Source organism: Acetobacter sp. DmW_125128, assembly GCF_008704325.1.
In the GTDB taxonomy this organism is placed as follows: Bacteria; Pseudomonadota; Alphaproteobacteria; order Acetobacterales; family Acetobacteraceae; genus Acetobacter; species Acetobacter oryzifermentans.
In genome coordinates this window covers 1-57671 of the sequence record NZ_VHOP01000038.1, presented here as the reverse complement: position 1 = coordinate 57671, position 57671 = coordinate 1, and the positions used below count along the sequence as shown (strand labels likewise).

Sequence of the window (57671 nt, the reverse complement as noted above, 5' to 3'; positions counted from 1 at the left end):
AGCGCACATACGGGGCAATATCTTCAATATCTGTCAGGCCCGTTTTGCTGAAGGGAGAAAGCGCTGCTGCCGTTTTGTGGTAAGCCACGGCATCTGCACTTTCCTGCCCGTAAAAGAACGGCGTATCCATGGGGCCGGGGCCAATGGCGTTAACAGAAATGCCACGCACGCCATATTCCTTGGAGGCCGCACGGGTAAAGTGTTCTACCGCAGCCTTGGAACCCGCATAGGTGGAATAAAACGGCGTGTAAGCCCCCAGCAGAGATGTGACGAGTGTGAGCAGCTTGCCGTTATCTGCCAGATGGTTCCCAGCTTCACGGATAAACTGATACGCCACCTTGGTGTTGATGGCGAACATGGAATCAAATTCTTCATCCGTGGTATCTGCAATCGGCTTTTTTAGCACCTTGCCCACGGTGTTAATGGCAATATCTGGCGCGCCAAAAGCGGCTTTGGCATCTGCAAACAGTTTGGCAACAGCACCTGGTTGCGTAAGGTCTGCCTGAAAAGCCGCGGCCTGTGCGCCTGCGGCTTTTACCGCAGCCACCGTGGCATCTGCTTCTGCCTTGCTGGCTGCACTGTGGTAATGGATGGCAATGGCTTTTGCGCCGTGTTCCGCCAGATCCCGCGCAATCAGCCCGCCCAGATTTTTGGCCCCACCGGCTATTAGAACAGTTTTGCCTTTAATGCTGTGATCTACCATGTTGGCTGCTCCCTTGCATGATCGAGGGGGCGATGGATGGTGGCCCCCGTTTTTCTATTTTCACCGTATCAGCTACAATAGCCGGATAAAGCTGTATGTTCTGACAACACTTGCCAGATTTACCGAACAATAAGGCAGCCACCACAAGGCTAACGTGTATGGATAGAATAGATCTTTTTCGTATTTTTGCCCGTGTGGTGGAGGCTGCCAGTTTTACCCACGCGGCAGAAACCTTGGGCATGCCGCGCTCTAGTGTGTCTGCCGCAGTGCAACAGCTTGAAAGCCGTGTGGGTGCACGTCTGTTAACGCGCACAACCCGCTCCGTTGCCCCCACGCCAGATGGCGCCGCGTTTTACGAACACTGCCTGCGCCTTGTGGCGGATGTGGAGGAAGCAGAAAATCTGTTCCGCCAGAGCGAAAGTGCCGTGCAAGGCGTATTGCGCGTTAACATGCCCGGCCGCATTGGGCGGCTGATAGTGGCTCCGGCATTGCCCGATTTTCTGGCAACATATCCCGGCCTTTCGGTGGAACTGGGGGTAACGGACAAGGCCGTTAATCTGGTGGAAGATGGGTTGGATTGTGTGCTGCGCGTGGGCCCTTTGCAGGATTCCGGGCTGATTGCCCGCCGTATGGGGGAGTTAAAGCTGATAAACGTGGCCAGCCCGGCATATCTGCATCAGCACGGCGCACCCCAATGCCCGGCAGACCTGCTGCATGGGCACGAGGCCGTAAATTATGCCTCCCCCCAGAATGGCCGCGTGGAACAATGGGAGTGGGAAGAAAACGGCCAAACCCACACGCTGGATATGCCGGGCCGTGTAACAGTAAACAGTGCAGAAGCCCTTATAGCCTGTGCGCTGGCTGGGTTGGGGATGATTCAGATACCCGCGTACGATGTGCGCTCTTACCTGCATACCGGCCAGTTGGTAAAAGTGCTGCCCAAATGGTGTGCGGCCCCTTTGCCTATGGCGTTGCTTTACCCACACCGGCGGCATCTTTCCATGCGGGTGCAGGTGTTTGCCGCATGGCTGGAGGAACTGGTGCGCCAGCAGGTTTTACGCCCTGTTTCCGCCGCTCCGTAAAGGTGGCGTGTATGTGCATAATGCCCGTTGCATAAACGCCTAAACACGCCCAAAGAGCGCAAGCCATGTTAACCATAGAAAACATTCTGTTGCTGCTTTTGCTGGCGGCAGTTAGCAGCCTGCTTGTTGCCCTGTTTAAACAGAAGGTTCCGCAGCCGGTTATTCTTATCATTCTGGGTGTGTTTGCGGCGTTGGCGGGCATGCATGTCAGCTTGCAGCCAGATATGTTCATGTTTGTATTTCTGCCGCCTTTGCTGTTTGCAGATTCATTCCGCATGCCATTGCGTGAGTTTTCAGAACTGCGCGGCCCCATTCTGTTTTTGGCCTTTGGGCTTGTGGTTATCAGCACGCTGGTATGTGGCTATGCTATTCATTGGATTGTGCCAGAACTGGGCTTGCCCATCTGTTTTACGCTGGCGGCAGCGCTTTCCCCCACAGATACGGTAGCTGTTTCCAGCCTTATTGAAGGGCGCAAAGTTCCCAATCGGTTGTTGCAGATTTTATCTGGTGAGGCCCTGTTTAACGATGCCTCCGGCCTTGTGTGCTTTCGCTTTGCCATGGCCGATGCCCTTACGGGGGAGTTCTCTTACAGGCAGGCTTTTGGCACGTTTTTAATGGTGGCGCTGGGCGGCTTGCTGGTGGGCGCTGCGGTGGCATGGCTGACTGTTAAGCTTAACCGCGTGCTGGTGCGTCGTGGGTATGATGATTCGCAATCCCAAATCATCTTTGTGCTGCTCTTGCCATTTTTAATGTACGCAGCGGCGGAAGCGGTGGAATGTTCGGGCATTCTGGCCGCCGTGGCAGGCTGCATGGTGCTTAAACTTTCCGGTATGATAGAGGATACCGCCACCTTTACCCGCTTACAGGCCACAACCGTATGGAACATTGTCAGCTACGTTTTTAACGCGCTTATCTTTTTGTTTCTGGGCTTGCAGTTGCCAGAATTGCTGCAACATGGCGTGGCGTTGGGCCATAAATACGATGTGGCTTTGTGGCAAGTTAGCCTGTTTGTGGTGCAAATATACGCCATTATGCTGGCCATGCGGTTTGCAGGCGTATGGACATCCGTTTTTGGCCGTTGGGTGGTGGCGCGTATTGGCAGCCTGCCGTTTGAACCCACGGGTTTTGCAGGCAGCTTGTTGCTGACATTTGCCGGGGTGCGCGGGGCCGTTACGCTGGCGGCTGTGCTTTCTCTGCCAGAAGGAGCGGATGGCACAGATGCCTTTCCCATGCGCGATGCCGTGGTGGTGGCGGCTACAGGTGTAATTGTGCTTTCCCTGCTGGCGGCCAGTGTGTTCATTCCTCTGTGCCTGCGTTTTTTGCCGCACGAAACGGTGGATAAAAATGCGCAGGAAGAAAACATGGCCCGCCAAAAACTGATACGCGCAGCCCTTGCAGTGCTTACAAAAGCGCGCACGCAGCCGCCTGCGCCCAACCCAAAGGGCACAGCACTGGCTAAGCCGGAGGGGCAAAGTGCCGCAGATGAAGCCCTGCGGCAGGAGGTGATAGACCGCCTCTATCAACTGTATCACAGCCGGTTGGAAGAGGAGGATGAAACGCCGCGCATTACGCCGCTGGATCGTAACCGGGCATTGCGCCATGCACGTATGGATCTGGCCCTGCGCCTGCAATTGCTGCGGGCAGAACGGCAGGCCATGCGAGATATGACATCGCGCAGAGAGATCAATGACCAAACAGAATGGAAGCTCCAGCAGGAACTGGATTATGAGGAGCAGGTGATCCGCTCGCAGTCTCAGCGCCTCCCGCGGGAGGCCTAAAGCCCGCCTGCCAAACGTGGCGTGCTTTTGTTGACAAGCCACCCCCAGCCTGTAAACCACACCGCATGATGGTTTCCCCTTAGGGGAATGAAAAGGGAACCGGGTGCCCGCGCCGTTGCCTGCAATGGTTTTGCGATATTCCCGGGCTGTCCCCGCAACTGTAAGCGGCATGGATGTGCACGCACAGCGCCTTACGCGCTGGCCCACTGGAACAAACCTTTCCGGGAAGGGGTGCCACAACCGAAAAAACCGCAAGCCAGGAGACCTGCCATCAGCACACAGTTGCAGACGGGGCATGTCAGCCGGGGTGTGCTGGCAGGCTGGGCTAGCGGTTAGCCTATGGGGTGGTTTGCGCCCCTGTGGTGGAAAAAGCCGGGCCAGGTCTCGTGGCAACGCTGTTAAACCGCGAGATTGCCTAAAGCCATGCGCCTTAAAACCCTTTTGCTTACCGGCTCATCTTTGCTGCTGGTAGAAACCACTGCCGTTTGGGCGGCAGATGCCCCAACCTCCGTCACATCAACGAGCAAAAATACTGTTGCCACCAAGGCGGCAGCAACACCAGCTACCACTGTTCCGGCGCCACAAAATGCGCCTGTTTTGGCCGGGGTGGAGGGCATGCAAGCTGTGCAAGCGCGCAGTGCGCAGGCTTACCCGGATTACATTACGGTTAGTGCCGCACGGCGGCCCATGCGGGCGGATGAAATTGGCACGGCCATGACGATCGTGACAGAAAAGCAGATACTCACCCAGCAGCGCCGCACGTTAACAGATATTCTGGCCCGCCAACCGGGGCTGAATGTGGTGCGTTCGGGCGGTTTTGGGGGCACTACCTCTATTTTTATGCGTGGCAACAATGCCAACGAGGTAAAAGTGCGGCTGGATGGCATGGATATTAACGATGGCAGCTCCACTTCTGGTGCGTTTGATGCCGCGCAGTTTGTAACCGATGGCATGGGCCGCATAGAAATTTTGCGCGGGCCGCAAAGTGGCCTGTACGGGGCGGATGCCATGGCCGGGGTGATTGATATAACCACCGCGCAAGGGCAGGGTAGGTTCACCCCTTTTGTGCGGGTGGAAGGTGGATCTTACGGCACGTTTAATCAGGTTATGGGCGCGCGCGGCAGTAAGGGAAAGTTCCATTACAATGTGGAGCTTTCTCATTACCGGCAGGATGGCTTTCATGAAATCCCGCGTTATATCGGGCGCTATTTTGGCGCAGATAAGGAGCAGCGCCACCGGGGGGATAGAAACGATAACCGCTCCGCCAATATTCGCCTTGGCTATGATGTGACGCATAATTTTGATCTGGGGCTAACGGCCCGGCTGATCCAGAGCAATCTGCACACCTACAGCAGCTATAATATGGAAGATGAATATTACAGCCGCTTGGGATATTACGGTGATGTCAGCAGCGAGCGTGAACATACCACGCAAAATCAGGCCATTGTGCGGGGCACTGCGCATTTGTCCTCATTTGGTGGCAGGTTCGATCAGGTCATTGGTCTGGGGTATATGACAGGCCGCAGAAGCTGGACAGAAACCGGCACCACGCTGGAAGGCGATGCCTTGCAGTATGATCCCACATATTACCGCACCAGCCGTATCAAGATAGACTGGCACGGCACCGTCAATCTGGATAAATACGGATCTCTGCTTGTGGGGGCAGAGCATTTTCATGATACGTTTAATTCCAGCCAAGGAAATAGCGCGCCATCTTCCACGCCGTTCAGCACCAGTGCGGGCATGGATACCACGGCAGGGTATGGGCAGTATCAGGGTAATTGGAACAAGATTTTATATGGTGCGGCCAATATCCGGTATGACGCCAATTCCCGCTACGGCAATTATGTGACGTGGCGCGTGGCTCCGGCCATTCATATTCCGCACAGCGGCACGGTTATCAAGGCCAGTGCAGGCAGTGGTTTTCATGGCCCTTCATTGTATCAGCTTTTTGCCAACCAGATTTCCACCAGCTATGCAGAAAAGGGGAACCCCAACCTGCGGGCCGAGCGCCTGATAGGGTATGATGTGGGCGTAGAACAAACCTTGGCGCATGACAAATTGCATTTTGGGGCCACATGGTATGAAAACCACGTGCGCAACCTTATCCAGTCCGTAAGTTCTTACGAAAATTATTACTCCACCTACTCCTACAATAACGTCGCCCGTGCCCGCATGTATGGCGTGGAAGCGTATCTGGACTGGAAAGCGCTGGATACGCTGGATTTCAACCTGAACTATACATGGACCCACGCGCGAGATGCCTCTACCGGGCAAGAACTCCAACGCCGCCCGCAGCACAAGTTCAACTTCAATACCACATGGCAGCCGGTGGATGGGCTCTCGCTTTCGGGCAATATTCTGTATGTCAGCGGCGCGCGTGATGTGCCTGTTATTTCCGATACGTACCAGTATTGCAGCACATGCGGTAAAGACCACGGATATTTCACCATAGATCTGGCGGCCAGTTATAAAATCAACCGCTATGTAACAGTGTTTGCGCGGGCAGATAACTTGCTGAACCGCCAGTATGAAAGCCCCATAGGCTACCTTCAGCCCGGCCGCGCAGGCTATGGCGGCTTTACGCTGAATTACTGATGCAGTTTTCCGTAATCCTCCGCCGGGTGGGTATGTGTGTACTGGGTGCAGCCCTTGCGGTGCCTGCGCCGGGGGCGGAACGGGCAGAGCGTGTGGCATCGCTTAACCTGTGCACAGATCAGCTTGCCCTTATGTTGGCAGACCACAAGGATATTATAGGCCTTTCCACTTTGGCGCGGGATTGCACGGAATCTGTGTTGTGCCAGCAGGCGCAGGACGTGCCGGTGTTGCAATCCACGGCGGAAACAGTGTTGGCCGCCAAACCAGATGTGGTGCTGGCAGGCCGCTTTACAGCCCGCTTGGCTGTGCGGGCTGCAAAGGAGGTAGGGGCCAAAGTGCTTACGCTTCCGCCCGCATCTTCCTTGGCGGATATTCCAGACCAGATCATGCAAGTTGCCAATGCGGTGGGGCACCCCGAACGCGGGCGGCAGCTTGTAGCGGCATTTCAAGCCCGGTTGGCGGAACTTGCTACCACCCGCCAACTATCAGACCCCATAGCCGTGGTGTATGAGGCCAATGGCTTTGTGGTGCACGCCCATAGTTTGCCCGATGATGTGCTGGCTCATGCCGGTTTGCGTAACTTTGCCACCACGGCAGGCACGCCACCTTTGGGCGGGCGCGTACCGCTGGAAGTGCTGTTGGCTTATCACCCAGATTTACTGGTGCGCGATCCCTCCGGCCCCGGCCATTCTCTTGCACAGGCCATGCTGGCCAACCCGGTTATGCTGGCCATGTTTGCGCCGCCACATGTTGTGGATGTGCCAGCGCGCCTTTGGCTGTGTGGGTTGCCACAAACGCTGGATGCCGTTGCCTCATTACGTCACGCGCGGGATACCATTGTGGCTGATGGCACAAAGAATTTTCAAAACCCACCTATTACGCAGCCTACGGTAAAGGAAACCCAACCATGAAGCCCTTGCGCCCCGTTGTGCTGAACACGCTGTTGGTGGTGCTGGTGGCCGTTATGGCTGTGGCCTCTTTGTGGTGGGGGGAAAGCAGCATTAACGTGCCAGCAGCCTTGGCAGATTGGTGGGCCGGTGCGCATTCCATAGGTGCGGTTATTATGGGGCAGTTGCGCCTGCCGCGTATGTTGCTGGCCCTTATGGTTGGCGGCACGTTGGGGCTAAGTGGTGCGGTGCTGCAAGGCTATTTGCGCAACCCGCTGGCTGACCCGGGGCTTTTAGGTGTTTCTGGTGGGGCAGCCCTTGGGGCTGTTTGTGTGTTCTATACAGGACTTTTTCAAATAGCCTCGGCTTTGCTGCCTTTGGGTGGTTTGGCCGGTGCATTGGTTACGGCCACGTTGCTTGTGGCGCTGGTGGGGCGTGGTGGCGCATTGGTGCTGTTGTTGGCTGGTGCGGCAGTGAGCAGTTTTACCGCAGCCCTTACCGCACTGGTGCTGAACCTGGTGCCCAGCCCCTATGCCACGTTTGAAATCATGCACTGGCTTATGGGGTCTTTAACAGATCGCACCCTTAATGATGTGCTGCTGGCCTTGCCCGGCGTGGTGGTGGGGTGTGCCCTGCTTATGGGCTGTGGCCGCGCCTTGGATGCCCTAACAATGGGGGAGGACGTGGCCAAAAGCCTTGGTTTTCGGCTTGGTGGTGTTGGGGGCGTGCAAATGCGCGTGGTTGTGGGCACTGCATTGGCTGTGGGCTCTTGCGTTGCGGTTTCTGGCGCTATCGGGTTTGTGGGGCTGGTGGTGCCGCATTTGTTGCGGCCTTTGGCGGGGCATCGGCCATCTCGGCTTATGGTGCCAGCATTTTTGGGCGGGGCTGCGCTTTTGCTGGCGGCAGATCTGGCAGTGCGGCTTATGGCCGGGCGCACAGAATTGCAGTTGGGTGTGGTAACGGCCTTGGTGGGGGCGCCTGTGTTTTTCCACCGTGTTATCTTGTTTAGAAAACGGAACATGCTGTCATGTTAAATGTGCAGAATGTTGGGTTCAGCATAGAGGGCGCGCAGCTTCTCCAAGCTGCCACTGTGCAATTTGAGGCGGGAAGCGTAACAGCATTAATAGGCCCTAATGGTGCTGGCAAAAGCACGCTGTTGCGTATTATGGCGGGTTTGTTACCCGCCACGCAGGGGCATGTGGTGTGTGATGGCGCGCCTTTGCAACAGCTTACATTGGCCCAGCGTGCGCGGCTTATGGCGTATATGCCGCAGGATGTGCCGCCATTTCCGCCCATGCCAGTGCGGGAGGTGGCATCACTGGGGCGCTTGCCTTATGGGGAATCTCCCACACAGGCCTTGCATCGTCCGGCAGTGGCGCAGGCTTTGGCGGAAGTGGGGTTAATGGGGTTGGCGGATCGTCCAGCCAGCCAACTTTCTGGTGGAGAGCGTGCACGGCTCATGCTGGCGCGTGCTTTAGCGGTGCAGGCCCCCATTTTGCTGGCGGATGAACCCGTAGCCGCGCTAGACCCTGCCCATGCCTTGGCGGTTATGCAGGTGTTTTGCAAACTGGCGGCACGGGGCACGTGCGTTGTGGTGGTGTTGCATGATTTGTTGCTGGCCACACGTTTTTGCAAAACCTTGGTGCTCATGCAGCAGGGCCGTATTCGGCATACCATTCCCCCTACCAGCCTGACAGATGAGATGGTGCGCCAAACTTACGGTGTTACCACGCGGCGGGTAGAAAACGCCGTTGTGCCGTGGGATTTATGCACGGCACAGCCAGAGTAAGCAGAGTAGTTTTTTACACGTGCCCGTGCAGCCATACAGACATATGCTGCGGTAGCGCGTTTGTAAAAATGCGTTCTTAGGGCAGGGTTAATCCACCTTCGCGCGTTACCAAGGCTTCCACACCCGGTACAATACGCTGGATTAAATCTCCCGCAGGTTGGGGCGTATTGGTGACAACATGGATGGAGGATGAAGCTGCAATGTCCTTGCGCGCTGCATCCAATGTTTCCCGCGCCTGTTCACGCCATCCGGGTGTGCGCTCTGTACCCAGTGCCGCCAGCCCGGCACGGGCAAGGGCGGCCAACCGGGTAGATGCCGCCAGTGCGGGTGTAAGCGCAGCATGGCGGGCTGCAACCTGATGAAACGCGGCATCATTATCCGCCCAGATGGTGAGTTGCCGTTCCAGCTCTGGCTTGAGTTCCACCTTGCCGTTTACAAAGGCAGCAGCCTCGGCATTAAACCTTTCAGCCTCAAAGCTATCTGGGCTGGCAATGTCTGATGGGGTATTTAAATCCTGTTCCGTGGCCGTTTGCTTATGGCGGATTTGTAAAAATTCGTGGTTATGGGCGTAATTGCGTACGGGGGAAACAGCACTTAGCAGCACACGCGGGGCTTGTGTTTCACCCGCGGCAAGGCGATCTAGCAGGGCATCGGCATCTTCGCGGCTTTTCAGGCCCATAAGGTCCAGTTTATCCTGAGTCATCGCCAGCCTGCCATACAGGGTTTGAGGCACGCAGTTTTGTGGGGTAGACCAAAACCGCTCCGCCACGGCGGCCATGCGGGGCCATAGGCGGGCATCCAGCATGTCTTCATCCACCACTTCTGTCCACAATGCGCCTTCGGCCCCCAGTATCAGGGTTTTTTGCTGCTTTGTTAGCGGGGGTACGGGGGCATCGGGTTTGGTGTCTGTGGGGGTGGCAATGGTGCCGCCGGGGCCAGTTGTTTGGGCTGCGGCCTGTGCCTCTGCGGCATCCTTGCGGGTGTCTAGCGGGTCTGTCTCATAATAGGCGGAGGCAGGCAGCAGCCTATCCAGATAATATGGGCCAGACACCACCACGGGCAGGCCTGCCTCTGCGGCTTTTGCTGTGTTGGCTGGGCCGCGCCAGCTTTCTATAATGGTGTGGGGCGGCACATTGGCCGCCAGAACCTCATCCCACCCCATAACGATTTTGCCATCGGCTTTGAGTATTTGCGCCACGCGGTTTGTAAAACTGGCTTGCAAATCAGCCGGTGTGGCAAAATGATGCGCCTGCATGTAGCGCACAATGCGGGGTGTCAGTGTCCATTGTTTGGCTACCACCTCATCCCCACCAATATGGAATACGGGATCTGGAAACAGGGCGGACATTTCAGCATACAGCTCACGCACAAAACTGTAGGTGGCGGGGTTTGTGGGGTCTAGCGCCGCGCGGTTGATCTCGGCACGGTCTGTTGTGTTCATGGGTAGGACAGAGGCGTATTGTGGGTAGGCCAGCAGCATGGCAAAGCTGTGGCCCGGCGTATCAAATTCCGGCACAATGCGAATGCCTCTTTCTGCTGCATATTGCACCAGATTACGGATTTCGGCCTGCGTGTAATATTGCCCGTGGCTGCTGATTTTTTGCAGGCGCGGGTAACGCCTGCTTTCTACCCGAAATGCCGCACCATCTGAAAGATGCAGGTGCAGTACATTCAGTTTTACCATTTCCATGGCATCAAGCTGCCGCTCAATAGTGGGGATGGACATAAAGTGGCGGCTTACATCCAGCATCAGCCCGCGCCATGCAAAGCGTGGGCTATCCTGAATATGCGCCTGCGCCATAACCGGGCCTGTGGCCTCACGCCGTACAAGCTGCACAATGCTGGCCAAACCATGCAGCACACCGGCAGGGCCTTGCGCCGTTAGGGCTATGCCATCTGGCCCCACATCCAGCGTATAATCCTCCCGCATGGTGGGGGCGGGAAAACTGGCCTCACGCGCATACTGAATGTGGATGGGAAAAGTGTTTTGGTCTTTTCCCTTTTTTGCATTTTCTACATAAACCTCTTGCCCGGCCACTACGCTCATGCGGTTTGCAAAGCGTTGCATGGCGCGGGTTAAAAGCGGGGTAGGGGGGCTTTGCCAGATAACCTGCCATTGGGCAGGCAAGGCAAAAGCAGATCCATCCGTTTGCAGCGTACTGGGTGCGGGCATGATAACTGGCGGCTGCGGTGCGTTAAACACTGCGGGCTGCGCGGTATCTGCTCTGGCAGGGGCAAGGTTTGCACCAAAACCTGCCAGCACACCTACGGCGCACCCGGCGGCCAGAACACGTAAGCCAGTGCGGATGGAAAACCCCTTTATCATGCAATCGCCTTTCCGTGTGTGAGATTGCGGGCAAGTTGGCAGATCCATGTGGCATCACTATGCCATCCGGCCAGTTCTGCTGCTTTTAATACCGCACCACCAATAGGCGGCAGTGTAGCGGGGTGCGGTTTTGTGCCCAACAGGGATGTGACGGTTTGCAGCACAACGGGGTTGTGCATCACGCTGCCGCCGTAGCTCCACGCCAAAGGCAGAGGAGAAGGCGGCAGGTTGCTTACCTGTTTGGCCGTTGCGTGGGCCAGTTCTGCCAGATGTCCGCCAGCGGCACGCAGTAGGGCTATGGCGTATGTTTCTTTATTCTGAGCTAATGTGTGTACGGTTGCGGCTACATCGCCCACGGCGGAACGCGGGTGCGTGCGGGTGCGCAGCCATTCTCGCAGGGCGTCTGGTGCGGTGGGGCCTGTGGAGGGCAGGTTCAGGCTAAGGAGCAACGCTTGCGCAAAAGCGGCAAAAGGCACGGAAGGATCATCCAGATACCGCGTGGCATAGCCTAGCGCTTTGCGGCCTATCCAGTAACCGCCGCCTTCATCCCCCAAAAGCCAGCCCCAGCCACCAGCGCGTGCTGTTTGCCCGTTTGCCCCCACCGCCATGGCGACAGACCCGGTACCCGCCAACACAAACACCCCCGCTTGGCCCGCAAAGGCGGCGCGGTGTGCGGTTTCCACATCATTTTCTAACCACAGCCGCACATTGGGGCCAAGGGCTGCGCGGGCCACCTGTTCCTGCTGGGCGGAGGAAGGGCGTGCGGCATCATACCCTGCCATGCCCAGCACGGCAGATTGCAAAGTGGTGCGTGGCATTTGTGCCAGAAGGTGGCGCAGGTTTTCGGCCCATTCTGGCCTATCAAATGGGTTGCAACCGGGGCCAGTAGCCTGCGCCAGTACGGTGGCATCTGGTGCTATTACCACCACACGCGTATGGGTGCCGCCGCCATCCAGCGCCAGAATGGTGGGGTGGGCGACCATTAGGCTGAGGCCTCTGCGGGGGTTTTTGCCGCAATACGCGCCAGAGCCTTGCGCAAATGTCCGCCACACAACGTTAAAAGCTGCCGGGCCTGCGGAACATCCAACCCGTGGCGCAGTAGTACAGCCAGCTTGATACTGCCGTTGGCGTGTTGCAGGGCATCTTCTGCCTGCGCTTGTGTGCAGCCCGTAAGATGGCGCAACATGCGGTGTGCGCGCCGCACCAGCTTGGCGTTAACAATGCGCATATCTACCATCTGCCCGCGCCATGTATGGCCCAAGCGGATCATTAACGTGGTGGACAGCAGATTAAGGGTTACTTTTTGCGCCGTACCGGCCTTCATACGGGTGGAGCCTGCCACCACTTCTGGCCCGGTTTGGATCAGCACCGGGTATTCAGTATTCAAAAGGCGTGTGTTTGGGCTGCATGACATACCAATGCACAGGCTGCCTGCACCCTTGGCAGTTTCCAGCGCAGCGCAGGTATAAGGCGTGCCACCGCTGGCCGCCACGCCAATAACAACATCCTGCGCGGTGGGGGCATGGGCATTTATGGCGCGGCGGGCTTCGGCTTCATCATCTTCTGCCCCTTCAACGGGGTTAAATAGCGCGGCATCACCGCCTGCCAGCATGAGCACCAGCCGCTCAGCAGGCCAACCATAGGTGGGAATAAGCTCTACCCCATCTTGCAACCCAATGCGGCCCGATGTGCCTGCGCCCACGTAAAACAGGCGGCCTCCGGCCTCTAACCGCGGTACGGCGGCTGTAATGGCGGCTTCTAGTTGCGGCAGGGCGGATTTTACAGCGGCAACGGCCCCAAGCTGGCTTTCCAGCAGGGCTTCCAGCACCGTGCCTGTGGGCCATATGTCCAGATCTGTGTAGCGGGCATCCAGCGTTTCTGTATGGGCAAGCGGAACAGAGGCAGGCTGGAGCATAAGTGGAACCCTTTGTATAAAACTAATGGCGTATTTTCTTTTGTATCACATAGCGCAGGCCGACCAGCCCAAACAGTGTGATCATGCCCAGCACAATCAGCCAGACAAAAGCCAGCGGTTTGCCGTGGGGGTGCAGATACATCATGGCCAGCACCATAAGCGGTACGCTCAGGCCAAAGGCGGGGGCCAATATGCGCGCCTTTAGGCCCGGCCATGCCATGCCAGCTATAAAGCTGGCCAGCATGGGGCCATACCCACATGCGGCAATAGAAAGCCCAACCAGCACGGCAGACTGGCTGCCCTGTGCAAACATGCCCGCGCACACCACCAATGCCACAGCCCAGAACAAGGTAACAACCCGTGCAAACCCAAGGCCGGAAAGGCCAAGTTTGCGGGCCGCCCATGCGCAGGGGGCTGCAAAATCTCCCATTGTGGCGGCTGTCATGGCGGAAAGCGTGGCGGAGAGAGACCCCATAGTGGCTGCCAGCACACCTGCCAGCATCAGCCCCCGTAAGCCGGAGGGCAGTTCCTGCGCGATATAGGCGGGAAAAATGGCATCTGGCGTGGCAAATCCAGCCTGATGCAAGGTGGCCCCACCATGATGCACCCATAGCAGCACGCCCACGCCAGAAAGCAGCGCAAACAAAAGGCCCACTCCCACAGCGCTGCCCATAAGGGCCAGCCGTGCATCACGCAGGCAGCGGGCCGCCAATACGCGCTGTACCATAAGCTGATCTGTTCCGTGCGAGGCTACAGAAAGCACCGTGCCGCCCAAAAGAGCCGCCAGTGGCGTAAAGGAACTGGTGAAAGGTGGCGTATGGTTCACAAACAAATCAAACCGCCCCGCAGCATATAGCGTATGCAGCACACCCGGAGGGGCTACCTGCCACAGCAGGGCAAGGCAGGCGGCAGAGCCAAACAGATACAGCCCGAACTGAATACTGTCTGACCACACAACAGCGCGCAGGCCACCGCACAGCGTATAAAACAGCGTAACCAGCATAATACCGCCCAGCAATGCAGCATGGGGCAGGCCCATATGTGCGGCATCCAACATAGCCGCCAGAGGCAACATGCCTGCAAACAGACGCACAGCTTCCGCCAGCAAGCGTGTGATTAAAAATGTAGAGGACGCCATACGCTGCATGGAAGCGCCAAAGCGCTGGCCCAGCCAATCATACGCGCTGAGCATTTTGCCTGATTGATAAAGGGGCAGAAACTTCCAGGCCACAATGGCGCGGCCTATCAGATACCCAAGGGCCAACCCCACAAAAACCATGCCGCTGCCATAGGCAATGCCGGGCACGCTGATAAGCGTAAGGGTAGAGGTTTCTGTTGCTACAAGGGAAAGGCAGAGTGCCCACCACGGCAGATCACCATGCCCTTCAAGGTATGCTGTGGCGGAGGTTTGGCGGCCAGCAAGCCCCAGCGCCAGAAGGGGCAGGGCTGTAAGGTACGCCAGCATGACCAGCAGATCGGCAAATGTCATATCTGGCGTAAGGGTTTTGGCATGATAGGGCGACGCTAAAAACTATTTTGGAAGAAGAAACAGTGCCAGCGTAGTTTTGCCACCATGAAAGATCAACAGCTTAGGCGCATGATTTCTTGCGTGGGAACTGGAGAAAAGGGCTGCCTTGGCGTGAGATGAAATTATCAGGCACCATATCTGCCTGTCCGGTTTGGCTATGTATGGGTTTGATGTTATGCGGCTATAATTATGGCAAACAATCTATGTCCTTTATGAAGGAAGCAAGCTTGACCTGACTGTTAATATCCAGACGAGTAAAAGCCTCCTTAATAGTTTGTCTGGCTGTGCCTTCAGTAATATTAAGCGTTTTAGCTATCTCCTTTACAGGAAGCCCATTGGCAATCATGCAAGAAATTTTGGATTGTGCAGGAGAAAGAAAGAAGTTTTTAAGTATTTTTTCTGTATTCTTATTGATATGGCAATCATGAATAATAAGGAATTTTGGGAAAAGAAGAGAAATATCCTGATTGTTTTTTTTAATGTTGTTGAAAAAGCCGATTTTCGCAATAAATTTTTTCTGTGATTTTGTTGAGAACGTAACATATGTATCCTTTTCAGTAGAGTTTAACAATTTTTCTATTTTTATTTTAGAATCTTCATATTTGTTTTTGATTTTATTGTTTATAATAAAAATGCCATATTGTTCCATATCTATCATCTTATGGTTTGCAAATAAAATATTGTTTTGTTTATCAAAAATGGCAATAGCATACGGCATATTGTCGATAAGGCATTGAAAGCAATCTTTTGTGTTTTTGTTATAATAGAAGTTATCCCCTATATTTATAGCCTGTATAATATGGGGAATAAGCGTGATCAGCTTTTTTTTGGATGTTGAAAGGGTATCGGCTGGGGCGTCGATTGGGTTTTGTATGGATAAAAGAAATTTTTTACCGCGAAAATTTTCAAAAAGGCAATTCTGTAGCCTGCGGACGCCAAAATCTTTGAGATATTCCTGATAAAATGGAGAGTGATCAAGCTCCTTATCTGTTAGAAAACTATCGTCTATATAACAAAAATCTCCGGGCATACTTTGGGGTTTGTATGATCTTAGCGGAGATTTTCCGCTCCATTGAGAGTAATAAAGTAAGTCAGATTCTTCGTTTTTGCTGCTTCCATAACGCCATTGAATACAATCTGGGTCTAAAGGAACCAGTGCTGCCCCACCTTCATTGCTGCCGTTACAGTATTCTGCAATAGTGGCGAGTGATTTTTTCCATAGACTTCTATTGTCAATAGTTGCGTATATATTTTTTATTATTTCTGAAAGCATGTCTGTGAATATCCATTTTTAAGTAATACTTACTCAAAGAGTACACGGTTGCCCTCAACGGCACGCGCACAATAAGTTAATGCGATACAAACGCAATATACCATTTGGTATAATTATTTTTTTTCAAACACACCCCATATGGTAGTGGATGATATTTTCCAAACAAAGCGTAATCGGCGCAGGCAAACCATGTAAAAGGGTACAACAAATGGCTGAGTCGATTATCTTTAAGCCGACCAACGGAAGTCAGTCGGTTATCGAGCCAGACAGCAACGGCGTTATCAGCATTAATGAAAGCGGCAGTATTATCGGGACTGCTTACATCACGCCAACAGTTCCGCTTTCTGATCCTACTCAAGCAACTACAGGCACTATTTCTATAACTAATAATGCTGTTGTTACAGCAACTAGCTGGAATGTTGGGGAAGCGTCCGGTAGCACTGCAACAGTTACCGTTTCAGATGGTGCATCATTAACGCTTGATAACTCAGATAAAATTGCAACAGGTTCCACCGTTGTGGTTGGTAATGGTGGCACGCTTTTGTTGGATGGTGTTTCTTCCAACGTGCCGGGGCAGATCCAATTTTCCGGCGGCAATGGAACAATCGAAGTCGGGGCTGGTACAAACCTGACTATTATTCAGTATATCACCAACATTTCTGTAAACGATACCATTGTGCTGGATGGCACAGTTGCAGATGGTGTTACGTATAAAGATGGTGTGTATACCCTTACAGATAATGGCCAGCCCATTCAGGGCACAGCATCCTTTCAGTTGCCTGCTGCTAATGAAGGCTCCACTTTTACGGTTACAAACGTAGATGGCAAAACCTATCTGAATGCCACTACTGTTGTTTGCTTTCTTGCTGGCAGCATGATCCGCACTTCCGAAGGGGATGTTGCGGTGGAAGATATCCAGATTGGTGATCAGGTTGTTACGTTCGATTGGAAAAACAACAAAGACATCACGCGTCCGGTTGTATGGGTTGGCAAGGCGCATGCCGTGGTGCGCGCAGGCCTGCCGGATGATGAGGCAGGCTACCCGGTGCGTATTCTTAAAGATGCCATTGCAGATGGCGTGCCCTACAAGGATATGCTGATTACCGCAGAACATTGCTTGTTCTTTGATGGCAAGTTTGTGCCAGTGCGGATGTTGGTAAATGGTGTATCCATTTTTTACGATAAGTCTATTCTCTCCTATGATTACTACCATGTAGAAACAGCACAGCATTCGGTTATCACTGCGGATGGTATGCTCACAGAAAGCTATCTGGATACGGGCAACCGTGCGTCTTTCCGTCAGGAAGGCAAGGTGGCAACCCTGCGCGGCGCTGTGCGGAACTGGACAAAAGATGCCGGCGCTCCACTTTGTGTGGATCGCGCTTTTGTTGAACCTCTGTTCTACAAGCTAGAAGCGCGTGAAAACAGTGTAACTGGGTGCCATGTGCCAGTAGAACAGGCTGTTATGGTCACAGATTCCAACCTGCATCTGGTTACGCAGGCAGGGGCAATTATTCGGCCAGTGCGGCAGGATGGCCAGCGTTACAGCTTTATGCTGCCAGCTCATACGCAGTCTGTGCGCATTGTCTCCCGCGCCAGCCGCCCGGCTGATGTTATCGGGCCGTTTGTGGATGATAGGCGCCAGATGGGCGTAGCTGTGGCGGATGTGCATTTTATCACAGCCAAAAACTTGCATACCATTACAGCGCATCTTCAGGCGGAAAAGCCCGAAGGCTGGCATGATACCGATTGGACAGATTGCGCATGGACAAACGGCAACGCCGTGCTGCCTATGGGTGATTTTACCAAAGGTAAAATGGGCCTTCTGTCCATGACCATTCGTGCCGCCGGGCCTTACCTGCTGCATGAGGCAGACCAAAAAGCACAGGTTTTTTCTGCCTGATTTCAAAAGTTAAGGGCAATAACAGGCTCTACCTCTACCGGGGTGGGGCCTGTTTTATAATGATCGCGTGCTATTTGGGCAGGTTTTTCCAACATTCCAATGCACGTAGGCGGCCCAGCTTAAGGTCTACAATCGGGGGCGGGTAATTTAAACGTTGCGCGCTTTTCCAAGGGGTGTGGATGGTTTTGTTATCCAGCGCCGCCAGTTCTGGCACCCATGTACGAATATATTGGCCTAATGGATCATATTTTTCAGATTGCCCCACCGGGTTAAAAATACGGAACCACGGTGCCGCATCAATGCCTGTGCCAGCGCCCCATTGCCAGTTCATGGCGTTTACGGCGGCATCTGCATCCAACAGGTGTGCATAAAACCAGCGTTCTCCTTTCTGCCAGTCTGTCAGCAGATGTTTGGTTAAAAAGGAGGCCACAACCATGCGCACGCGGTTGTGCATCCAGCCCGTGCGGGCCAGTTGGCGCATACCGGCATCTACCAGCGGGAACCCCGTTTGCCCCTGCTGCCATGCTGCCAGATCTGTGGCATCCGTGCGCCACGGCATGTGGTTAAATTCGGCGCGCAGGTTGCGGGTGGCAAGGTCTGGTGTGGTGAACATCTGCATCCACGCAAAATCACGCCAGCCTAGTTCTGCCAAAAACTTTTCGGCATCTGTGGCCAGTTGTGGGTGCAGGTGTGCAGCATGGCGGATGGCATGCCAGATCTGACGCACAGAAATCTGCCCCACCCGAATATAAGGTGAAAGCAGAGATGTTCCATGTGTGGCATCGGTTCTGTCTCGCTGCGTTTCATAATCTTCTAGCGCGTTTTCTATAAACCGGTGCAGGTTGGTGTGGGCGCATTGTTCTCCGCTTGTCCAGCCGGGCAGAGTAGGGGGCATTTGCGTGCCAACGCGGCCAAGGCGCACGCCTTCTGGCAAATTGAGGGTGCGAGCAGGCACATAACTTTTACCGCGCATGTCTGGTGCTGGCAGTGGCGGCGGCGGTTCTGGCAAATCCCGCGCGGCGCGCCACCATGCGGTAAACACACGGTATGGCTGGCCCGCCTGCGTGCGTATGGCCCAGGGTTCAAACAACAAACGGCCGGTGCAGGAGTGTACTGTCACCCCCTGTTTTTTCAGGCTGGCATGCACATCCGTATCCGCCGCAATGCCCGGCGCATCATACCGACGGTTCCAGAACACATCTGTAGCATTTATGGCTTGCGCCAATGCGGGAACAGAAAGCCGCGTTGGGCCGGATAACATTAACAAAGTCTGCCCCTGTTTATGCAAACTGGTGGCCAGTTGCGCACACGCGGCTTGCGCCCAACCTGCAATGCGGGTGGTGGGGGCATCCTGCAAGGCGGCATCCTGCACATAGGCGCACAGCACGGGCTGCCCCGTTGCGCAGGCCGCGTGCAGGGCTGGGTTATCAGCCACGCGGTAATCATCTCGTAGCAAAACCAGAACAGGGGCGGGGGAGAGTGCATTAACCATACGCCATGTGGTGCCGGTATAGATGTGTACATGCAATGGGGTAGGCTGTATTTTGTGGCGGCGTTGTCTTTGGCAGTCGCTAGAGTGTGAAGGTGCCAAACTATAGCCATGCACGTTGTTGGTGCCGTAACATGCAACTGTAAACACGGCAGGAAAGGCGATTAGCCATGTCAGATTCTTTGTCAGGCAGCTGCGGTGCCGGTGGGTGCGGCCCGCGTGGCCCGCTTACCCTAGAGCAGGAGCAGATTCTGTTTGGCCACGGAACGGAGTATCCCGGGTCCAGCCCACTGAATCATGAAAAGCGCGAGGGGGCGTATCATTGCGCGGCCTGTGGGGCGCTGCTGTTCCGCTCTCACACCAAGTATGAAAGTGGTAGTGGCTGGCCTTCCTTTTGGGCGGCAGAACCCCACGCCGTTGCCACGCACAAAGATACCAGCCACGGCATGGTGCGCACAGAGGCCCATTGCGCACAGTGCGAAGGGCATTTGGGCCATGTTTTTCCTGATGGCCCACCCCCCACCGGCCAGCGTTATTGCATGAATGGTCTGGCGCTGGATTTTAGGCCAGATCCGCAACGGGCAACTTCTGCTGGAGGCGCCTCCGCTATGGATCATACAAGCGGCTGGGCCTCTTGAAAGCAGCATGCCTGCTGCTTACGTGAGGGAGCATGACAACACATGCTCTGGCTCATACCGGGTTTTCCTCTTTCCAAAGTGGGCAGTCTGCACACGGGCAGCCCTCTGCGGATGCATTGCGCCGCCTTAAACGGGCGCGCCGTTTTGCGTGGTTGCTGGATGCCGCCATTAGGCTGCCCGGCACCCGCGTAAGGGTAGGGGCAGATGCCATTGTGGGGCTGGTGCCCGGCGGTGGCAGCACGGTTATGGGCCTGCTTTCCTTTTATGTGGTGTGGGAGGCATGGCGCATGGGCCTGCCCCCCAAACTGCTGCTGCGTATGATAAGCAATATTGCCATAGAAGCCGCCGTGGATGTGGTGCCTGTGGCGGGTGATCTGCTGGACATTGCCTTTAAGGCCAACATGCGCAACGTGGCCGTTATGGAAAGCTGGCTGGGTGTACCGCCCTCTGCTGCCACGCGCAAAAAATAAGGCATCGTTTTTAAAAAATATGCCTCATTGTCATAAGGGCTGCCCGGTGGGGTGGCCCTTTTGCATGTCTGGCACGTTAACAGGCAAAACAGGCAGGGTGGCCCGCCACGTTTAGCCTGCGTTGCAAGAAAAAAGGGTGTGGGCGGTGCCATTTTGCAGCACAACGGCACAAATGCCGGTGGTTGGCAGAGGGTGCAGTGCGCCCTGTGTTCTTCCGCCCCGCAGGCAGGAGAAAACACGCCGTGCAACCGCCAGATAGCAGCGCCCCACCCCCTCACGCTCCAACGCCAGCCGCTTCTACGGCCCATGTGCCTGAGGCGCCGCAGTTTGCGGGGCTGGAAGCATCTGTTCACAAGCTGGAAAACACGGTGCGCCGCTTTTACCGGCTGGCCGTTATGGTGGTAACGGTTACGGCGGCCGGGCTGTTTGTAAGCTCTGGCGGCGCGGTGGTGATGGTGGTGTTTGCCTCTGCTCTTGTGGCGGTGGTGCTGCATGCTGCGGCCCGCATTATCTCCCGCCTGTTGCATATTCCGCAGTGGCTTTCTGTCATGCTGTTTGTGCTGGTGCTTGTGGGCGCGCTTTCCCTTGTGGTGCATGTGTCCGGCCCGGAACTGACAGTGCAGCTTTCGCACTTGCATGAAGCCCTTACCAGCGAGCGTGATGCCCTGCACAACATGCTGGACAGCAACCCGCTGGGCCATGCGGTGCTAGATCACTTCCCGCGCTTTTTGGGTGGCAACATGGTGCCAGATGGGCGTGCAGGCTCAGAAGGTGGCATGGATTTTGCTGGCTCCATGACTAACGTGCTGACATCCACCTTTGGTTCGGTTGGCACCATGGTGGTGATTATTATTGCCGGGGTGTATTTTGCGCTTTCACCCCACCTGTATGCCAACGGCATTTTGCGCATAACGCCTGTAGCCTATCGCAGCACCATGCGCACTGTGTTGCTTACAACCGGCCACGCCCTAACCGCTTGGGTGGCGGGCCAGATGCTGGATATGACGGTTGTGGGCATGCTGACATGGAGCGGCCTTTCCCTGCTGGGCATGCCGTTGGCGCTGCCTTTGGGGCTGGTGGCGGGGCTGGCCAATTTTGTGCCGTATCTGGGTACGTTTATTGGGGCCGTGCCTGCGTTGCTGATTGCACTTTCCGTTGGCCCGCGTGAGGCCATGATGGTGGCGGGCCTGTATGCTGCTATCCAGACGTTTGAAGGGTATGTGATGTCTCCCTTCATTCAAAAACGTGCGGTGCGGATGCCGCCTGCGCTCACCATTCTTTCGCAAACAATTTTTGGTGCGTTTTTGGGTATGTGGGGTTTTATTTTTGCCTCCCCCATTACGGCGGTGCTTCTGGCTGTAGCCAGCCGCCTTTCCGCACCTCTCCCCCCGAACGAGGAAGTGTAATTGCACCTCATGCAAGGGGCCAAACCGCTGTTTTTTTACACTTTCCCACTGGTCATAATAGAACAGGACATGCAAGCTGATGATGGCAAGAAGTTCCGCAGGAAGGAAACCCCGCATGTCTACCACGCCAGATGCGTATCAAAAATTTCGTCATCTCAGCCCATTTGAACTGAAAGATGAGCTTATAAAGCTGGCCTCTGGTCGTGCCCAGCGCGCCATGTTGGATGCCGGGCGTGGCAACCCCAATTTTCTGGCAACATTGCCCCGGCAAGGGTTTTTTCAGCTTGGCATGTTTGCCGCGGCAGATTCTGCTTTAACCTTTTCCTACATGGCAGAAGGCGTAGGCGGTGTGCCCCGGCGTGAGGGCATAGAGGCACGGTTTGAGGCATTTTTGGCAGATAACCAGAACGTGCCGGGTATTTCCTTTTTGCGCCGTGCCGTATCTTATGTGCGCGACCAGCTTGGCCTGCCCGCAGATGAATTTTTGCTGGAAATTACATCCGGTATTTTAGGCTGTGATTACCCCACACCGCCGCGCATGCTGCGTTATACGGAAAAAGTGGTACGCCATTACCTGCTGCACGAAATGGCAGGCGGCACCATGCCAGAAAGCACAACAAACCTGTTTGCGCTGGAAGGTGGCACGGCGGCCATTAGCTATATTTTTGCATCGCTACGTGAAAACGGGCTGATCAATCCGGGTGATAAAGCGGCCATCGGCATGCCGGTGTTTACTCCGTATGTAGAAATTCCCGAACTGCGTGATTACCAGTTGCAGGAAGTGGCCATTAACGCCTGCCCGGAACAAGGCTGGCAATACCCGGATGAAGAGCTGGATAAACTGCTTGATCCATCTGTTAAGATCTTTCTGGTGGTTAACCCCAGCAATCCCCCATCTGTGCGGATAAGTGATGAAGGGCTGGCCCGCATTGCCGAGATTGTTAAAAAACGGCCAGACCTCATTATCGTAACAGATGATGTGTACGGCACGTTTGCAGATGATTTCCGCTCTATTTATGCCATCTGCCCGCATAATACTATTTTGGTGTATTCCTTCTCCAAATATTTCGGTTCTACGGGTTGGCGTCTGGGTGTGATTGCCATGCACGAACAAAACGTGCTGGATGAGGCACTGGCGGCGCTGCCAGAAGCCGAAAAGGTTGAGCTGGATAAACGCTATGCCTCGCTTACGCCAGATGTGCGCGGCCTGAAGTTTTTGGATAGGCTGGTGGCAGATAGCCGCACCGTGGCCCTTAACCATACAGCAGGGCTTTCTACCCCGCAGCAGGTGCAAATGGTGCTGTTTGCCCTGTTTGCGTTAATAGATGGGCGGGATGCGTATAAAAACGCCCTTAAGCGTTTGCTGCACCGGCGCGAACTGGCCTTGTATCGAGATCTGGGCGTAAAAGCCCCGGATGATGCTGGCAGCACGCATTATTACACGCTGATAGATTTGGTAAATGTGGTGACACAGCTTTACGGCACCCGCTTTGCCCGCTGGTTGATGACACGTATGGATTATCAGACAATCCTGTTCCGTATTGCAGAGGAAACAGGCGTTGTGCTGCTGCCAGGTGATGGCTTTGCCGTAAAACGCCCCTCGGCCCGTGCCTCGCTGGCCAACCTGAACGAGTATCAATACGCTGCCATTGGGGCCGCCCTGCGCCGCATGGCTGGTGAGTATTATGACCGCTACCGGCAGGAAAAAGGGCTGAACAGTAAAGGGGAATAACGTGTTTAGCCAAAACCCTATTATATCATGCAGGCAGAGCATTTTTTAAATCCCGCCTGATATGTGGGTGGCACAGAAAACACCTATCCCAACTGTGCAGTTCTAGAAAAATTACAAAATAAAAAGAGGCCCTGTTTGTAAAAGCAGGGCCTCTTTTATGATAGCTGAAAGGTTTGAGAACCTATCAGGCAGAACGTATCTGCGCGTTTGGCTGCACGTCTTCTACAAGCGGGTAAACACCCGTTGCCTGTAGGGTAATGGACAGCATGGCAATTTCGTTACGGTCTGTTTGTGTATCTAGCGGCAGGGTGGCGTTGCCGTTTGTCCATGCACATTCGGCCCACCCCATATTATGCCAGCCAGCCGGTTTGTGAGGCTGAAGGTGCGCTGTAATGGGGGTTGCACGCTTACGGGCTGTTACAAGTTGAATATCAGCCACAGCAACACCCAACAGGCGCCGATCATCCACAAAAGGCCCAACCACATCAGCCGGGCGGCTTGCGCGGGAAACAATCTGAACAGACTGCGTGCCCGGCGGCAGTATAAAGCTGTAATGCTGGTTGGCACAGCGTACTGGCCGGATAACAGCCCCTGTTTGCGTAACAAGGTGCAGGTTGGGGTCTGCTGTTAAGGTGGCGGGTGCGGCTGGTGTCTGGCTGCCTGCTACATGGCTTGCGCGATTTTTGAATTTATCAAAAAGCGGTTTTACAAAATCAACATTCACACATAATGGGGCGGCGGCATCTTCTGCCCATGTGCGCGTTTTGCTATGTAACTGCACAACCGTGCCATTTTGGCGGAAGCTACGGCGATTGCCTGTATCCAGATAGCTTTCTGTGAGCACACCATCTACCGAGATTACGGCATGGTCTGCTGTTTCTATATGGTAATATGGATAAGACGTGATGGATTTATCGTAAAAAATGGAAGCGCCATTTACCAGCATACGCGCAGGCACAAACTGCCCGTTAAAGAACAGGCAATGTTCTGCCGTTACCAGCATATCCTTGTTAGGTACGCCATCTGCCAAAGCATTTTTTAGAATGCGTACGGGGTATCCGGCTTCATCATCCGGCAGGCTGGGGGTTACAACAGTAAAGGCCTGCCCAGCCCAGATAACCTGCTGTGTGGTTTCTGTGTTGTTTTTCCAGTCATATACAAAAATATCTGTACCTGCCTGAATGTCTTCCACTGCCACATCACCCTGCGGGGTGCGCACCATGCTGCCTGCCAGAAAACATGCGCCTGTATCACTCTGTTCACCAAACAGAATGTAGCCATCGCTGTAGGTTACGGTGGGGGCGGGCTCTACATTGGCGGCGGAAGATGTTGCATACCCTTTAATGGTTACAACCGTGGTGGTTTTACCATCAACGGTGGACTGGATAAGCAGATCATCCCCACTTACGGCAGTGGACAGCGCATCATCACTATAAGATGTGCTGGAGGCAATCTTGATCTGGTCTCCATATACAAAGTTTTCGACATTCAGGGAATCTCCTGAAAGATCGCTTAAAGATGTGCTGCCAATAACAAGTTGCCCACCGGGGATGTTGTGGAAATCAACTTTGTTGCCGCCATCAATATTGGCAATGCCAGAGAATATAACCGTGCCGCCTTCAATATTAAAGCGTCCAGCATTGATGTTGGAATAATTGGTGCCTGCATCTAGCACGCCACCTTTGTAAATATTGTAAACAGCCTGGTTGCCGTTAAAATCATTACCAACGGATAATGTGCCGTTGGTAATATTGTAAACGGCCTGATTACCGTTGAATTCATTGCTTACGGTAAGTGTGCCGCCATCAATATTAATGGTGCCCCCAGCCGCGTTGCTGAGATCTCCACCAATAAGAGCAGGCACAACAGAAACAGTGGCGCCATCTGTAATATTAATGGTTGCCGCATTGAGGTTGAGGTAGCCTGAAATTTCAAGCAACGCACCATTGGTTACGTTCAGCGTTGGGCCTGTGCCCAAACCGGCTGTCGCGTTATCTGGTGGGGTATCAGTGGATTGCGTGCCGCCGCCGTTGTAGTTTGTCCAACTTGTATTGGTGGAAACGGTTGTTACATCATCTGCCATGTTCTTGAGCCTTGAATATGCAGTTGGCTTCAAATCCACAATTTGGATAAGAAATATTTAATATTCTTCCAAAAATACATTAATATTCTCTAAACAACAAAGTTATGAAAATATTATCAAAACAGGAAATAGAAAAATATTTACTTCGAATAAGAACGATTTTTAATAATTTATATTTCATATTCATCTGAATATTCGATATGTAAATGCTGTGATACAGGAATGTTTTTCTAAAAATCACTGATATAACAATGAATTATATGATATTAATTTACAAATTTAATAAATGTTATGCAATTTATTTGTTTCTAATATTGTACAGTATAAAAAGCGGCCCAAATATGGGCCGCTTTTCAGAAAGATCTTTTTGAAAACTTTTAGATGCTTGCGTTCATATTTATTCGTTATGCCCAAAAACCGGGCGCGTGCTTTCAAACAGGAACCACGTGCGGCGTTCGGTTTCATCAATCCAGTTTTCAATCAGGCTGGTTGTGGCTACATCCCCGGCATCGGATGCAATAGCATGCACAGCGCGCAGGCGTTTGGTGAGTGTAAGGTTATCTTCCCGCAGTTCTGAGAGCATGTCTTCGGGTGTTACGTAGAGGGCATCGTTATCAGAAATCTTGGTTTTGCGGGCAATTTCCCCTACAGAATGCAGCGTGGTGCCGCCAATCTTGCGGGCGCGTTCGGCCATGGGGTCTGTCATGGCAAAAATCTGCTGGCTTTGTTCATCCAAAAGCAGGTGGTAATCCCGAAAGTGGCGGCCGCTCATATGCCAATGAAAGTTCTTGGTTTTAATATACAGGGCAAACACATCGGCCAGAACTTCGGACAAACCACCTGCTACGGCCTTTACCTTATCGGCCTTCAGGTCTGTTGGCGTGCCAAGATATTCCTTGATATGGGCTTCTTTTGCTGTGGCTGTGCTCATGGTTTGAACGAACCTCCTGTTTTCACTTTTTGGCAACACCACCAGTGGTGCCTGCCAAGTGCTGCTTTTACACATGGTGCCATATAGGCATGGTGCAAGGCCTGACATGGAAAGATCACAATTCTCACATTCATGTGAATGTCAGGAAGCAACGCGTTTAAGGGGTATCAAGTTCCGTGCGCAGGGGGCGGGTTAAAAGTTGTTCCTGCGCTTGTGGCAGCGTGATCTTGCCTTCCAGAAAAGCGGCAATGCAGGCGGTAATGGGCACATCTACCTTGTGGTGGCGGGCCAATGCCAGAAGGGCATCTGCTGTGGTTACCCCCTCTGCCACGCCGGGCAGGGTGGCCAACGCGCTTTGGGCCGCATTCCCTCGGCCCAAAGCCAAGCCCATCTGATAATTGCGCGATGCCTCGCCCGTGCAGGTCAGCAATAGGTCTCCCAACCCGGCAAGGCCAGCCAGTGTGGCGGGTTGTGCCCCCAAGGCTACGCCAAGGCGGGTTATTTCTGCCAATCCACGGGTTATCAGGGCCGCGCGGGCGTTTTCTCCCAACCCAGCGCCAATGGTAATGCCTGCGGCCACGGCAATAACGTTTTTAGCCGCGCCGCCAAGCTGCACGCCGGTAATATCTGCGCTGGCATACAGGCGCAGGCGCGGGGTAGAGAGCAGATCCACCAATTTACGCGCCAGCTCCATATTGGCCGAGGCCACAACAGATGCCGCAGGTAAATTGGCTGCAACCTCACGCGCAAAATTGGGGCCAGAAAGCACAGCCCCCGGCACATCTGGCCGCAACCGATGCAGCACATCCAGCGGAAAAGCCAGTGTGCTGCGTTCTATGCCCTTGCAGCATAGCACAGCAGGCACGCCTACAGGCACCAATGGCAGAACAGAGGCCATATGCTGGGTGGGAATAACCATAAGCGCACACGCCACATCTGCCGGGGGCGGCGCAGAGGAAACGGTGATGGAATCTGGTAACGGAAAATCTGGCAAACGCGGCATAGCGCCAGAGGGCAAGCGGGCGGGGTTACGCGCCCATAAATAAACCTGTGCCCCAGTGCGGGCCATATGTAGGGCCAGCGCAGTACCCCATGCGCCAGCACCCATAACCAGAATACGGTGTTTCATTCTTTAAGCGGTGCCAGAACCCAAACCGGGGCGCAAGCACAACATAAAGCAGCAGCCCCGCGCTTAGGCAGATAGCGCCACGCCAGCAGCAGCAGGCACCATGTGGGCTGGAACTTCGGCTTTTTTCATGTGTTTTAGCCGGGCCTCACGCAGCAGGCAGACAACGCCTTTTACGCAGTTCCCGCACTGAGCCTTGCAGTTGCGCGCGGCATAAATGTCACGCGGGCGGGTTGCCCCGTCTGCCACAGCGGCTTCAACGTCTTTGTGAGTGAGACGATTGCAAGAGCAGACAACCATACGCAGCACCTTTGTGGTGGTTGATCGATTCTGGAGAGACTTCATCACAAGTAAGAATGAATCGCAATTCTTTTTTGCAAAAGAGTTGCAACTCTCCGAGAGGAAAATGCGTCCATAGGCTAAAATTTAGGAAGCTCAGCTCTGTTGTTTGCCTTGTTTTAATGCAGGAGGCGGCCAGATGGTGCGCCCAACAGTATGTAAGAGAACATGATCGAAATAGAATCTACAAAATGATATAGGGTGGGCAGACTATATTTTTGAAGTTTTCATTGGGGATGTTTATTTGTGATTAAAAATTTTTTGGAGGCAAATGGCACCTATCTCGTTGAAATATTTACAAGTCGTAAAGTGCTGCGCTGTTTTTATGTTTTTTTTGCACTGATTACTGGAATGTTTTGCGTTATTTTAACGCCGCCTTTTCAGGTGGCGGATGAGCCTGCCCATTTTATGCGGGTTTTGGAAATTGCGGATAATGAGCTGGTTGGCGTCAAATATTCTCGTCTAGCAAGCGGCACCATGCTTTCGCAGTCCGTGCCCGTGCTTGAGGGTATTTTTGATAAGCTGGCTCTTTCACATCAAAGCAAGGTTACACCGGAAATGCTAGCTCAGGCCATGGCCGTGCCTTGGTCTGGCAACAAGGTTTCTGTTGGGTTGTCCAACACCGTTATTTATCCGCCTACCTCCTATATAGGGGCCGTAGGAGGGGTGTGGTGGGCACGCTTTTTACATTCAAGTTTGCTGGGTACGTTTTACCTTGCCCGTGTAGGTAATCTGCTTGCAGATATGGCAGTAAGTGTGCTGGCACTTTATTTGATGCCACAGACAGGCATTTTTCTGCTGGTTATTTTGGCGCTGCCCATGAGCATAAGCCTTATGAGTTCCTGTTCGCAGGATGGCATGGTGCTGGCACTTGCGGCGCTGGGTATTGCATGCACGTTGAATGGATTACGGCAAAGCGCTGTTTGGCAAAAATACATTCTGGCCTGTTTGGGGGGGCTGGCTTTTGGATGCGTGGCCGCCGCCAAGGCACCTTATCTTGTTATGGCATGTGTGCCTGTCCTCTTTATGAACAGGGATAATGTTAAATATGTTATCACATCATGTGCCATGAGTGTGGGTGTTTTTTCTATCTGGGTTGAATGTGGAATCCGCCCGGTTCTGACAGAACTTGCACCGCAAGGCGCTTCTGCGGCTGGGCAGCTTTCTTTCATACGCGAGCACCCCATCCTGCTGGTAGAAAGTATTTTTAACAGTTTGGAAACATACGGGAACTATCTGGTTAATCAGGCTATTGGCGTGCTTGGCTGGCTGGATTTGCCGCTTTCTTCTGGAATGTACAGATTTGCCACTATTTTGCTGGGCTGCACTTTTGTTCTCCCTTTTTTGTGCATGAGGTCTCTGAAAACCCGAGAGAAAGCAGCCGTGCGAGTGTGTGGTTTGGTGCTGATCATGTTAGCTGCGGTCGCAGGTATCTTTATGGCATTGTATGTGACATGGACACCTGTAGGGAAAAATATTGTTGATGGCGTGCAGGGAAGATATTTTTTGCCCATTGTTATGCTGGGTACACTTTATCCCTTTTTGTGGAAGCAGTATGAAATGTCTGAAGATATTCAGCATTCAAAAAAACATGATGTCATAGCAAATATTTTTGCAAACTGTTTTGTTGTGGCGTTTATGGTCTGCTGTTATGCGGCTGTGTGTCAGGCTCTTTCCTACAGGTATTGGTGAATACCATGCAGATGCACCATTTGCATGAAAACGTATGATTTGTAATTTTCTATAATTTATAAAAACCGGGTATATTCATGAATATTCGTGCCAGCTATTCCATTGCAATCATTATCGCAATTCCGATCTTTATTCATTTTCTGGGTCTGTTGAACATCTTATCTTCAGATCCGTTACAGATTTACCTGAATTTCGGAGGAGAGCATTCCGCAATTCTGGATGGAAGCCCTGGCTGGGTTGATCCAAATGCTGGCGCAACAACGCAAGCGCTTGGGCATGAAGCCGCGCGGCAATGGTTGTCTGGCCATATTCCGTGGTGGGAGCGTTTTTCTGGCATGGGGTTGCCTCTTGCGGCAGAAATGCAAAATTCTGCATTGTTTTTCCCGTTTGTTCTCCTGCTGATCTTTGCAAACGGTGTTCTTTATTTAAAAATTGCAATGCAGATTATGTCCGGCCTGTTCATGCTGGGTTTTTTGTATGAAATGCGCCTTTCCCGGCTTACGGCTCTTACGGGTGCCATATTGATTGAACTGAGCGGAACACTTGCTTGGTTTGCGCATGGGCCCATCATGCCGCTCCCCTTTCTGCCGCTGCTGGCATGGGGTGTGTGGCGGAGTTGTCAGCCAGACCTTAAAACCCGGCTTGGCGGCTGTTTTATAACAGCACTGGCCATTGCGGGTTCTCTTTACGCCGGTTTTCCCGAAACAGCGTTTATGAGCGGCCTGCTAGTACTGTGCATTGCAATATGGCGGGTATGCACCTTGCGTGGCAAATGGTTGCAAGGTGCGTTGCCTATTGGGGTTGGCGGCATACTGGGGCTGTTTTTAAGTGCTCCTGCGGTTGTACCTTTTCTTAGCCTGTTGCGCATTGGTTTTCTGGGCCAGAACACCAATTATCATGATGCGCATATGTTGGCGGCAAACCCTGCGCAAACCCTGTTTCCGTATCTTTTTGGCCCACCATTATATGCACTTTCTGCCGGAGGAGGTTCCGTAGCCGTTGATGTTTGGTGGCACACCGGAGGATATTGTGACATCGCGCTGATTTTTGCGGGCTGTGCAGGATTGTTCATGGCTTTCTCACGCGGGACTTCTTTCCGTGGGTTGCGCTTTGTGCTGGGGGGCTATTTGCTTCTTTCGGGGTTAAAAGCTGTAGGGTTTATACCTGTCAGCCGTCTTATAGACGTTATTCCCGGTATCAAGCAGACAATGTTTTACGTCTATATTGCACCGGGATGGTGGTTTGCTCTTACGTTACTGTCTTGCATGCTGCTTGATGATTTGAATACATCAAACCAACATTCGGGCCGTAAATCCATAAAGTTTGCTTTGGCTGGCACCCTTGTTGGCAGCGTTATATGTCTTTTTAAAGCGCGCCCACATATTATGGATTTTTATAATCACCCTGGGTACAAATGGTATCTGGGTTTATCTTTGCTATGGGCAACCCTTGTGCTTACGGTATTAAGTGTTTCATTACTTGGTAAGCGTAAACATACTGTGGTTGCAGCACTTGTCGTAAATGCAGCGGTGTTGTTTTTTATACCCACCTTAACAGGCGTGCGTCCGGCACCGGCGGATACAGATGCTCTATCCTTGCTCAAACAGCTCACCACGCAAAAACGTCTTGTAAGTTTTGGCGTGTTTCCGCCCAATTATGGTGCGTTTTTTGGTATTCCCACCATAAACTACAATTTTCTGCCTTTGCCAGAGCGTTTTGCCGCGCAGATGGATCAGCACGTATGCCCTCATTATGATCATACAGCGTTCTTTTCCATTGGGTTGGGAAAGTTTTGTAGCGGAGATACCGAAGGTCTGACTTATGCAGGGTGGCAGGCGCCTTCTGTGTCTTTTCAGGATGGGCTTGCCTGGTTGCAGCAACATAATACCGGGGTCATCATGTATCCGGCAAATCTGCAATTCTGGCATGATCGGATCGGCACGCGCATTCCTGCACAGGCCAACAGTTATCAAAACCTTGGTGGCACTCCGGTTTCGGGCGTTTTTTCTCATCCTGAACTTGCGGGCGCAACGTTACGGCGTGTTGGTACAGGTTTGGGAACATACAATGGGGCTGCAAAAGGTGTGTGGCATATCAAATTATGCAGCAAAGAAAACTGCACGATAGCTGATGGAAAGCTTGAATATGCTGCCGATAACCTTGTTACATGGTTGAACTTGTCTACCCCACTTACGATTGAAGCAAACCAAACCCAACTGACATATTCCATTTGGAGCGATGCACCAGCCCAACCCGCAGCGATAGCCCTGTGGCCGGGAGAGGGCGGTAAGCCGATGCCGTTACTGACATTGGATCTTGATCTGCCCAGAAGCTTCAATACCCGGCAACTCCTTAATAACGGCCATGTTGTTATTGAGGATCTTTCGGGCACAACGCCTTATTATCATGCAGATAATTGTGTTGTTACTTTTAAAGACTACACGCACGTCCATGCGGAATGTGACAAACCGGGAAATCTTTTCCGTAACGAATTTTATGACGAAGGCTGGACTGCGGTTGTAAATGGCAGACCAGTGCAGTTGGTTCCGGCGGCAGATCAGGTACAGCAAAGCATCCGTTTGGGCACCGGGCATTTTGATATTGCGTATGACTATGCTCCGCAGCATGTACGGCTTATTTTTATACTTTTTACAGTAGGTCTCGTGGGCAGCGCAGTGGTGGGTATGATGGCCTGCAAACCGCGTAAAACGGCAGCAGAAGCCTGATATTTGTCTTGGTTATGAAATTATGCAAAAACATGACGCCTTTGCATACTCTTTACATGCTATATAGCACTGCATGTGTATGATTGGTCTTGAGGGTTTTGATATAAATGTCTGTGCAGTCAGATTTTTTTCCCCAATCAGAAGCTCAGGGTCAAAAACTGCGCATTGCTGTGCTTATCCCCTGTTATAATGAGGAAGTCACGATCGGGCAGGTTATCAGCGAATTTCAGGCTGCTCTCCCAGATGCCCGGATTTACGTTTACGATAACAATTCAAAGGATAACACTGTCGCCATAGCGCGGCAGCACGGTGCTGTTGTCCGTCAGGAAAGGCGGCAGGGCAAAGGCAATGTTATCCGCAGAATGTTTGCTGATATCAATGCCGATTTTTATGTGCTGGTAGATGGTGACGCCACGTATGAAGCTGCGGCTGCATCCCAGATGGTGCAACTGGCCTATGATCAATCTCTGGATATGGTAACGGGGTTACGTGTTTCAGACAGACAGGCGGCTTATCGCTTCGGGCACATTCTGGGTAATAGGGTGCTTACAAATCTGGTGCGGGTTATGTTCGGGCAGGGCGTTAAGGATATGCTGTCCGGGTACCGTGTTTTTTCCAATCGGTTTGTAAAATCCTTTCCCGCCCTTTCAAGCGGGTTTGAAACCGAAACCGAGTTTACGGTACACGCTCTTAAATTGTGTATGCCTGTAGGGGAAGTGGAAACAGCTTATATTGAGCGCCCGGAAGGCTCTACTTCCAAACTCAATACATATCGCGATGGTGTGCGTATATTATTTACAATAATCAGCCTTGTGCGGTGCGAACGGCCTTTGCTGTTTTTTGGTGTTTTTTCTCTTCTCTTTTTTATGTTGGGCATGACGCTGGGTATCCCGGTTGTGCTGGAATTTATTAAAACCGGTTATGTGCCGCGCTTGCCAACAGCGCTTTTGGCAACAGGGTTCGAGCTTCTGTCGGCTCTTTCCCTCGTTTGTGGGCTTATTCTGGATAGTATCGCGTTGGATCGTTTGGAAAAACGCCGGTTGAGTTATCTTTCCTACTCTCTCCCAATGCAAAGCCAGTAGGTTTTTCTTACGTAAATATGGCGTTTTGCAATGGGGAGGGTAGGGTATCTTCAGCTCTGTAAAGGGATTTTTTACCCGTTGGCCTTGCCGGTTGCGGGGTGATTTGCCGGAACAGGGAATATCCGATCATACACCATGTTAAACACAAAAGCGTAAACCAGATAAAACACGGCAATAGACATGCTGAGCGAAAACGCCGTGAGCACACTTTCATGTAGGTACCAGGCAATGGCGGGCAGCAGCACAACCTGCAACCCGGCTTCAAACAGCAGCGTATGCACAACACGCACGCCCACGGTTTTGTGGGTGGTGGCATAAAGCCGCGCCATCACCCGGTCAAAAACCACGTTGTAAAGATAGTTCCATATTGTAGCGGTTATGGCGCTACCTATGCCGATCATCCCCATAGAGGATTCGTGCAGCCCAAACAGCGTGCTGCCGGTGGGGATAACAATGGCCAGTGCAATAAGCTCAAACAGCAATACGTGGCGCACACGGTCTGCTGTGCCGCGCGTGCCCACAGCAGGGGCATTTTGTGCAGCATGATGATCTGCCATGGCAGAGGAGGCCGGAGCGGCCTGAAGGGAACTGAATGTTTGCGTTGACATGCGGCGCAATCTATCGTCATCACGGCTAAAGGAAAGATAAGAACCATCAGGAAAACAGATGGATGAATGTCTCGCTCGAACAGCTTGAAGCCTTTGTTGCCACAGCAGATGCGGGCTCGTTTTCCGCAGCAGCCCGCCGTTTGGGGCGTGCGCAATCTGCTATCAGTACGCATGTGGCCAATCTGGAGGTGGATCTGGGGCTGGAATTATTCCTACGCACCGGGCGCACACCTGTATTGACACCAGAAGGTGAACGCCTGCTGCGTGAGGCCCGCGTGGTGTTAGACCGGCGCGAGCACCTGATAGGCGTGGCCCGATCTTTAGAAAATCAGGTCGAAAACCGGCTGGTTGTGGCAATAGATGAATTGTACCCCGAATACGCTCTGGGCCCGGTTTTTGCCGAATTTGCCGAACACTTCCCCTATGTGGAAATGGAAATCCTTTTCCCGCTCATGGAGGATGTTGGCCAGCTTGTGCAGGAAGGGGCCGCGCATCTGGGGGTTATGTGGCAGCAAACACGTATGCCGCCAGATCTGGCGTTTCGCACCATCGGGCGGGTGCCGCTTAAACTGGTATGTGGGCGCAACCACCCATTGGCAGCATGCGGCCCCATAGCGTGGGAAGATCTTAAACGGTATCGGCAGATCATGGTGGCCGCCCGTGGGCAGGAGCGCGAACGCCAACACCTGCGCGTAGCGGGCGAGGTGTGGTGGGTAGAAAGCCACTGGGTCATTCTGGAGCTGGTGAAGCACAATATCGGTTGGTCATTTATTTCAGATCATATTTTAGCGGCCTCTCCCGCAGCACCAGATATTGTTACGCCCCCCTTGGCGTTTGATGCCGGAGATAGGCCCGTGCCGTTGGCTGTGGTGTGGCATCACAAACGGCCGCAAGGCGCGGCTGCGCGCTGGTTACGGCAACGCCTCTGTGCCTCGGAGTCTGTTTTGTATAAAGGGCCAAAGGCCAGTTCATAAAAGCATGATCAATTGTAATGGATTGATATTTAATAAAATACAGCCGTTGTAACAAAACAACAATGCCACCTTAAAGCACATGTTTTGTCTTGCAGGCGAAATGAGAAACGCTATGATACCGAAACATTCCGGTATCGAGAGAAACAGTTCGCATGTCTCTTCAAAAAGTCCGTCCCTCTCTGCTGCGCGCTCTTTTGGGCAGTGCAGCCATTCTGACCATGGGAGGAACCGCCGCCAAGGCAGCGGAACCCGTATTACAGACCGAGCAGAGTGACGTTATTACCCTGCCAGCTTATTCCCCCCACACCATTTTGGTGGAAGATGCGGTTTACACCCACAACAAGGATGGCCGCGTTTATGTAGTGGATGCCGATTCCGGCAAACTGCTGGGCATGGTGCAGGCCGCCTATAACGCCAACATGGCGCTTACGCCCGATGCCAAACGTATTTATGTGGCAGAAACCACATGGGAACGCGGCAATCGTGGCGCACGGAACGATCTGCTGGCTGAATATGATGCCAACACGCTTAAGATCACATCTGATGAAAAACTGCCCGCCCGCGCACTGGTTACGCCTAAAAAGAACGACTTCGCGCTGAATGCCGATGGCTCTCGTTCCTACGTGTATCAGATGAGCCCCAGCAACGCCGTGGAAGTGGTGGACAACGCTGCCCATAAGGTGACGCAAACGGTAGAAATTCCCGGTTGTGCGCTGGTGTATCCGTGGGGCAACGCTGGCTTTTCCTCCCTATGTGCAGATGGCACGCTGGCCAATGTTAGCCTTGGGGCAGATGGCAAAGTGGGCATGACGCACACCGCACCGTTCTTTGAACCCGATAAGGACGGTATTTTTGAACAAAGCCCCACTGTTGCGGCAGATGGCACGGCTTACTTCCTCAGCTACAGCGGCATGGTGTACCCCACTAAAATGGGGGAAAACAGCACGGTAGAAAAACCGTGGTCCTTGCAGGAAGGCGCGGGAATGAAAGCCGCCCCCGATTCCTCCAAGCCGTTTGAAGTAACATGGCGGCCCGGTGGCTGGCAGATTGCCGCACTGCACAAGGCATCTCACCAAATGTATGTGCTGATGCACAAAGGCACGTTCTGGACACATAAGGATAACGGCACGGAAGTGTGGGTGTTTGATACGCAAACCCACAAGCGCATCCGCCGCTATCCGCTTAAAGTGGCCAGCAACCTTGTAGGTGTTACGCAGGACGCACACCCGCTGATGTTCACTGCCAATGAAGATAATGGTGATTTCTTTGTTTCTGATGCGCTTACAGGCAAGCCCCTGCGCACCATAAAGGCCCTTGGCACATCCCTTATCTTTACGGTTGCGCCGGGTGAAGGATGAGCCTGCTGGCTGAAACAGCCCCGCTTGCGGCCCTGTGCGCAGGGGGCATTGGCACCATGTTTTTGGTGGCTGGTGTTTCCAAACTGCGTGGGCATGATGCGTTTTTAGGCACGCTGGCCTCTTACCGGCTTTTGCCCTCTTGGTCATACGAAGGTGTGGCGTGGGGCTTGGCTGGGGCAGAGGTTCTGGCTGGTCTGGCGCTGTTTTCCGGCTTTGCCGCCGGGCTTGGCGGTTTGGCTGCTGCGGCCATGCTGGTGGTGTTTGCACTGGCTATGGGCATAAACGTTGCCCGTGGGCGCACCAGCCTGTCTTGCGGGTGCACGCCCGGTTTGGTGTCCGAAACTTTGTCATGGAAGCTGGTAGCCCGCACCGTGTTGTGCGTGCCGCTGGCGCTGGCCCCGTGCTTTGCCTCTGGCGTTTCTGCCTTTGTATGGGGGCAGGGCGTTATGGCGGGTGTGGCGCTGTATCTGGTGTGGTTGGCACTGGTGGCCTTGCCGCCAGAACGCGTACCCGGATCTGGCGGAGGGCAGGAAGCATGATGCTGTTTTTGTACATCTGGCAGGGGCTGCTTACGGTTCTGGCCCTTGGGCTTGCTGTTATGCTGGTGGCCTTGGCCCGCCAGATTGGCGTGCTGCACGAACGCCTTGCACCATTGGGGAATCAGGAAGCCAAGCCGGGGCTGGATGTGGGGCAGATTGTGCCGCGTCTGGTTTTGCATACGCTACAGGGCCAGCCTTTTGTGGTGGGCGATACCCTGCCCGCAGGCGCCAAGCAGCTTTTGCTGTTTGTGGCGGCGGAATGCCCGGTGTGTAAGCGCGTTATCCCCATTGCACGGCAGGTGGCTGCCGAACGTGGGTTAGACCTTATTTTTGTGGGCGATGGCCCCGAACCTGAACTGAAAAGCATGGTGGCTGCCCGCCCGGAAATGCAGGGTGTTCCCCTGATAACCGGTGTGGAGCTGGCCCTTGTGCTGCAAATTAACCGTATGCCAGCCATGGTGCTGCTTGATGAACGCGGCACCATTCTGGCCAAAGACCTCGTGAATACCCGGCGTCAGATCGAAGGGTTGCTTGGCAACGTTACCGCCACACCCCCGCAGGGTCTGACCGATACAGGAGCAATGTCTCATGCTGCCGTCTGAAAACAAGAACTCCGCAGAACAGGGCACCCTGTTTGACCGGTTGACCGAATCTCTGCTCCGCCGTTTTGCGGGCAAAACATCCCGCCGTGGCGTGGTGGCAAAGCTGGGCGGCGTGGCCGCTGCCGTGCCGCTGTTTCCGCTGCTGCCGGTAAGCCGCGCCAATGCGGCTTCTTCCTCTGCCGCCAAGGCCGTGGCCAAGGCTACAACGCCATTTGGCGCCAAAGCGCAGGCTAAAGATGCCAATGCGTGCGATTACTGGCGTTATTGCGCTATTGATGGCAATTTGTGCTCCACCTGTGGGGGTGGCGTTCATAGCTGCCCGCCGGGCACAGCGCCTTCTCCCACATCATGGATTGGTAGCTGCTACAACCCGCAGGATGGCAATTCCTACATGATTGCGTATCGTGATTGCTGTGGCCAGGATTCCTGTAACGAGGTGACCTGCCTGAACACGGATGGAGATCAGCCTTCCTACCGCCCCATGGCTAATAATGACATTATCTGGTGCTTTGGCACGGGCACGTCTGAAATGTACAACTGCTCCACGGCTGCGGTGATCGGGAAAGCTTCCTGATTATGTTGCGTGCTGTTTTCCGCCTTGCCGTGCCTGCTGTTGCAGCGTGTGCAACACTGGTTTTGGCAGGCGGGGTGGCACGCGCGGCAGATGCCGTGCCGGGGGCCACAAGTTTAAACCCCACGCAGGTTGCCTATCTTTCGCACTGCGGGGGGTGCCACGGTATTGCGGGCGTATCTGGCCCAACCTTTGTGCCTCTGCTGCGTGATAGCGTGGGCAGCTTTGCCTGCACGGATGAAGGGCGGAAATATCTGGTGCAGGTGCCCGGTGTTTCCATGTCCCTCATTCGGGATGATCAGCAGTTGGCAGATGTCATGAACTTTGTGCTGATTGATCTGGGGGGCAAAAGCACGCCGCCGGGCTTTAAGCCCTATACAGCCGCAGAAGTGCATGAATGGCGGCAACACCCGCTTTCTATGCCAGACTTCATGGCTAACCGCGCGCATGTGCTGGAGCGCTCTTTGGCTGCGTGTCATCGTGGCAACAATGGCGCGGCTGCAACAGTAAAGTAACACGGTAAGCCCTGTTCTGCGGGGCTGCTCTCGGCTAGATCACAGCTTTGGGCCACAACACTGTAAAACAGAAGCAAACCCGCCCCCTGCCGCGGTTGTTTGTGGATAATGGGAGTATCAGGGAGCATGCGTTTGCGCCACCGTTTGTCCGCCGGTATGTGTTTTGCCCTGCAACTGGCAGCGCTGCCTGCATTTGCGCAGGAAAAAACCACCCCCGATGATGCCGAGCGCCCTTTGGCGGTGGAAGAAACAGCAGCAGAAAAAAAGCAGGCCCAGAAGGATGAGGTGAATTTAAAAAGCCCTTCCAGCCACTCATGGTTTGATGATGTTGAAGGCCATATTGTGGTGGAAGCCGGTGTAAACGGTAACCCATGGACCAAAACAGGCCGCAACTGGGCGCAGTCTTACGTAGATAGGGCCAATACTGCCACACTTAACCAGATTACAGGCACACTCTCCCACCCGGTAACAGAACTGGGCGATGGCTATGGGCTGGGTTTTGTGTTTGAGGTTCTGTATGGCTCCGATGCCCGGTTTAACCCCACCATTGGCATGGGGGATGGCAACCTGACAGGCATATACCAGTGGACGCCCACGCAGGCGCATATTGATGCCCACCTGCCGTGGCTGACCAAAGGCGGGATAGACCTGCAAATCGGCCAGCAATACGGTATTCAGGGTTTTGAAGGCACAGATGCGCTGGAACGGCCTTTTTATTCCTACAACTATTCATCCGATTACATTGTGCCGTTTGAAACCGTGGGTGTTCTGGCTACATGGCACATGACAGACCACGCAGCCCTTGTGCTGGGTGTAAACGCCGGTAACTCCACTACCTTTGGCCATGCCAAAAACAATAGCCGCCCCAAAGGGTATTTTGGCTTCCAGTTTACAGAACTTGCAGATGGCAAGCTGGATGTTGCCGCCATTGGCTATTTTGGCCCGCAGCAGAGCGTGTACGCCATTGGGCGCGAAGCCAACCACGATATGGAATATATCGGAGACCTTCTGGCCTCCTACAAAATTAACGATAAAACCACCGTCACCCTGAACGCCACCTACTTCCATGATGATTACCTGCGGGATGACGTTTATGGTGTAACGGCCTATTTCGCGCATGATTTCAGCGATGAACTGACGTTTAACGCCCGTGGTGAAATTTTCCGTGATAATAATGGCGGCGTGGTGGGTAACAACACATCCCCCATGTCTTACGTGAACGAATTGCGTGGCCAGAACTATCCGTATGATTACGCACCCGGCACCACCTATGGGGAACTGACGGTGGGTGTTACGTACCGCCCCGGTTTTCTTAAACTGCCCAAAGGGTCTTTTTCCATTCGGCCGGAAGTGCGGCTTGATAAATCCCTTAACGGCACGCGGCCCTTTAACCGCGTTTCCCCCACGGATGATCCAAACGTGAACTATGCCAATAATGGCATGAACAACATGTTCTGGTTCAGTTGTGATGCTATCTGGGCATTCTAAAAACCCGCTCCGCCACCCCACCACCGGCACAACACAGAGGATCAGCCCGTGCAGAACCTGATATACGCCAATGCTGCCCTTACTGTTGTGCTGCTTGCGGCCTGCATTGTTATGGGCTTAATGCTGCGCCGTATCCGCCGCTTGTTTCAGGAAATTGCACCTGTGGGCGCACTTACCAGCTCACGCGGGCCACAACCGGGAGATGCCTGCCCACCGCAGCCTTTCCACACATTGGCGGGGGGTGTTCTGGGGCTGGCTGGTGGCGCCAAGCCGCGGCTGGTGCTGTTTGTTTCTGCAACATGCCCGATTTCTCGCAAGGTTATCCCTATTGCACGCAACTTCTGCGGGCGTGAAAATCTGGAACTGGTGCTGGCGGGGGATGATGCCCCAACCATTCAGCAGCACTTTGCCCAGCAAACCAACACACCGGCTGCTGCGTTTATAAATGATCCGGCGCTGGGCCGTGCCTTGCAGGTAGATAAATTGCCTGCCGCGTTTTTGTTCGATCAGCAGGGCACGCTTATTGCCCGTGGGTTGGTGAACAACCGCGAGCATCTGGAAAGCCTGCTGAACGCGTGGGAAAGCGGGTTTAGCACGGTGCAAACCTATATGCAGCACACGCGCCGCAACCGCGCGTGATGCTGGATGTGTAATTATAAAATATTTGGTAATGATATTATAAATAATCGCAAATAGTTTTTATTGACTCTGCTGCTCATAACTTGCCAGATTTAAATTAAGTACTGGAAAAGAGCAGGAGTGCCACCATGACCGACTCCTTTCATCTCCCCAAAATCTCTCTTGAAGGGTTGGAGAAAATTATTATCGCGTACAGTCATGTGCCCGATAATCCTACGCTAGATATTCTTGCGCGGCTTACCAAAATGGGGTCTGCTGCTATCAGCAGAAACAATAAATTTCTAATGGATATCGGCGTTATTGCTGGTGCCGCAGAAAAAACAGTTACCCCTTTAGGCCAAAAGCTGGGGCACGCTCTGGAATATGCTTTAGGGGCCGATGCACAAGCATACTGGCGCGAGGCTATCTCTAGCAATTCTGCCATGATGGAGCTTATCACCACAGAAGATATAAAACGTGGGATGAGCGAAAAGGATTTATCGGCACATATTCTAGATGTTTCGGTGCATAAAAAGCATGCGCATACGCAAACAGGCGCACGGTGTTTGATAGATATTTTGTTAGAAAGCGGATTGCTTGAGCAAGATCAAGACATGCTTGTTGCCGCACCAGCACAGCCAGCCAAAGATAAGGCGCAACTGTTTGGCCTACAGGCAGAAGATTCCGCGCCAGATACCAAGGGCAGCGCGCCACCAGCCGCACTTATGGGGCTACCGCTTGCGGGGCAGAATACCACGCGCCCAGATATGCCCTACATCATGCTTAATCTGACATTGCCGGAAACCGAAGATCTAGCGGTTTATGAAAAAATATTTCGTGCTCTTAGGGAAAACCTTTTGGGGTTGCCCCCCTTGCCCTAAAGAGTGTTCGCTACCTGCAAGGCAGGCATGAGTATGGATATGTGCAACCTCTCCTACAGCTAGGCGTTGGGGATAGCATGTGGCATGGTTTTACACGCAAAACCAACATGTTGCTGTTTACCGCCGGATTTAGGAGAACACGTTTTGGGTATTCCCGATATCACACTGCACGATGGTCTTACTTTTCCCGTTATTACCTTTGGTACATACAAACTGAACGGTATAGCTGGCATGGAAGCAATGGTCAGCGCATTGGATGTAGGGTACCATGCGCTGGATAGCGCCTTTAATTATGAAAACGAAGGCGCCGTAGGCCATGCCGTGCGCAAAAGTGGTAAAAAGCGGGAGAACCTGCGCATTGCCTCCAAACTGCCAGGCCGCCACCATGATTATAACGAGGCACTGACAACAATTGAAGAATCCCTCTACCGTGCGCAGTTGGATTATTACGATCTGTATTATATTCACTGGCCCAACCCCAAGGTTGGCAAGTATGTAGAGGCATGGCAGGCGCTTATTGAAGCCAAAAAACGTGGCTATGTGCGCTCTATTGCCGTGTGTAACTTCCTGCCCGAACATCTGGAAAAATTGCAGAAAGAAACAGGGGTTCTACCATCTATCAACCAGATTGAGCTTTCTCCCTACTTCCCGCAGGATGATATGCGGGCGCTGCATAAAAAGCTGAATATTCTTACCCAGTCATGGAGCCCCCTTGGCCGGGCCAACAAGCTGCTGCAAGATCCGCTGATTACAAAAATTGCCCAGCGGCTCAACAAATCTACCGTGCAGGTTATCCTGCGCTGGCACCACCAGTTGGGTTGCGTACCTATTCCAAAAGCTTCTAGCAAAGAACATCAGATTTCCAATATGGATATTTTTGATTTCTCACTGACAGAGCAGGATATGAAGGACATGGCAACCCTTGCCCGTCCGGATGGCCGCAGCCACGGGCAGGATCCCGCAACGTACGAAGAGTTTTAATTAACTATGGAGGCTCTCCGTCTGGCGCAGTTGCAGATTTTCTGCGCCGTGATGGAGGAAGGCTCGGTGGTTGCGGCCTCGCGCCGTATGCACTGTGTGGCCTCCAACATTACGGCGCGGCTCAAGGAGCTAGAACAGCTTTTGGGGCAGGATCTGTTTGCGCGGGAAAAAGGGCGGCTTATTCCCACGCCAGAAGGCCGCCTGTTTTACCATGAAGCGCGAGAGGTTGTAGAAAAAGCCCATAGACTTGCAAGCTTTTTTCAGCCCGATGTGCCGCGCGGTATTTTGCGTATAGGGGCGCTGGATGTGGCTTTGGCGCATTTTTTGCCCCAATATATGCCAGCCTTTATGGCCGCCCACCCGGATGTGGAAATACGCCTGTTACGCCGCGCCAGCTATACGTTGGAACATATGCTGGATGATCAGGAACTGGATCTGGCCATAACGGATGGCCCCATTGTGCATCCGCTTCTTGAAAGCCGCTTTGTTTTTACAGAAGAACTGGTGCTGGTGGCCCCACAAAATATCCGTAGTTTACAGGATATTCACTGGCCCAGCACGACAGTGCTTTTGTTCCACACAGATTGCTTTTACCGTAGCGCGTTTGAACGCTGGATGGCAGAGCAGGGCTTTGTCCCTCGTGCCATTCAAACAGTGGAATCTTACGATGTCATTCGGGCCTGTGTGCGCGATGGTATTGGTATTTCCTGTTTTCCTAAAAGCATTTTTCAACATAAAGCACCGGATGATGTGCGCGTGTTAGCCGTGCAAGGGTTACGCCCAGCCCCTGTTTACTGTGTATGGCGGCGTAATGGTGCAAAACCTTTGCTACGCAGGTTTATAAATACCATTTGCCCGGCAGAAAGAGATTAAAACCATTCATTTTTCGTAAATGGTTTACTGATATATCATTACTTTTAATGAACACATGTGTGCGTCATACTGCAAATAGCATTTCATAAAAAAGGAGAACACCTCATGGCTGATGTCAAACAGCAGGATCTGTTCATCAATAATGAATGGGTAAAACCCACATCTGGCAAATATACGCCCATTAAAAGCCCCGCTACGGGGGAGGAAGTTGGGCAGGCCGCAGAAGGCAACCCACAGGATGTTGAAAAAGCTGTGGCCGCCGCAAAAGCTGCGTTTAAAGGTTGGAGCAGTAAACCTGCCAGCCAGCGCGCCGATTATCTTTACGCCCTTAAAAACCTTGTAGAGCGCGATAAGGAACGCCTGGCCACCATTATTACCTCAGAAATGGGTAAACCCATTAAGGAAGCCCGCGCCGAGGTAGATTTTGCCGCAGGGCTGCTGCGTTTTGCGGCGGAAAATGCCCGCAGGCTTCAGGGGGAAATTATACCCGGTGAACGTGAAGGTGAAAAAATCCTGATCGACCGCGTGCCGCATGGTGTGGTGGGGGCTATAGCAGCATGGAACTTCCCGCTGGCTTTGTGTGCGCGTAAAATTGCACCGGCTCTGGCGGCAGGCAACACCATTGTTCTTAAACCCGCTGATGGCACACCGCTTTCTGGCTTGGCGCTGGCTGAACTGGTGCAGGAAGCCGGTATTCCCGCAGGTGTAGTTAATGTGGTGACAGGCAGCGGCCAAGGCGTGGGTGTGCCACTGGTGGCACATAAGGATACACCGCTGATTACCATGACAGGCTCTACCCCCGCAGGTAAGAAGATTATGGCAGCCGCAGCCGAGCATCTTAAGGAAGTGCGGCTGGAGCTAGGCGGCAAAGCACCTTTTATTGTTATGGAAGATGCAGATATTCCCGCAGCGGTGGAAGCTGCCGTTACGGCACGTTTCTTTAACGGTGGGCAGGTGTGCACAGCCAACGAACGTACTTACGTGCAGGAAGATGTGTATGATCGCTTTACCATAGCACTGAAGGATCGTATCGCCAGCCTGAAAGTGGGGGACCCGATGGATGATGCCACAGATATGGGCCCCAAGGTGAATGAAACCGAGCTGGAAAAAGTGGATGGCATTGTGCAAAAAGCCATATCACAGGGGGCAAAATTGGCACTGGGCGGCAAGCGTCTCACTGGTGGCCTGTTTGATAAAGGCACTTTTTACGCCCCCACATTGCTCACAGACATTACCCCGGATATGGACATTGTGCAGGACGAGGTATTTGGCCCCGTGTTTTCCCTTATCAAGGTGAAGGATTTTGATGAGGCCCTAACCCGCGCTAATGATAGCCGCTATGGGCTTTCTGCCTACCTGTTCACCAATGATCTTTCCCGTATCCTGCGTATGGGCCGGGAACTGGACTTTGGGGAAATTTACGTCAACCGTGGATCGGGTGAAGAACCGCAGGGCTTCCACCACGGCTATCGTGAAAGCGGATTGGGGGGTGAGGACGGTCAGCACGGGCTGGAAGCCTATGTGCGCACCAAAACCATTTATCTCAACGCGTAATATCCAATACGCGCCATGCCATAGGCTTTAAGTGTGGCGTGGCGGATATAAAAAACCGTGCCGGGGCAGAGCGCACCCGGCACGTTTTTTTTTGTTTTCAGGAAAGATTTAGTCCCGATCTTTTATGGTCTGTTCAATCTGTTTTTCCAGATCATGCGGTTGGGCTGTGGTAAAGTGTGTCATTACAAACGCGGTCATATCTGCAAGATCACGGTTGCTTAAACCGCCTCCCGTAAAGTGCGGCATAATCTGCACGCCCGTTGCCGTTTGCAGGCCGGTGCCATTTACCAAAACCTGTATCAGGTTACGGCCATTATCCGCACCGAGTGATCTGCCGCCCGCAATGCTGGCAAAGCTGCTTTGCCGCCCTGTGCCATCTGGCAGATGGCAGCCCGCACAGGCCGCGGCATAAAGCCGTGCGCCACGGCTGTTTTGCGGCAGGCTGGCATCACCACTGGCTGTTTTGCGGAAGGTTACAGAATCCTGCGGTGTGCTAACAGGTTTTGTGCTGCGCAGATACGTTACCATAGCCTGAATATCCGCAGGGGTAAGGTAACGCAGGCTGTGGCCAATAACATCTGCCATATCGCCAGATGCCGTGCCGTGGCCATCTGCATGGCCGGTGGAAAGGTATTGCGCCAGTTCGGCATCTGTCCAGCCGCCAATACCGGTTTTGGTATCGGACGAGATGTTATAGATGCGCCAGCCATTTAGCATATTGCCGCCAAGTGCCTTGCTGGTGGAAAGCCCAAAGGTGAGCGTGCGTGGGCTGTGGCAATCTGCGCAATGGCCTGCGCCTTCCACCAGCCAGCGGCCACGGTTCCACTGGGCGGATTTTGTGGTGTCATCTGGGTAGGCAGAGGCCGGGCCGTTCACGATGTTCCAGAAAATCATCAAACTGCGTATGGAAAAAGGAAAACGCAGCTTGTTTTCTGGCGGGGTGCTGGCAGATGTGGGCAATGTGGCCATATAAGCCCGAATATCCCGCACATCCTGATCACTCAGGCGCGCATAGGCGGGGTAGGGCATGGCGGGGTAAAGGTGCTTGCCGCCGGGGGAAACACCCTGCTTTACGGCAGCAACAAATTCCGCATCGCTCCACGCGCCCACGCCGTGCTGCTTATCTGCTGTAATGTTGGTGGAATATACCACTCCCATGCCCGGTAACTTGAACGCCCGTCCGCCAGCATAGGGCATACCGCCGGGGGCCGTGTGGCAGACCTCGCAATCCGATGCGCGGGTAAGGTACTGCCCGCGTTCTACAGGCGTGCTGCCGGGTGTGCCTTCCTCGGCAGCACTGGCATGGGCAGCATGTGTGGGCAGGCATAAGGTTGCCAGCAGCACAGTTGCCGCAGCACCTTTGGCAGAAAAGGAAACACGCTTAACGGATGGAAAAGAAAAATCATGTTTCATGGTCTTACTCTTTCCCTTCCGTGTTGCGGGCAGAAAGCAGGGGCAGGGTGCGGTAACGGTGCCCCCGTGCGGCGGCCATGGCGTTAGCCAGCAGCGGGGCGGCTGCGGCTGTGCCAACCTCACCAATACCGCCGGGGTCTTCCTTGCTGGGCATTACCACCACATCAATGCGGCGCGGGGCTTCGTTCATGCGCATTACGCGCCATGTGTTGAAGTTTTGCTGCTGCACACGCCCGTTTTCCAGCGTGATCTCATTATACAGGGCGGCGGAAAAGCCAAAAATCAGGCCACCCTCTATTTGTGCAATCACTTGGTCTGGGTTGATAACCTGCCCGCAATCTACCGCAGCAGTTACGCGGTGGATAATCACTTCATCCGGGCTGGGCATTTCAATTTCTGCAATGCTGGCCATGTAAGATCCAAAAGCAAACTGCAAGGCCACACCGCGTGCCCGGCCTTTGGGCACAGGCGTGCTCCAGCCTGCATCTGCGGCGGCGCGTTCCAGCACAGCCAGCGCACGTGGGTTGTTTTGCACCATGGCGCGCCGATAAGCTACCGGATCTGCCCCCGCGCGGGCAGCCAGCTCATCTATAAATCCTTCCACCACAAACAGGCCGCGTGTGCCACCTACACCGCGCCACCATGCGGTGGTAATGCCGGGGGCCTCGCGCCGGGCAAATTCCAGCCGATACGCGGGGTAGGTGTAGGGCGTAACCACCGTGGCAAGGGAGAGGTCATCATCATACCCATCCTTTGTGAGTTCTGGCGGGTCCCACCGCGCCACAACTGCCGGGCCAACAATGCGATGTTGCAGTGCGGTGATATGCCCTTTTTCATCCAGCGCGGCGGTGAGTTTATCTACATAAGCCGGGCGATACCTATCTTTGGTAATATCTTCTTCCCTGCTCCAGATAATTTTCAGCGGGTAGGGCACCTGTTTTGCAAACTGAACGCACTGGGTTACGTATTCGTGCTCCAGCCTGCGGCCAAAGCCGCCACCAATATACTGGCTGTGCACTGTAATTTTGCTGGCGGGCAGGCCGGTTATTTCGGCTGCCGTATCTCGCGCACGTTCGGCTACCTGTGTGCCTGCCCATATATCGCACCCATCTGGCCGCACATGGGCGGTGCAGTTTATGGGTTCCATGGGGGAATGCGCCAATAGGGGCTGCTGATAAGTGGCCGTATAGGTGGTGCCGGATTGGCCAATAATACCCGGCGCATCTGCCTTGGCGTTGGCCACAATGGCCGGGCCGTTTAGCCCTGCGTGTAGATCATCATAAATGGTTTGGGTGGTAATGGTTGCGTTTTTTCCAAAATCCCATTTCAGGTTCAGGGCCTTTAACCCTTTGCGGGCCGCCCAGTAATGGTTGGCGACCACGCATACGGTATCTTTATTATCCGTTACCAGCACGGCTTGCACGCCGTTTACGGCCAATGCGGCATTACGGTTCATGCTGCGCACGGTGCCGCCTTGCACGGGGCAGGCGGCCACGGTGCCAATTTTCATGCCCGGCACCTGCACATCCATGCCAAAGCGGGCGGTGCCATCTACCTTGATCTGGCTATCCAACCGATGATGTTTGCGGCCAATAAGTGTGTAATTGCCAGCATCTTTGAGTTTTGGTTCTTTGGGCACAGGCAATTTGGCGGCATTTTCGGCCACATCGCCAAACGGCACGGTGCGGCCAGAAGGCGGGTGCATAACGGCCCCATTGGCGGTTGTGCAGCTTTCTGGCGCAACGCCCCAGCGTGTGGCTGCGGCCTGCACCAGCATAGCGCGTGCTGCCGCACCGGCTTGGCGCAACGGCAACCATTCTGTCATGGTAGAGGTAGAACCGCCGGTAATTTCCGCCCCGCCACCGGGGGGCGCGGCCTCTATTTGCACGGCAAACGGATCTATCCCCAGTTCTTCCGCCATCAGCATAACGGAGGATGTGTAAATACCTTGCCCCATCTCGATATTTGGTAAAATAAGGGTAATGGTATTATCTGCGGCAATACGGATAAACGCGTTGGGAGCAAAAGGGGTGGCAACATCTTCTACCAGCATGCCGGTGCCTGCCTGCGTGGCCTGAGCTGCCCGCCCACGAGGCATGGGCCACAGTGTGGCCAGCAACAATGCGCCGCCCGCTTGCAGTACGCGCCTGCGGCCTGTTTGGAGCCGCGCGGTGGATGAGGGGGAATGTGTGCTCATGCCAGTTCTCCCGCTGCGTGGTGAATGGCTGCGCGAATACGCATATACGTGCCACAGCGGCACATATTGCCAGACATGGCGCTGTCTATCTGTTCATCCGTGGGGTTGGGGGTGGTGCGTAGCAGGGCTACGGCGGACATAACCTGCCCCGGCTGGCAGTATCCGCACTGCACCACATCCAACGCTATCCACGCAGATTTGATGGCCCGCACAATCGGGTCTGCCATGTCCAGACCTTCCGGGGTGGTAATGGCGCGCTCTCCTACCAGCCCAACGGGTAGGTTGCATGCGCGTACGGCCTTGCCATCTACATACACGGTGCAGGCCCCACACTGGGCAATGCCGCAGCCAAACTTGGCGGCATTTAAGCCCAGAATATCGCGCAAAACCCAGAGCAACGGCGTATCGGCATCAACATCCACGCTGTGCGGCTGGCCGTTTATCACAAGGGTTGGCATAGGGGGGCTCCTGTAGTTGGCGGGGGAAAGACCAGCCTAACACTTTCGGAGCGGGAACGAAACGGAATCCTCTTTATTATATATGCAAGAATACAGACGTGGATATTCACCCAGTCTGTTTTTGCCGGAAGTGCAACAGCGTTTGTGCGTGGCTGACAATCTCGCCTACAGGCAGAGGCAGGTTTGCGGGTGTGTAGTGGTCTTCATGCGCAACGCCGGTTTCCACCTTGTCTGCCCAATACTGCAAACCACCCTGAATACACATGGCCAGAAAACACGGGTTAAGGTGGTGGCTGGGCACCAGTTCGTACACCAGCGTGCCGGGCTGGCACCATGCCACATTGGCAAGGCCCGCGCCTAAAAAGCCCACCACCATATCGGCTTGTGCAAACAGGTCTATTTGCTGGGTTACGGGCAGGCGTTCGGGGCGTACACGGGCAAAGCCGAGCGTGGATAAAGCCTCGGCCAACGCGGCCTCGTTAGGCATGCGGCGGTTTGTGGCTTCGCCGCGTTCCAAAAACAGATAGCGCCCGCGTTTGGGTGTGGTGCTGGCGGCCCGGCGTAACGCCGCATAGGCGGCAAGTGCTGTTTGGGATGCTGTAAAATCGGTTTTGCCGCGCACAAAATCTGTATAAACCACGCGCGCAAAGGCATAGCGTGTGCCGTGCCGGGTTATCAGCCGCCGTTCGGGCGCCAGCCCAGCCAATGTTACAAATTGCTCCTGCCACGGGGTAAGGGGAGGCAGCAAAAACACATCGTTCTGCCCAGCGTGTTTAAGAAAATAGTAAAGAGCCGGAACCGTATGCGCTACCCAGTGGTAGTAATTGGTGTTCCAGTGGTCAAACCCTGCCCATGCGGTGCAATTGTGCTGTTCTACAGGTGTGTTGGCCGGGGCCGCATGCCAGCGCCTGAGCGCGTCCGGGCCTTGGGTATAAACTGTATCATGCAAGGGGCGGCCTTCCCATGCAAACAGAGCCAAAGCGGGGTCAAACACTGCGGGGCCAAAACTGTAGCGGTATATGGGGGGGGTATCTGTGTGCCAGTCTGTTAGCAGGCTGTGGGTGCCATCGGGCAGCGTGCCGCCAAAGGCAAAGTTTCCGCCCATGCGGGATGAGGTTTCAATTAACCCCCGGCCTCCAGAGGCCTGAAACACACACGGAAAGGTAGAAAGAAGCACAGACATGGCAGGGGGCTTTAGCGTTTTGCAAGGGTGTGCCAAGTATAAGGGTGGGGCTTGGGTTCAGGCAATAGGGCGGAACTTTGGCGCGCACAGTATGCAAGGTAGAGCGGATGCAAGACGGTTCCTATAACGAAGTTCCGGTTATCAGAACACCAGTTTTTAAAACCCCGGCGGATGATCTGGCTTACTGGCAAGCCAACCCGGATGTGGCCACGTGCGGGCTTTCTGCCCCCCAGCATTATGCCCAGCATGGCCAGCACGAAGGGCGTATGCAGGCCGCCAATCAGGATTTGGTGGCCGCCATGCGCGAACGCAAGCTGGAGCGCATTGCCTTCCGCCAGAACCCCGTAACACCGCGCACCTACGGCCAGCCCGCCAATTATATGACAGATGCTATAAAGCAGGAATTTCATATTCCGCCTTTTCCGCCCATTTCAGCCCATAATTACGGCGGCTATATTGCGGGCCTGCAAAAGCAGCATCCGGATTGGATGTTTTTGGATGTAGGGGCCGGGCTGCGCGATACCGTAACCGAGCAGATGGTGAATGTGGATGTGTTTCCCGCCCTCAGCACGGATGTGGTGTGTGTGGGGGAAAACCTGCCTTTTGCCGATGCTCAGTTTGATTTTGTGCTCTGTGCCGCCACGCTGGAACACACCAAACGCCCGTGGGAAGTAGCAGCGGAAATCTGCCGCGTGCTTAAACCCGGCGGCATTGTGCGCATAGATTATCCGTTCTTGCAGCCTGTGCATGGCTATCCATCGCATTACTTTAACGCCACGCCTGAAGGAAATATCAGCCTTTTTGAAAAATGGTGTGATATCCAGTATTGCGTTGTAGAAGATCACTTCCACCCCGTGCATGCCCTGCGCTGGATGATGGAGGATTGGAAGAACGGCCTGCCAGAACATGCCAAGGCCCAGTTTGGCAACATGCGGGTGGATGACTTTTTGTCTGCCCCCATTCCAGACATGATGCAGCAACCTTTTTGCACGGAATTAAGCCCCGAAACCAAAAAGGTGATTTGCGCGGGTTCTACGCTGGAAGGGGTTAAAAAGCAGGGCCCGCAGTTTTATGGCAGCCTGCGCGAAGAACATCTGGCGCAGGAAGTGCAGCAGGCCCGGCGGGATGTTGAGATCATGCGGGCTTCCTCATCATGGAAGCTTACAGCCCCGCTGCGTAGGGTGGTTGGCCTGCGGCGCAAATAAAGGCCGCAGCCCGATTAACGGAAAAAAAGCGGGAAAAAATACAGCCAGCAGATGATAAACATCAAGGCGCCAGTTATCAGCACCGGCAGCACGATTGTTACAAACGCCCCAAAGCGTGAGGGGCGTTCTGGCGGCAACCCGGCTGCCTGATTAACCTGCGCAACGCGTGCATCAATATCTGCGTCTATTGGGTTTTCCTCTGTCCAGTCTTCTTCTGGCGTGGGGGCGGGCGCATTTATCATGTGTGATCCTTATACTGGTGCTGGGCAAAAGCGCTTGCACCAATGTATAGCGCACAGCCCATTTTATGCCCCACCATACCAAGTATGAGAGACAGAATCGGGCAAATAGCATTTTTAAGCGATGGCTGGTGCAAATAGCCGATATACAGCACAAAATTTAACCCTAGATGATAATCATTCTCTCTCAAAAGGAAAGATATGTTTCAGCATGGTTAATTTGTTCTAAATGGATTAACGTTTTGATTGAGATTACGTTAGAAAAATATTAAACTGATTCCCAGACTGCATATAAAAAATCAGAATAACGTGAGAGATTAACAGCATGACAACACTAACTGTAAATACAAGTGGAGATTGGGGCGTTCCCACTACTTATGATGGTGACGATGTTATTTTAGATGGAACATCATCTCCAATTACAGTTAACGTTGTAGCGCATAATTACGGTGGCTGGACTGAAGGTGATACGGCAAATTCCAACTTCCATTCCCCCACCATGACCATTAAAGGGAATGTTACGTTCACCGGTGATGGTTACCTTTCTTCAACAATACGGTTACGAACGACGCCTCATCCTTCACTGTTGAATCGACCAACTTTGCAGTAAATGGCACCCTGACAGGAAACACCGTTACCATTGCAAACGGTGGCACCCTGTCTGTTGGCACGTTGAAGGCGCCTGTTACTTTCGGGGCCTCTTCCTCAGATTCCAGCGGGTATAATACGTTAATTGTTAGCAATTATGCGCCCAGCGGAACGCTCACAATTAACAACCTGTCTCCGCGCGATCAGATTGTGTTTTCCAATGGTGAAACCACAAGTCTAAGCTGGAGCGGCAATGGCAACGAAATTGTGGATCAGGACGGAACAGTTCTGGCGAATGTGACCTTTGCTGATGGGTATAGCAAGGACGATTACTCCTTTAACGGAGACAGCGTAACCGTTACCTGCTTTTTGGCTGGCAGCATGATCCGCACGCCCGAAGGTGAAAAGGCGGTGGAAGATATCCAGCTTGGTGATGACGTTGTAACTTTTGACTGGCAGCAGAACAAAGATGTGGCATGCCCGGTTGTGTGGGCCGGTAAAGCCCATGCACATGTGCAGGCTGATCTTGCGGATGATGAAGCAGGCTGGCCCGTGCGTGTTCTTGAAAACGCCATTGCCCCCGGCGTGCCTTACAAGGATATGCTGATTACGGCCGAACATTGCCTGTTTTTTGATGGCAAGTTTGTACCGGCCCGTATGCTGGTGAATGGCGTATCCATTTTTTACGATAAATCCATTACCTCTTACGATTACTATCATATCGAAACAGCGCAGCACGCCGTTATTACTGCCGATGGCGTGCAGACAGAAAGCTATCTGGATACCGGCAACCGTGCCACCTTCCGCCAGCTTGGCAAGGTTGCTGCGCTGCGTGGCAAGGCCAAAAGCTGGGCGCATGATGCAGGCGCCCCTTTGGCGGTAGAACGTGCCTTTGTTGAACCCCTGTTCCATGTTCTAAATACACGTGCGCATGATATTGCGGGCCATATTGCGCAGGCTAAAAAAGCAGAAACAACGGTAGATCCAGACCTGTATCTGGTTACAAACACCGGCGCTATTGTGCGGCCCCTGCGCAAGGAAACCCAGCAGTACAGCTTTATGCTGCCTTCTGGCACGCAGTTTGTGCGTGTGGTTTCCCGCGCAAGCCGCCCAGCAGATGTGATTGGCCCGTTTGTGGATAATCGGCGCTATATGGGTGTGGCCGTGGCAGATGTGCGCCTTTTCTGCGCCACAAAGGCACATAACATCACGGCACATCTTCAGGCCGAAAAACCCGCTGGCTGGCACGCTACAGATTGGACAGATTGCACATGGACTAATGGTGATGCCGTGCTGCCCTTGGGGAACTATCTGACCAACGGCAAAATGGGCATTCTTACCATGACCATTCGGGCGGCTGGGCCATATCTTGTTGAAGATCAGGCAGTTGCTGAATTAAACCTGCGTTCGGCTTGATTTTATCAGTTCTGAATGTGTGCAAAAGGCTCTACCTGAAAAGGGTAGGGCCTTTTGCATATGGTAAGGCAAGCCCGCAGTTTACTGCTTTTTCTGCCCGGTTTCACGCAGGAGAAAAGTAAGTGCGCCTGCCAGCACAATACCGGCTAGGCCAAAGCTAAAGCCTTTTGTAAAATCCGCCCCGCTAAGTGGTCGCCCATGCCCCAGATGTTGCAGAAACATTGCAAACAGCGGAGAGACAATGGCGCTCATAACAAATACCAAAAAGTTAATAGCCCCTGTGGCGCTGCCTTTTACATCATCAGCATTGGCTTCCTTGATAATGGTATAGGGGATCATGGCCGCGCCGGAAGAAAAGCCCAGTAGCAAAGCCAGCACATAAGGCGGAAACGTATTGCCCGGCAGGTAAATAATGGCTGCAACTGTAAGCGCCATAACAATAATGCCGCCCAGCAATACGGGTTTTCTACGCCCGATCTTATCTGTTAAATACCCAAGGGCAGGGCAGCCAAACATCCAGCCCACAGGCACCATGGCGGCCCGCATAACGGCCTCGTGGTAACCAACGTGCCAGCTTTGGGTTAAAAACGTAATGCCCCATGTCATGCTGCCTACGGTGGTGGGTAAAAACAGCAGCCCCGCACACAGCCCGCACAGATAAGATTGTGGGTTGCTGAGCACGCTTTTATACGGTGCAAACATGGAAGCAGATGCTTTGCCCACGTGCGCGGTGTTTGTCTTTTTTTCCTGCGGGGTCATTACAAACAGAAAAACGGCTATTAGGGCAATCAGCAGCCCGGTATCAATCCAGTAAAAATGCCAGTTGATAACGCCATGAATCAACCATGCCACGGTAGATTGCCCCATGGCGCCGCCCAGCATGCCTGCGCATTGCGTTGCCCCTACAGCCGTGGCCAGATACTTTTTGGGAAACCCCCGTGCAGCCAGATAAACCGCGCCCACAAATGCAAAAGCCGAGCCCGCACCCTGCATAAGGCGGCCAAGGCTTGCCATCCACTCATCCCCCCAACCAAACAGGCAGGTGCCAATTGCCAGCACCAGCGCACCAAACGAAATGGTATATTTGGCCCCCCACCGATCCACCGCAGCGCCGGAAATAATGGAGCAGAAGGAATAGGTGTAATAATACAGCCCAAGCAAAGACCCCAACCCAACCGTTGTAAGCCCAAAGGAGGAGACAAGCTCGTTCACCATAACGCTGGGGGCAGAGCGCGTGGAGTATTGCAGCAGGTAAAACACCAAACACAAAAACCAAGCAATAATATAGGGTGTCTGGATTGAAGTTGTGGGCTTATGTGTTGGGGGCGTAAAATTCATATATACATTTTTCATTTTATACAGTGGCAACGCTTATCTGGTCTGGCATTATCTGCTGGCAAGAGGCAACACAATTTTCAGAAACACTTAACGCTTAACATACACACGCCTGTGCGGAAATTGATGTAAGCCTTTGCATTGATACCGCAGCTATCTGCGTTCATGATGCGGCAGGAAAAAAGACACAATAGGATGGTTGAGATGACTGATGATGAAGCCCGTATGCTAACAGGCACCGAATTAGACCCGCAAAAGCTTTATATGCAGGTTGAAGGGCTGAAAGATGTTTTGAAACTTGCCGTAAGCGGGTTGCCCCCGCAAAGTTTACAAAACCTGCGCGAAGCTCTGGAAAAAGTTTGTGCAGGCAGCGTGGAAATTCCGGGAATGGCAGAAGCGCTCCAGATTGTAAAAGAGCACTCCCCCGCGGCTTCTCACCTACAGTAAGAGCATAGAGATATTGGTGCAGCCGTTTTTAAAAGCAACGGATGGGCTTTAATTGTAAAAACAGGCTCTACCCGCAAAGATAGAGCCTGTTTAAAACCGTTAAGCGGAGTGTGCTTTTTTCAACTGTGCTGTGTGCTGTGTTTGGGCAAGATAAGGCCCGGCAGCACGAATGCTCAGGGAAAGAATGCCCATTTTCCCGTGTGTGAGATGGTCTCCAAGTGGCAATTCCGCATTTCCCGTTGTCCAGGCGCAATCTGTCCACTCTGTAGCGTGCCAGCCTTCTGGTTTTTTATTCTGAAGGTGGGCTGTAATGCCATATGATTTTTTGGCGCAAAGCAAATGTATATCAGCAACAGCTACACCCATGTAACGGCGATCATCCACAAACGGGCCGATGGCATCTGCTGGGCGGCTGGCGCGGGAGATAATGCGCACGGATTTTGTATCAGGTGGCAGCATAAAGCTGTATTGCTGACCGTTATGCCGCATTGGGCGAATGGTAGCACCTGTTTGCGTCATCAGGTGCAGATCTGGATCATGGGTTGTTGCAATTTTTTCTACAGACGGCGGGCAGCCAACAACATGATTTTCACGCCATTCAAGTGCGCGAAACAGAGGTTCAACAAAAGCGCGATCCACACATAGTGGTGCGCCTGCATCGTCTTCCCAACTTTTGGCAATGCCATGCAGTGTGACAACTTTACCTTCCTGCCGGAAGGTGGAGCGGTTTCCGGTATCCAGATAGCTTTCTGTCAGCATACCGTCTGCGGTGATAACGGAATGCTGTTCCGTTTCTACATGGTAGTAATTATAGGAGCTAATGGATTTATCATAGAAAATAGACACACCATTTACCAGCATACGCGCAGGCACAAAGTGGCCTTTAAAGAATAAGCAATGTTCAGATGTAATCAGCATATCCTTGTAGGGCACGCCATCTGCAACGGCATCTTTTAGAATACGCACAGGCCAGCCAGCCTCATCATCAGGAAGGCCGGAGCGAACATTAACGTGTGCTTTGCCGACCCACACAACCGAACGCGTGACATGCTTGTTGTTGCGCCAATCAAAGGTTACAACTTCATCACCAATCTGAATGTCTTCTACAGCTACATCACCTTTTGGCGTGCTGATCATGCTGCCAGCAAGAAAGCAGGCACCAATGTAGGTGTTGCCATCAGATACAGTGATTTTCAGGGGGTTTGTATCATTGGTTGAGGCATTAACAATGTAAGCACCGTTGTTAAGTGTAACACCTGATGCAGGAGAAACAGCAAACTGCCCAATTACATTGCTATTTGCATCTTTAAGTGTAACAATTTTTTCTGAACTACTCGTTCCAAATAAACCACCATTTTCGATGGTGTAAGATGCAATCGTGCTTGTTGTATTCTGGAGTTCGATCGTATCCTTGGAAGGATCGTAATTTTGGAAAGTTGTCGCGTTTACTGAACCAGACGAAAGAAGACTGATAAGCGTTCCACCACCGTTGATAATAACAGTGCCGCCACCTGTTCCAAAATTAACAGTTGAGCCTTCTAAAACGCTAGCTAATGCAGAACCGGTATTAAGTGTTCCGCCATATTCAACATTAATTGTTGAACCATTTAAAACACCGGCAAGGGCGCCCCCACTTGTTCCGGTTAATGTAGCATTACCCCCAATAATGTTGATTGTTGAACCCGTGACAAGATTAGCTAAACCAGAAATGGAGGTGGTTCCACCAATATAATATGTGGAAATTTCTGCTGCACCCGCACCAATAATGAAGTTTCCTGTTGCACCCGGAGTACTTACAAAAGTTTGGGCACTTAATGCGCTAATGAGAACAGCAAAATCACCAGATCCTGGCGTAAGAACGTAACCACTGCCAAGAAGCTGCGCTATACCAAGGATATCAAGACCCGGGTTAATGTCCTGCTGGTCTAATATAACGTGCCCGCTGGAATCTGTAATTTTCACATCCCAGTCTGGGACTAAAGACCCATATGGCTGCGAGACTGTCCATGTTGTTTCGATAATCTTGTTACCGTTGGCATCAAGCACCGGATTGCCCTGATCGTCCAGCTCATAAGTGTAATAAGTACTTGCACTGCTCATAATATAAATCTCCGAAAATCTTGATTTGCGCA

At 53.3% G+C, this 57671-nt stretch carries 47 protein-coding genes, 1 pseudogene and 1 riboswitch (1 of these 49 running past the window's edge); of the genes and pseudogenes, 29 read left to right on the top strand and 19 right to left on the bottom strand.

Annotated features, from left to right (window positions below; all coding sequences use genetic code 11):
* Window positions 1–703: the 5' portion of an SDR family oxidoreductase gene (locus FKW19_RS11755; RefSeq protein ID WP_089178580.1), read on the bottom strand. Its footprint begins 71 nt before the window's first position; the window shows 703 of its 774 coding nt (coding positions 1–703); the start codon lies at window positions 701–703; the stop codon falls past the left edge of the window.
* A 158-nt stretch (window positions 704–861) separates the two neighbouring features.
* On the opposite strand from FKW19_RS11755, the gene FKW19_RS11750 reads away from it, so the two are divergent.
* The 6 genes from FKW19_RS11750 to FKW19_RS11725 all read left to right on the top strand — a co-directional run bounded on the left by FKW19_RS11750 (window position 862) and on the right by FKW19_RS11725 (window position 8837).
* Window positions 862–1785, top strand: coding sequence for a LysR family transcriptional regulator (locus FKW19_RS11750; protein WP_089178581.1), 924 nt, complete (start codon window positions 862–864; stop codon window positions 1783–1785).
* A 65-nt stretch (window positions 1786–1850) separates the two neighbouring features.
* Window positions 1851–3563 carry a Na+/H+ antiporter gene (locus tag FKW19_RS11745; RefSeq protein ID WP_116100335.1) on the top strand — a complete coding sequence of 571 codons (1713 nt, stop codon included), beginning with the start codon at window positions 1851–1853 and terminating at the stop codon, window positions 3561–3563.
* A gap of 52 nt (window positions 3564–3615) precedes the next feature.
* Window positions 3616–3851, top strand: a riboswitch (cobalamin riboswitch).
* 135 nt (window positions 3852–3986) lie between these two features.
* The gene (locus FKW19_RS11740; RefSeq protein WP_089178583.1) at window positions 3987–6161 is read left to right on the top strand and encodes a TonB-dependent siderophore receptor; all 2175 of its coding nucleotides are present in this window, start codon (window positions 3987–3989) and stop codon (window positions 6159–6161) included.
* The gene (locus tag FKW19_RS11735; RefSeq protein WP_089178584.1) at window positions 6161–7072 is read left to right on the top strand and encodes an ABC transporter substrate-binding protein; all 912 of its coding nucleotides are present in this window, start codon (window positions 6161–6163) and stop codon (window positions 7070–7072) included. The genes FKW19_RS11740 and FKW19_RS11735 overlap by 1 nt, the downstream gene beginning before the upstream one ends.
* Window positions 7069–8082 carry an iron ABC transporter permease gene (locus FKW19_RS11730; RefSeq protein ID WP_089178585.1) on the top strand — a complete coding sequence of 338 codons (1014 nt, stop codon included), beginning with the start codon at window positions 7069–7071 and terminating at the stop codon, window positions 8080–8082. Before FKW19_RS11735 ends, FKW19_RS11730 begins: the two co-directional genes overlap by 4 nt.
* The gene (locus FKW19_RS11725; protein ID WP_089178586.1) at window positions 8076–8837 is read left to right on the top strand and encodes an ABC transporter ATP-binding protein; all 762 of its coding nucleotides are present in this window, start codon (window positions 8076–8078) and stop codon (window positions 8835–8837) included. The genes FKW19_RS11730 and FKW19_RS11725 overlap by 7 nt, the downstream gene beginning before the upstream one ends.
* Before the next feature lie 76 nt (window positions 8838–8913).
* Here FKW19_RS11725 and FKW19_RS11720 read toward each other — a convergent pair whose 3' ends face one another.
* The 5 genes from FKW19_RS11720 to FKW19_RS11700 form a co-directional block, all read right to left on the bottom strand.
* Window positions 8914–11163 carry a beta-N-acetylhexosaminidase gene (locus FKW19_RS11720; protein WP_089178587.1) on the bottom strand — a complete coding sequence of 750 codons (2250 nt, stop codon included), beginning with the start codon at window positions 11161–11163 and terminating at the stop codon, window positions 8914–8916.
* Entirely contained in the window at window positions 11160–12146 is a 987-nt protein-coding gene (locus tag FKW19_RS11715) for an N-acetylglucosamine kinase (RefSeq protein ID WP_089178588.1), read from the bottom strand. Before FKW19_RS11715 ends, FKW19_RS11720 begins: the two co-directional genes overlap by 4 nt.
* The gene (locus FKW19_RS11710) at window positions 12146–13078 is read right to left on the bottom strand and encodes an N-acetylmuramic acid 6-phosphate etherase (protein ID WP_006116986.1); all 933 of its coding nucleotides are present in this window, start codon (window positions 13076–13078) and stop codon (window positions 12146–12148) included. The genes FKW19_RS11715 and FKW19_RS11710 overlap by 1 nt, the downstream gene beginning before the upstream one ends.
* Window positions 13079–13100: 22 nt before the next feature.
* Entirely contained in the window at window positions 13101–14567 is a 1467-nt protein-coding gene (locus FKW19_RS11705; RefSeq protein ID WP_089178589.1) for a sodium:solute symporter, read from the bottom strand.
* Between the two features lie 226 nt (window positions 14568–14793).
* Window positions 14794–15879, bottom strand: a complete 1086-nt coding sequence (locus FKW19_RS11700) for a helix-turn-helix transcriptional regulator (RefSeq protein ID WP_089178590.1) — start codon at window positions 15877–15879, stop codon at window positions 14794–14796.
* Window positions 15880–16087: 208 nt separating this feature from the next.
* Here FKW19_RS11700 and FKW19_RS11695 point away from each other — a divergent pair, with 208 nt between their 5' ends.
* Window positions 16088–17782, top strand: a complete 1695-nt coding sequence (locus FKW19_RS11695) for a Hint domain-containing protein (protein WP_150150534.1) — start codon at window positions 16088–16090, stop codon at window positions 17780–17782.
* A gap of 70 nt (window positions 17783–17852) precedes the next feature.
* On the opposite strand, the gene FKW19_RS15760 is transcribed toward FKW19_RS11695, so the two are convergent.
* Window positions 17853–19274 (bottom strand): deoxyribodipyrimidine photo-lyase, encoded by a 1422-nt coding sequence (locus FKW19_RS15760; protein WP_089179877.1) that lies wholly within the window; start codon window positions 19272–19274, stop codon window positions 17853–17855.
* Window positions 19275–19441: 167 nt separating this feature from the next.
* Between FKW19_RS15760 and msrB the strand changes: the two genes are divergently transcribed.
* The 4 genes from msrB (at window position 19442) to FKW19_RS11670 (ending at window position 23517) form a co-directional block, all read left to right on the top strand.
* Complete coding sequence (gene msrB / locus FKW19_RS11685; protein WP_089178592.1) at window positions 19442–19909, top strand: peptide-methionine (R)-S-oxide reductase MsrB; 468 nt, start codon at window positions 19442–19444, stop codon at window positions 19907–19909.
* Window positions 19910–19941: 32 nt separating this feature from the next.
* Entirely contained in the window at window positions 19942–20379 is a 438-nt protein-coding gene (locus FKW19_RS11680) for a DUF4112 domain-containing protein (RefSeq protein ID WP_006116992.1), read from the top strand.
* A 197-nt stretch (window positions 20380–20576) separates the two neighbouring features.
* Entirely contained in the window at window positions 20577–21785 is a 1209-nt protein-coding gene (locus tag FKW19_RS11675) for an AI-2E family transporter (protein ID WP_089179878.1), read from the top strand.
* 115 nt (window positions 21786–21900) lie between these two features.
* Window positions 21901–23517, top strand: a complete 1617-nt coding sequence (locus FKW19_RS11670; protein ID WP_035351046.1) for a bifunctional aspartate transaminase/aspartate 4-decarboxylase — start codon at window positions 21901–21903, stop codon at window positions 23515–23517.
* A gap of 184 nt (window positions 23518–23701) precedes the next feature.
* Here FKW19_RS11670 and FKW19_RS11665 read toward each other — a convergent pair whose 3' ends face one another.
* From FKW19_RS11665 to FKW19_RS11650, 4 genes are all read right to left on the bottom strand, one after another.
* The gene (locus FKW19_RS11665) at window positions 23702–25600 is read right to left on the bottom strand and encodes a Hint domain-containing protein (protein WP_089178593.1); all 1899 of its coding nucleotides are present in this window, start codon (window positions 25598–25600) and stop codon (window positions 23702–23704) included.
* A gap of 397 nt (window positions 25601–25997) precedes the next feature.
* On the bottom strand, window positions 25998–26531 hold the full coding sequence (locus tag FKW19_RS11660; RefSeq protein WP_019089540.1) for a Dps family protein: 534 nt from the start codon (window positions 26529–26531) through the stop codon (window positions 25998–26000).
* 157 nt (window positions 26532–26688) lie between these two features.
* On the bottom strand, window positions 26689–27660 hold the full coding sequence (locus FKW19_RS11655) for an NAD(P)H-dependent glycerol-3-phosphate dehydrogenase (RefSeq protein WP_063353556.1): 972 nt from the start codon (window positions 27658–27660) through the stop codon (window positions 26689–26691).
* Between the two features lie 63 nt (window positions 27661–27723).
* The gene (locus FKW19_RS11650) at window positions 27724–27957 is read right to left on the bottom strand and encodes a bacterioferritin-associated ferredoxin (RefSeq protein WP_035351111.1); all 234 of its coding nucleotides are present in this window, start codon (window positions 27955–27957) and stop codon (window positions 27724–27726) included.
* Window positions 27958–28347: 390 nt separating this feature from the next.
* On the opposite strand from FKW19_RS11650, the gene FKW19_RS11645 reads away from it, so the two are divergent.
* From FKW19_RS11645 to FKW19_RS11635, 3 genes are all read left to right on the top strand, one after another.
* Complete coding sequence (locus FKW19_RS11645; protein WP_123809124.1) at window positions 28348–29688, top strand: DUF2142 domain-containing protein; 1341 nt, start codon at window positions 28348–28350, stop codon at window positions 29686–29688.
* 77 nt (window positions 29689–29765) lie between these two features.
* Complete coding sequence (locus FKW19_RS11640) at window positions 29766–32414, top strand: hypothetical protein (RefSeq protein WP_089178595.1); 2649 nt, start codon at window positions 29766–29768, stop codon at window positions 32412–32414.
* Between the two features lie 107 nt (window positions 32415–32521).
* Window positions 32522–33496, top strand: coding sequence for a glycosyltransferase family 2 protein (locus tag FKW19_RS11635; protein WP_089178596.1), 975 nt, complete (start codon window positions 32522–32524; stop codon window positions 33494–33496).
* A gap of 71 nt (window positions 33497–33567) precedes the next feature.
* Here the strand turns inward: FKW19_RS11635 and FKW19_RS11630 are convergent, their stop codons facing one another.
* Entirely contained in the window at window positions 33568–34104 is a 537-nt protein-coding gene (locus FKW19_RS11630) for a PACE efflux transporter (RefSeq protein ID WP_089178597.1), read from the bottom strand.
* A gap of 62 nt (window positions 34105–34166) precedes the next feature.
* Here FKW19_RS11630 and FKW19_RS11625 point away from each other — a divergent pair, with 62 nt between their 5' ends.
* From FKW19_RS11625 to aldA, 12 genes are all read left to right on the top strand, one after another.
* Window positions 34167–35078 (top strand): LysR family transcriptional regulator, encoded by a 912-nt coding sequence (locus FKW19_RS11625; RefSeq protein ID WP_063353560.1) that lies wholly within the window; start codon window positions 34167–34169, stop codon window positions 35076–35078.
* 152 nt (window positions 35079–35230) lie between these two features.
* The gene (locus FKW19_RS11620; RefSeq protein ID WP_089178598.1) at window positions 35231–36436 is read left to right on the top strand and encodes an amine dehydrogenase large subunit; all 1206 of its coding nucleotides are present in this window, start codon (window positions 35231–35233) and stop codon (window positions 36434–36436) included.
* Window positions 36433–36975, top strand: coding sequence for a MauE/DoxX family redox-associated membrane protein (locus FKW19_RS11615; protein WP_006117006.1), 543 nt, complete (start codon window positions 36433–36435; stop codon window positions 36973–36975). Before FKW19_RS11620 ends, FKW19_RS11615 begins: the two co-directional genes overlap by 4 nt.
* Window positions 36975–37577: a redoxin family protein gene (locus FKW19_RS11610; RefSeq protein WP_193561108.1), complete on the top strand. Its 603-nt coding sequence runs from the start codon at window positions 36975–36977 to the stop codon at window positions 37575–37577. The genes FKW19_RS11615 and FKW19_RS11610 overlap by 1 nt, the downstream gene beginning before the upstream one ends.
* On the top strand, window positions 37564–38151 hold the full coding sequence (gene mauA, locus FKW19_RS11605) for a methylamine dehydrogenase (amicyanin) small subunit (protein WP_006117008.1): 588 nt from the start codon (window positions 37564–37566) through the stop codon (window positions 38149–38151). The genes FKW19_RS11610 and mauA overlap by 14 nt, the downstream gene beginning before the upstream one ends.
* A 2-nt stretch (window positions 38152–38153) precedes the next feature.
* Window positions 38154–38663, top strand: coding sequence for a hypothetical protein (locus FKW19_RS11600; RefSeq protein ID WP_006117009.1), 510 nt, complete (start codon window positions 38154–38156; stop codon window positions 38661–38663).
* Window positions 38664–38771: 108 nt separating this feature from the next.
* On the top strand, window positions 38772–40151 hold the full coding sequence (locus FKW19_RS11595; protein ID WP_170315326.1) for an outer membrane beta-barrel protein: 1380 nt from the start codon (window positions 38772–38774) through the stop codon (window positions 40149–40151).
* Window positions 40152–40199: 48 nt separating this feature from the next.
* Entirely contained in the window at window positions 40200–40790 is a 591-nt protein-coding gene (locus FKW19_RS11590; RefSeq protein ID WP_063353565.1) for a hypothetical protein, read from the top strand.
* A 128-nt stretch (window positions 40791–40918) separates the two neighbouring features.
* Window positions 40919–41650 carry a hypothetical protein gene (locus FKW19_RS11585; protein WP_006117015.1) on the top strand — a complete coding sequence of 244 codons (732 nt, stop codon included), beginning with the start codon at window positions 40919–40921 and terminating at the stop codon, window positions 41648–41650.
* Between the two features lie 84 nt (window positions 41651–41734).
* The gene (locus FKW19_RS11580; protein WP_089178599.1) at window positions 41735–42631 is read left to right on the top strand and encodes an aldo/keto reductase; all 897 of its coding nucleotides are present in this window, start codon (window positions 41735–41737) and stop codon (window positions 42629–42631) included.
* A 6-nt stretch (window positions 42632–42637) separates the two neighbouring features.
* Window positions 42638–43504: a LysR family transcriptional regulator gene (locus tag FKW19_RS11575; RefSeq protein WP_089178600.1), complete on the top strand. Its 867-nt coding sequence runs from the start codon at window positions 42638–42640 to the stop codon at window positions 43502–43504.
* 105 nt (window positions 43505–43609) lie between these two features.
* Window positions 43610–45058, top strand: a complete 1449-nt coding sequence (gene aldA, locus FKW19_RS11570) for an aldehyde dehydrogenase (protein ID WP_063353568.1) — start codon at window positions 43610–43612, stop codon at window positions 45056–45058.
* Between the two features lie 108 nt (window positions 45059–45166).
* Here the strand turns inward: aldA and FKW19_RS11565 are convergent, their stop codons facing one another.
* The 4 genes from FKW19_RS11565 to FKW19_RS11550 all read right to left on the bottom strand — a co-directional run bounded on the left by FKW19_RS11565 (window position 45167) and on the right by FKW19_RS11550 (window position 50309).
* Window positions 45167–46471 (bottom strand): cytochrome c, encoded by a 1305-nt coding sequence (locus FKW19_RS11565; protein WP_089178601.1) that lies wholly within the window; start codon window positions 46469–46471, stop codon window positions 45167–45169.
* A 4-nt stretch (window positions 46472–46475) separates the two neighbouring features.
* Window positions 46476–48668, bottom strand: a complete 2193-nt coding sequence (locus FKW19_RS11560) for a molybdopterin cofactor-binding domain-containing protein (RefSeq protein ID WP_089178602.1) — start codon at window positions 48666–48668, stop codon at window positions 46476–46478.
* Window positions 48665–49126, bottom strand: a complete 462-nt coding sequence (locus FKW19_RS11555; RefSeq protein ID WP_089178603.1) for a (2Fe-2S)-binding protein — start codon at window positions 49124–49126, stop codon at window positions 48665–48667. Before FKW19_RS11555 ends, FKW19_RS11560 begins: the two co-directional genes overlap by 4 nt.
* A 106-nt stretch (window positions 49127–49232) precedes the next feature.
* The gene (locus FKW19_RS11550) at window positions 49233–50309 is read right to left on the bottom strand and encodes a DUF563 domain-containing protein (protein ID WP_089178604.1); all 1077 of its coding nucleotides are present in this window, start codon (window positions 50307–50309) and stop codon (window positions 49233–49235) included.
* A gap of 107 nt (window positions 50310–50416) precedes the next feature.
* On the opposite strand from FKW19_RS11550, the gene FKW19_RS11545 reads away from it, so the two are divergent.
* Window positions 50417–51514 carry a class I SAM-dependent methyltransferase gene (locus tag FKW19_RS11545; RefSeq protein ID WP_089178605.1) on the top strand — a complete coding sequence of 366 codons (1098 nt, stop codon included), beginning with the start codon at window positions 50417–50419 and terminating at the stop codon, window positions 51512–51514.
* A gap of 14 nt (window positions 51515–51528) precedes the next feature.
* Here the strand turns inward: FKW19_RS11545 and FKW19_RS11540 are convergent, their stop codons facing one another.
* Window positions 51529–51756 carry a hypothetical protein gene (locus FKW19_RS11540; RefSeq protein ID WP_063353573.1) on the bottom strand — a complete coding sequence of 76 codons (228 nt, stop codon included), beginning with the start codon at window positions 51754–51756 and terminating at the stop codon, window positions 51529–51531.
* Between the two features lie 322 nt (window positions 51757–52078).
* Here FKW19_RS11540 and FKW19_RS11535 point away from each other — a divergent pair.
* Window positions 52079–53757: pseudogene (locus FKW19_RS11535) on the top strand (Hint domain-containing protein).
* A gap of 81 nt (window positions 53758–53838) precedes the next feature.
* On the opposite strand, the gene FKW19_RS11530 reads toward FKW19_RS11535, so the two are convergent.
* Complete coding sequence (locus tag FKW19_RS11530) at window positions 53839–55095, bottom strand: MFS transporter (RefSeq protein WP_238331282.1); 1257 nt, start codon at window positions 55093–55095, stop codon at window positions 53839–53841.
* A 201-nt stretch (window positions 55096–55296) separates the two neighbouring features.
* Between FKW19_RS11530 and FKW19_RS11525 the strand changes: the two genes are divergently transcribed.
* Window positions 55297–55539 (top strand): hypothetical protein, encoded by a 243-nt coding sequence (locus tag FKW19_RS11525; RefSeq protein ID WP_035351113.1) that lies wholly within the window; start codon window positions 55297–55299, stop codon window positions 55537–55539.
* A 99-nt stretch (window positions 55540–55638) separates the two neighbouring features.
* Here the strand turns inward: FKW19_RS11525 and FKW19_RS11520 are convergent, their stop codons facing one another.
* Entirely contained in the window at window positions 55639–57639 is a 2001-nt protein-coding gene (locus FKW19_RS11520; protein ID WP_150395779.1) for a Hint domain-containing protein, read from the bottom strand.
* Window positions 57640–57671: the final 32 nt, after the last annotated feature.

Excerpts from the sequence above, each read along its gene's own strand:
- FKW19_RS11750 (WP_089178581.1), top strand. The coding sequence starts at position 862 with ATGGATAGAATAGATCTTTTTCGTATTTTTGCCCGTGTGGTGGAGGCT.
- FKW19_RS11745 (WP_116100335.1), top strand. The coding sequence starts at position 1,851 with ATGTTAACCATAGAAAACATTCTGTTGCTGCTTTTGCTGGCGGCAGTT.
- FKW19_RS11740 (WP_089178583.1), top strand. The coding sequence starts at position 3,987 with ATGCGCCTTAAAACCCTTTTGCTTACCGGCTCATCTTTGCTGCTGGTA.
- FKW19_RS11735 (WP_089178584.1), top strand. The coding sequence starts at position 6,161 with ATGCAGTTTTCCGTAATCCTCCGCCGGGTGGGTATGTGTGTACTGGGT.
- FKW19_RS11730 (WP_089178585.1), top strand. The coding sequence starts at position 7,069 with ATGAAGCCCTTGCGCCCCGTTGTGCTGAACACGCTGTTGGTGGTGCTG.
- FKW19_RS11725 (WP_089178586.1), top strand. The coding sequence starts at position 8,076 with ATGTTAAATGTGCAGAATGTTGGGTTCAGCATAGAGGGCGCGCAGCTT.
- FKW19_RS11720 (WP_089178587.1), bottom strand. The coding sequence starts at position 11,163 with ATGATAAAGGGGTTTTCCATCCGCACTGGCTTACGTGTTCTGGCCGCC.
- FKW19_RS11715 (WP_089178588.1), bottom strand. The coding sequence starts at position 12,146 with ATGGTCGCCCACCCCACCATTCTGGCGCTGGATGGCGGCGGCACCCAT.
- FKW19_RS11710 (WP_006116986.1), bottom strand. The coding sequence starts at position 13,078 with ATGCTCCAGCCTGCCTCTGTTCCGCTTGCCCATACAGAAACGCTGGAT.
- FKW19_RS11705 (WP_089178589.1), bottom strand. The coding sequence starts at position 14,567 with ATGACATTTGCCGATCTGCTGGTCATGCTGGCGTACCTTACAGCCCTG.
- FKW19_RS11700 (WP_089178590.1), bottom strand. The coding sequence starts at position 15,879 with ATGCTTTCAGAAATAATAAAAAATATATACGCAACTATTGACAATAGA.
- FKW19_RS11695 (WP_150150534.1), top strand. The coding sequence starts at position 16,088 with ATGGCTGAGTCGATTATCTTTAAGCCGACCAACGGAAGTCAGTCGGTT.
- FKW19_RS15760 (WP_089179877.1), bottom strand. The coding sequence starts at position 19,274 with ATGGTTAATGCACTCTCCCCCGCCCCTGTTCTGGTTTTGCTACGAGAT.
- msrB (WP_089178592.1), top strand. The coding sequence starts at position 19,442 with ATGTCAGATTCTTTGTCAGGCAGCTGCGGTGCCGGTGGGTGCGGCCCG.
- FKW19_RS11680 (WP_006116992.1), top strand. The coding sequence starts at position 19,942 with ATGACAACACATGCTCTGGCTCATACCGGGTTTTCCTCTTTCCAAAGT.
- FKW19_RS11670 (WP_035351046.1), top strand. The coding sequence starts at position 21,901 with ATGTCTACCACGCCAGATGCGTATCAAAAATTTCGTCATCTCAGCCCA.
- FKW19_RS11665 (WP_089178593.1), bottom strand. The coding sequence starts at position 25,600 with ATGGCAGATGATGTAACAACCGTTTCCACCAATACAAGTTGGACAAAC.
- FKW19_RS11660 (WP_019089540.1), bottom strand. The coding sequence starts at position 26,531 with ATGAGCACAGCCACAGCAAAAGAAGCCCATATCAAGGAATATCTTGGC.
- FKW19_RS11655 (WP_063353556.1), bottom strand. The coding sequence starts at position 27,660 with ATGAAACACCGTATTCTGGTTATGGGTGCTGGCGCATGGGGTACTGCG.
- FKW19_RS11650 (WP_035351111.1), bottom strand. The coding sequence starts at position 27,957 with ATGGTTGTCTGCTCTTGCAATCGTCTCACTCACAAAGACGTTGAAGCC.
- FKW19_RS11645 (WP_123809124.1), top strand. The coding sequence starts at position 28,348 with ATGTTTTGCGTTATTTTAACGCCGCCTTTTCAGGTGGCGGATGAGCCT.
- FKW19_RS11640 (WP_089178595.1), top strand. The coding sequence starts at position 29,766 with ATGAATATTCGTGCCAGCTATTCCATTGCAATCATTATCGCAATTCCG.
- FKW19_RS11635 (WP_089178596.1), top strand. The coding sequence starts at position 32,522 with ATGTCTGTGCAGTCAGATTTTTTTCCCCAATCAGAAGCTCAGGGTCAA.
- FKW19_RS11630 (WP_089178597.1), bottom strand. The coding sequence starts at position 34,104 with ATGTCAACGCAAACATTCAGTTCCCTTCAGGCCGCTCCGGCCTCCTCT.
- FKW19_RS11625 (WP_063353560.1), top strand. The coding sequence starts at position 34,167 with ATGAATGTCTCGCTCGAACAGCTTGAAGCCTTTGTTGCCACAGCAGAT.
- FKW19_RS11620 (WP_089178598.1), top strand. The coding sequence starts at position 35,231 with ATGTCTCTTCAAAAAGTCCGTCCCTCTCTGCTGCGCGCTCTTTTGGGC.
- FKW19_RS11615 (WP_006117006.1), top strand. The coding sequence starts at position 36,433 with ATGAGCCTGCTGGCTGAAACAGCCCCGCTTGCGGCCCTGTGCGCAGGG.
- FKW19_RS11610 (WP_193561108.1), top strand. The coding sequence starts at position 36,975 with ATGCTGTTTTTGTACATCTGGCAGGGGCTGCTTACGGTTCTGGCCCTT.
- mauA (WP_006117008.1), top strand. The coding sequence starts at position 37,564 with ATGCTGCCGTCTGAAAACAAGAACTCCGCAGAACAGGGCACCCTGTTT.
- FKW19_RS11600 (WP_006117009.1), top strand. The coding sequence starts at position 38,154 with ATGTTGCGTGCTGTTTTCCGCCTTGCCGTGCCTGCTGTTGCAGCGTGT.
- FKW19_RS11595 (WP_170315326.1), top strand. The coding sequence starts at position 38,772 with ATGGGAGTATCAGGGAGCATGCGTTTGCGCCACCGTTTGTCCGCCGGT.
- FKW19_RS11585 (WP_006117015.1), top strand. The coding sequence starts at position 40,919 with ATGACCGACTCCTTTCATCTCCCCAAAATCTCTCTTGAAGGGTTGGAG.
- FKW19_RS11580 (WP_089178599.1), top strand. The coding sequence starts at position 41,735 with ATGGTTTTACACGCAAAACCAACATGTTGCTGTTTACCGCCGGATTTA.
- FKW19_RS11575 (WP_089178600.1), top strand. The coding sequence starts at position 42,638 with ATGGAGGCTCTCCGTCTGGCGCAGTTGCAGATTTTCTGCGCCGTGATG.
- aldA (WP_063353568.1), top strand. The coding sequence starts at position 43,610 with ATGGCTGATGTCAAACAGCAGGATCTGTTCATCAATAATGAATGGGTA.
- FKW19_RS11565 (WP_089178601.1), bottom strand. The coding sequence starts at position 46,471 with ATGAAACATGATTTTTCTTTTCCATCCGTTAAGCGTGTTTCCTTTTCT.
- FKW19_RS11560 (WP_089178602.1), bottom strand. The coding sequence starts at position 48,668 with ATGAGCACACATTCCCCCTCATCCACCGCGCGGCTCCAAACAGGCCGC.
- FKW19_RS11555 (WP_089178603.1), bottom strand. The coding sequence starts at position 49,126 with ATGCCAACCCTTGTGATAAACGGCCAGCCGCACAGCGTGGATGTTGAT.
- FKW19_RS11550 (WP_089178604.1), bottom strand. The coding sequence starts at position 50,309 with ATGTCTGTGCTTCTTTCTACCTTTCCGTGTGTGTTTCAGGCCTCTGGA.
- FKW19_RS11545 (WP_089178605.1), top strand. The coding sequence starts at position 50,417 with ATGCAAGACGGTTCCTATAACGAAGTTCCGGTTATCAGAACACCAGTT.
- FKW19_RS11540 (WP_063353573.1), bottom strand. The coding sequence starts at position 51,756 with ATGATAAATGCGCCCGCCCCCACGCCAGAAGAAGACTGGACAGAGGAA.
- FKW19_RS11530 (WP_238331282.1), bottom strand. The coding sequence starts at position 55,095 with ATGAATTTTACGCCCCCAACACATAAGCCCACAACTTCAATCCAGACA.
- FKW19_RS11525 (WP_035351113.1), top strand. The coding sequence starts at position 55,297 with ATGACTGATGATGAAGCCCGTATGCTAACAGGCACCGAATTAGACCCG.
- FKW19_RS11520 (WP_150395779.1), bottom strand. The coding sequence starts at position 57,639 with ATGAGCAGTGCAAGTACTTATTACACTTATGAGCTGGACGATCAGGGC.